The organism is Streptomyces hokutonensis (genome assembly GCF_042751305.1).
GTDB lineage: Bacteria > Actinomycetota > Actinomycetes > Streptomycetales > Streptomycetaceae > Streptomyces > Streptomyces hokutonensis_A.
In genome coordinates this window covers 61,431-116,644 of record NZ_JBHYWD010000002.1, presented here as the reverse complement: position 1 = coordinate 116,644, position 55,214 = coordinate 61,431, and the positions used below count along the sequence as shown (strand labels likewise).

Genomic DNA, 55,214 nt, shown 5'->3' with positions numbered 1-55,214 from the left:
GGGGGGCGCGCGCGGTCACCCCCCCCCACGCCACCCGCCTCACTCACCCAGACAATCACAGAGAGATATATCAACCGGGCCCGGTGATACATGGAGGGGTGGCGGGTCAGGCCAGCGGCTTCTCCAGCAGCGCCTTGCGGTGGCTGAACGTCTCGATCGAGTAGCGGCCGTGGTAGTTGCCCATACCGCTCTCGCCCACGCCGCCGAACGGCAGGTCGGAGACGGTGAGATGGGCGAGCGGGAGGCCGTAGCCGACGGCGCCCGAAGAGGTCTCGGCGGCGATCCGGGCACGGGTGTCGTCGGAGTCGGTGAAGACGTACAGGGCGAGGGGCTTGTCGCGGTCGTTGATGAAGTCGATCGCCGCGTCGACGTCGGGGACGGTGACGATCGGCAGGATCGGGCCGAAGATCTCCTCCGCCATGACGGGCGCCTTCGGGTCCACGTCGGCGAGCACGGTCGGCGCGATGTACTTGTCGTCGCGGTCGCTGCGTCCGCCGACGACGACCCGGCCGGAGTCGAGCAGTCCGGCCAGCCGGTCGAAGTGGCGTTCGTTGACGATCCGGCCGTACTCGCCGGAGGTCTGCGGGTCGGCGCCGTAGACCTTCTCCACCGCGGTCACGAGGAGGGGTTCGAGCGCGGCGGCTGTCTCCGGGTCGGTCAGGACGTAGTCGGGGGCGACGCAGGTCTGGCCGGCGTTGAGGAACTTTCCGCGCGCCAACCGGTCGGCGACGACGGAGAGATCGGCGTCGCGGTCGACGAACGCCGGTGATTTGCCGCCGAGTTCGAGGGCGACCGGCGTCAAGTGCTCGGCGGCGGCGCGCAGGACGATGCGGCCGACGGCGCCGTTGCCGGTGTAGAAGATGTGGTCGAAGTGCTCGGCGAGCAGGGCCGTGGTCTCGGGGATCGCGCCCTCGACGACGGCGACCGCGTCGGTGTCGAGGTAGGCGGGCACCAGCCGGGCGATCGCGGCGGAGGTGGCCGGGGCCAGCTCGCTGGGCTTGAGGACCACCGCGTCGCCCGAGGCCAGCGCGCCGACAACCGGGGTCAGCAGGAGCTGGACCGGGTAGTTCCAGGGGGCGATCACGAGGACGACACCGAGCGGGTCGTACTGCGTCCAGGCGGTCGCGTCCGTACCGAGGTGGGCCGGTACGGGGGCGGACTCGGGCCGCAGCCACTCCTCGAGGTGGTCGAGGGTGTGGTCGATCTCGCGGATCGTGAAGCCGATCTCGGTGCGCTGGGACTCGGCGGCGCTCTTGCCGAGGTCGGCATGGAGGGCGGCGGCGAGGTCGTCGCCGTGCTCCGTGAGCAGGTCGCGGAGGCGGCGGAGCTGGGCGGTGCGCCACTCCACGGGCTTGGTACGGCCGGTGCGGAAGGTCGCGCGCAGGCGGGCCACGATGTCGGCGGGCTGCTCGGGGCTGGGCTGGTTCACGGTGCCTCGCTGCTGGTGCGTGGGAGTTCTCTACGGACAGGTGTATATAGCAACCATTCATACACCGGGAAAAATTCCGGTGGGAACATGGTCACCTCCCACGTGATGGCTGTCACATCCGCACGAGCTCCCGGCGACGCCGTTCCAGGTACCCGCGCTCCGCCGCGCTCTCCGTCCGGGCGAGCGCCGCCTCGTACGCCGCGACCGCCTCCGCGCGGCGGCCCAGCCGGCGCAGCAGATCGGCGCGCACCGCGTGAAACACGTGGTAGTCGTCGAGGTCCAGCGTGTCCACGAGGTCGAGGGCCTTGCGCGGTCCGTCCACCTCGGCGACGGCGACGGCCCGGTTGAGGGCGACGACCGGGCTCGGCGCGACGGCCATGAGCTGGTCGTAGAGCTGGAGGATCTGCCCCCAGTCCGTCGCGTCCGCGGTCGCCGCGTCGCTGTGCACGGCGTTGATCGCGGCCTGGATCTGGTAAGGCCCGGGGTTGTTCAGTCGCAGGCACCGCCGGACGAGTGACTGGCCGTCGGCGATCAGCTCGTGGTCCCAGCGGTCGCGGTCCTGCTCGGGCAGGGGCACCAGCTCGCGGTTCGCGCCCTCCCGGGCGGTCCGGCGCGACTCGACGAGCAGCATGAGCGCGAGCAGGCCGGTGACCTCGGGCTCGTCCGGCATCAGTTCGGAGAGGAGGCAGCCGAGGCGCAGGGCTTCGGCGCACAGTTCGGGCGAGCCGGTGTAGCCCTCGTTGAAGATCAGGTAGACGACGGCCAGGACGCCCTTGAGCCGGTCGGGGAGGTCGGCGTCGCGGGGCACCCGGTACGGGATCTTCGCGTCGCGGATCTTGGCCTTGGCGCGGACCAGGCGCTGGGCCATCGTCGGTTCCGGCACCAGAAAGGCACGGGCGATCCGGGCGGTGGTGAGCCCGCCGAGCAGCCGCAGGGTGAGCGCGACCTGTGCCTGGGTGGCGAGCGCGGGGTGGCAGCAGGTGAAGATCAGGCGGAGCCGGTCGTCGCGCACGGGTCCCTCCTCGGCGGGCGCGTCGGACGCGTGCAGCAGGGCGGCCTCGGCGTGCCGGGCCTCCCGGGAGGACTCGCGGCGCAGCCGGTCGATCGCGCGGTTGCGGGCGGTCGTGATGATCCACCCGGCCGGACTCGGCGGCACACCGGTCTCCGGCCATTTCTGTACGGCCGTGGTGAAGGCGTCCTGGACCGCTTCCTCGGCGAGGTCGATGTCGCCGAGGAAGCGGACCAGGACAGAGACCGCGCGCCCGTACTCGGCACGGAAGACGGCCTCGATATCGGTGGCGAACGCCATCAGTCCTCGGAGGTGTTCATGAAGGGGCGCACCTCCACGGGCAGGGTGGTGGCCCAGGTCGCCCGCCTGCCCCATTCCAGAGCCGCGTCCAGGTCGGCCGCCTTGATGACGCACAGGCCGCCCAGATACTCCTTGCCCTCGGCGTACGGACCGTCCGTGATCAGCACGTCTCCGTCCTTGGGGCGCAACACGGTGGCCGTCTCCGGGCCGTGCAGTCCGCCGGCGAAGACCCAGGCACCGGCGGCCTGGAGCTCGTCGTGGAAAACATCCAGCTTGCGGCGGATCTCCGCCATCTCCTCGGGGGAGGGCATCTGTCCGTCGGTCGGCGTGATCACACTGAGCAGGTAGTGCTGCATGGCGTCCTCCATGGCGCAGGGGGTTCTCGAAGTCCCTGGGGGGATCTCTCACCTCCTACACGAACGCCGTGTTCCCGGATCGACAGCGCGCCTCAGGAAACCGGCAGGATTTTCTCCACGGGTTCCTCGGTGGGCGCTTCCGCGGGCTCCTGGTCCAGGGCCGCGGTGAGCCGCGCCAGCAGTCGTACGAGGTCGCCGTGGTCGTCTATCGCGTCGAGCAGCCGGGTCTGGTCGGTGAGGAGACGGTGCGCGGCACGCTGGTGGAGGGTGCGGCCCCGGGCGGTCAGGTGGAGCAGGACGCGACGGCGGTCGGCGCGGTCGGGGCGGCGGTAGACGAGGTTGTCGGCGACCATCCGGTCCACCAGCTTGGTCAGGCTCGGCGCGGGCATCAGGACCTGGTCGGCGATCTCGGTCATCGGATGTCCCTTGCCGTCCGCGATGACCGACAGGACGCGCCACTGCTCGACCGAGCAGTCCTCCTCGGCCAGTACGACGGCCATGCGCAGGCCCATCCGCCGCTCGGCGTGACTCAGCAGGTGGGCGAGGCCCGGCGACGGTACGGACGACATTGCCGCTGTCCTTCCGGTAGGTCTACTGTGCGGTTCAGATTACGAGCCTCTGCGAGGGCGCCGGGGCCGGGCCCGGTTTCCGTGCCCTCATGCCCTCACGGAGGTGGTCTGGTGCGTTCCCTGCCGCCCGGGCGGATCAGCGGCCCGGTCAGGACTCTGGTCGTGGCGCTGGTCGTCCCGCTGCGAGGTCCCGCAGGCGTCTTCGGCCCGTCCTGCGAACTGGCCGCACAGCTCGCCGTCGAGGAACTCAACGCCACCGGCGGGGTGTTGGGCCGCGAGGTCCGGCTGATCGTGGTGGACGGCGGCTGCCCGGCGGAGCAAGTGGCCGCCGAGGTCGAGGTGTTGGTGTCGATGCGCGCGGTCGACGCGGTGGTCGGCTGGCACACCTCCGCGGTCCGCAAGGCGCTGCTGCCGCGCATCGCGGGCCGGGTGCCGTACGTCTACACCGCGCAGTACGAGGGCGGCGAGCGCACGCCCGGCGTGTTCCTGACCGGTGAGACCGACGCGGCCCAACTCCTGCCCGCCATGCGCCTGTTGGCGGAGGAGACGGGTGCGCGGCGCTGGTGCACGGTGGGCAACGACTATGTGTGGCCGCGCGTCACCGCACGGGCCGCGCGCCACTACGCCCGGGAGTGCGGCGGCCGGGTGCGCGACGAGGTCTTCGTTCCCTTGGGCACGTACGAGTTCGGTCCGGTCCTGCGCCGGGTCGAGCGGTGCGAGGCGGACGCGGTACTGATGCTGCTGGTCGGGGGCGACGCGGCGCGCTTCAACAGGGCGTTCGCCGCCCATGGGCTGCACCAGCGCTGCCTGCGGCTGAGCACGCACATGGACGAGAACATCCTGCTGGCCACCGGCGCGGAGGCCACCGAGGGACTGTGGGCGGCGGCCGGCTACTTCGAGACCCTCGCCACCGCCGAAAGCCTTGATTTCAGCGGGCGTTACGCGGCCCGGTTCGGCGTGGAGGCACCCGTCGTGGGCAGCCTCGGCGAGTCGTGCTTCGAAGGCGTACGGCTGCTGGCGGCGCTGGCCGAGCGGGCGCGATCGCTGGATGTGGGCGCCATGTGCGCGCTCGGCGGCACGGTTTCCTACGAGGGACCGAGAGGCGTACTGCGTCTGCACGGCAATCACCTCCGCCAACGGCTGTATCTGGCGCGGGCGGACGCCTTCGACTTCGACATCGTCGCCCAACTCTGACCTCCCCCACCTGCCAGGATCAAGGCTACCTTCCCGCAGGAATAGTTTCCACAGGAAGCATCAATTAAATCTACGCGCGTCGCCAAAAGAATTTTGAAAGGTCTCTCATTTAAAGCGTCCGAAACGGTCGGGAAACAATTCGGCGTGACTCTTCCGTCCAACTCCCCCGGGCCGTCCGGGAGATGACCCACACCCGTGGAAGAGGGAAGTGTCGTGACGGAGATCGTCGACAAAGAGGCGCCGGCAACGGCTGCCGGACGGACCTACAACGACTGGGCGCAGAACGACACGCTGGAGGACTACTCGCTGCGCTACGCACCGAAGTCCTTCCGGCGCTGGACGCCGTACGTGGTGGCCACCACCGCGCTCGGCGGCATCGCGTACCTCGCCGACTTCGCCATCGGCGGCTCGATCGCGATCTCGAACGGCTTCTCCAGCGCCATGGTGGCGATCCTGGCGGCGGCGGTGACGATCTTCCTCACCGGCATCCCGATCTCGTACTACTCGGCCAAGTACTCGATCGACATGGACCTGTTGACCCGGGGCGCCGGTTTCGGCTATCTCGGCTCGACCCTCACGTCGGTCATCTACGCCAGCTTCACCTTCATTTTCTTCGCGCTAGAGGGCTCGATCATGGCGCAGGCGCTCGACCTGGGTCTCCACATCCCCCTGGCCGTCGGCTACTTGATCTGCTCCCTGATCATCCTGCCGCTGGTCATCTACGGCATGACCGCGCTCTCCAAGATGCAGGTGTGGACGCAGCCGGTGTGGCTGGTGCTGATGGTCGCGCCGTTCGTGTCCATCGCGATCCAGGAGCCGGGCAAGTTCTCGCAGTTCACCCACTTCGCGGGCAACTCCCCCACCGGGTCGAGCATCAGCATGCTCGGGGTCGGCGCGGGCGCCGGTGTGGCCCTGTCGCTGATCGCGCAGATCGGTGAGCAGGTCGACTATCTGCGCTTCATGCCCGACAAGACCCCGCAGAACGCGAAGAAGTGGTGGGGCGCGGTGCTCTCCGCAGGACCCGGCTGGGTGATCCTCGGTGCGGCGAAGCAGATGGGCGGCGCGTTCCTCGCCTTCTACATCGCCGGCAGCGTGGGCCTGGCCAAGGCCAACGAGCCCATCCAGCAGTACGTGCACGGCTTCAAGACCTTCGCCGCTCCGGTCGCCCTGGGTCTGGCCACGTTCTTCGTGATCCTCTCCCAGATAAAGATCAACTCGACGAACGCGTACTCCGGTTCGCTGTCCTGGTCGAACTTCTTCTCCCGTCTGACACACCGTCACCCGGGCCGCGTGGTCTACATCTTCCTCAACGTGGGCATCGCCCTGGCCCTGATGGAGGGCGGCGTCTTCGGCTTCCTCAACACGGTCCTCGGCTTCTACTCCAACGTGGCGATCGCCTGGATCGGCGCGGTCGTCGCCGACCTGGTCATCAACAAGCCGCTCAAACTCAGCCCGTCCTACATCGAGTTCAAGCGCGCCCACCTGTACAACTTCAACCCGGTCGGCTTCGGCTCGATGCTCATCGCCTCGGCCGTCTCCATCGCCGCGTACTTCGAGGCCTTCGGCGACTACGGCAAGGCGTACTCCCCCTTCATCGCCCTGTTCCTGGCGATGGTGCTCTCGCCCCTGTTCGCGTACCTCACCAAGGGCAAGTACTACATCGCCCGACTCGACGACCTGGAGGAGCCGCTGCTCGGCCCCGACGGGCTGCCCTCGGCCGTGGAGCTGACCTGCACGGTCTGCGCGACGGCCTTCGAGCGCCCCGACGTGGCGAACTGCCCCTTCCACTCCGGCCCGATCTGCTCCCTCTGCTGCAGCCTGGACAAGGACTGCCACGACTCCTGCAAGACCGGCCCCGGCGCGACCGGCCCGGTCGACCTCGCGATGCCCGCCGTCCGCTCGGCCGACTGACCGCCACGTCGTCTCCACCGCTCCGGCCCGCGTCCCGCGACACGGGCCGGAGCGTCGCGCGTGGCCGGGTCGGCCGATCGGGAGAATCACCCGCATGACCTCCCACGTTCTCGTCACCCGCGCCCGACGACTGGCGGACGACCTCCTCGCCCCGCACGCCGAACAGGTCGACCAGGAGGGCGTCCCGGCGACCCACATCGAGGCGATCAAACAGTCCGGCCTGCTGGGCGTGAGCGCCCCCGTGGCCTACGGCGGCTCGGCGGCACCCGGCGCGGTGGCGAGGGAGACGGCGGAGATCCTGGCCGGGGCGTGCTGCTCCACGTGGTTCGTGCAGACCCAGCACCACACGCCCGTCATGACGCTGGCGAAGAGCGAACTGCCGGTGCGGGAAAGGCTGTTGGGCCCGCTCTCCCGAGGTGAGCTGATGTCCGGGGTGGCGTACGCGCATCTGCGGGCGTACCCGCGCGTCCCCGTACGGGTGTCGCGGGAGCGGGGAGGCTGGCGCTTCGACGGTACGGTGCCCTGGTACACGGGCTGGGGCCTGAACGACGTGATGCTGCTCGCGGGAGTGACGGACGCGAACGAGGCGTTGTTCGCGTTCACCGAGGCGCGGGAACAGCCAGGCCTGCGTCCCTCAACTCCGATGCGGCTGGCGGCACTTACCGCTTCCCGGACCGTGTCGCTGGAGCTGGACGGCCTGTGGCTCCCCGAGGAGGCGGTGGCCCTGCGCGCGCCGTACGCGGAGTGGGCGAGGGCGGACCGCCCGAAGCCGACGAACGCGTCACCGGCGGTGTTCGGAGTCGCCGCGGCGGCGCTCGCCCTGCTCGACGACGACACCGCCGACCCGCTCCGCACCCGCCTCGACGAGGTACGCGAGCAGGCCTACTCGCTGGCCGAACACCCGGTACCGCACGAGCACTTGGCCGAGCGGCTGGCTCTCAGGACCCAGGCGTACGAGGTGCTGATGACGGCCACGACGGCGGCCGTGGTGGCCGGGGGCGGCAGATCCCTGTCCTTGACGAGCAGGGCCCAACGCCTCGCGCGCGAGGCGCTGTTCCTGCTGGTCCAGGGCCAGACGGCGGAGTCGAGAGCGGCGCACTTGAAAGCACTGGCCGACGCGTAATTCGCTTGACCCGGTCACGGAGCGACGCTGCACTGTGGCGGTGCATCACGGGACGTGGTGCCGTTACCCCGGGGAGGCAGCGACAGTGGTGGAGATCCGTCCCACGACCGACGAGGACCTCGACGTCTTCGTCGACACACTCCATGCCGCGTTCGGAAACTTCCGGGAATCGCCGACCGAAGGCGGCGGTCTCTGGTGGTCGGCGCTCGAGATGGACCGCTGTCTGCTCGCCACGACGGCGGACGGCCGGCCCGTCGGCACCGCCGGCGCATACTCCTTCGAGCTCACTCTGCCCGGTGAGAACCTCGTCCCGGTCGGCGGGGTGACCGCCGTCGGCGTCCTGGCCTCGCACCGACGCCAGGGTGTGCTCAGCGCGATGATGCGCCACCAGCTCACCGAGCTGCGCGCCCGCGGCGAGTCCCTCTCCGTGCTGCTGGCCTCCGAGGCCCTGATCTACCGCAGGTTCGGCTACGGACCGGCGACCTACACCCAGCGGCTGACGGTGCCGCGCCACCGGGCCGCCCTCACCGTTCCCCGGGCGGGCGACACGGCCGCGGGCCCGGCGTCCGGCTCGGTCGAGCTGCTGCCTCGTGCCGAGTGCGGCGAGATCCTGGAGGAGGTCTACGACCGCTACCGCCGCGCACAGCCCGGAGCGCTGTCCCGGCCGCACCGCTGGTGGGCCGCGGGCGCGGGGCAGCCCCCGATCTCTCCGAAGCCTCGTTATGTCGCTGTCCACCGGGACGCAGACGGGGTTCCGGACGGCTACGCCAGCTATGCGCTCGGCGACTCCCGAAACCTGACCGTGGACGAGACCATCGCCGCCGATGACGCCGTCTTCACGGCGCTGGCCCGGTTCGTGCTCGGCCACGACCTGGTCGGTCAGGTCGTGTTCAAGCAGTTCCCGCCCGGCCACCCGCTGCGCTGGCAGCTCGCGGACTTCCGCGCGGGAGAGGTGAGCGGCGACACCGACTGGCTCTGGGTACGGCTGCTGGACGTCCCGCGTGCCCTGACCGAGCGCGGCTGGTCGACGGACGGGGAGCTCGTCCTCGACGTGGACGACCCGTTCCTCGACGAGCACGGCCGCTATCTGCTGACCGTCCGGGACGGCAAGGCCGAGTGCGTCCTCACCGGCCGGGAGCCCGATCTCTCCATGGACATCAGCGACTTGGGCTCGGTCTACCTCGGCGGCACCGCGCCGAGCACGCTCGTGCGGGCCGGACACATCCGGGCCCACCGTCCGGACGCGCCCGCCCTCGCCGACGCGCTCTTCCGGTCCGATCGCTCCCCGCACTGCCTGCACTGGTTCTGACCGCGACCGGCATCGGGGGGCGCGAAGCCGGGCCGTCCTGCGGCTCGGCGGCCACCCGGCCCCGACTCGGCTCACCCGGCTCAGCCGGCGAACGGCACCTGTGCCTCAGCAGGCAGCTGCCCGCCGACCGGGTGCCGCCAGATTCCCTCGGCGGCCAGCCTCGGCAGCACCCCTTCCCCGAACCAGTACGCCTCCTCCAGATGCGGATAACCCGAGAGCACGAACTCCTCGATCCCCAGCGCCGCGTACTCCTTGATCCGCTCGGCGACCTCCTCGTGGCTGCCGACCAATGCCGTCCCGGCCCCGCCCCGGACCAGACCGATCCCGGCCCACAGGTTGGGATGGATCTCCAGCCCGTCCCGGCTGCCCCCGTGCAGGGCCAGCATCCGCTGCTGCCCCTCGGACTCGCTCCGGGCCAACCCGGCCTGTACGGATTTCACGGTCTCGGCGTCGAACCCGTCGAGCAGCCGGTTCGCCTCGGCCCAGGCCTCGGCGGACGTGTCACGCGTGATGACGTGCAGCCGGATACCGAAGCGGAGCGTCCGTCTCTCCTTCGCGGCCAGCCCCCTGATCCATGCGATCTTGTCGGCGACCTGGGCCGGCGGCTCGCCCCAAGTGAGGTACACGTCCACGTACTTGGCCGCGATCTCGCCCGCGATCGGCGACGATCCCCCGAAGTACACCTCGGGCACCGGTTCCGGCAGCCGCGCCAGCTTCGCGTCCTCGACCCGCAGGTGCTCGCCGGCCAGGTCGACGGTCTTGCCGTCCCACAACTCCCGCACGATCTCCAGGAATTCGCCGGTACGGCGATAACGGTCGTCCTTGTCGAGGAAGTCCCCGTAGGCCCGCTGCTCGTGGCTCTCGCCGCCGGTGACGACGTTGAGCAACAGCCGTCCGCCGGTCTGCCGCTGGAACGTGGACGCCATCTGCGCGGCGAGCGTGGGCGAGACGAAGCCGGGCCGGAAGGCGACCAGGAACTTCAGGCGTTCGGTGTGCTGGCTGACCATGGCGGTGGTCAGCCACGCGTCCTCGCACCAGGCGCCGGTGGGCGTGAGGGCGCCCACGAATCCCAGGTCCTCGGCCGCGCGGGCGATCTGGCTCAGATAGGCGACCGTCGGCGGCCGGTCCCGTCCGGAGGCGGTGGCGGGGGTACCGTGACCGCCGCCGACGACATGGCGGCTGTCTCCGTTGGTGGGGAGGAACCAGTGGAAGGTGAGGGACACAGGGGGTCTCCGATCCGGACTGTCCTGAAGGGGGTTAGAGGAGGCCGTGGCGGGGTGGCCGGGTGCCGTTGAGCACGTATCTGCCGATGTGCTGGATCTTCCAGCGCGCCGGGTCGTGCAGCGTGTGGGTGCGGGCGTCGCGCCAATGCCGGTGCAGGTTCAGCGAGTTGAGGGCCGAGCGGGTGCCGGACACCTCGAAGAGGGCGCCCGCCACCTCCACGGCCGTCTGCGCGGCGTGCACCTTGGCCGCCGCCACCGCGATGGACGCCTCCGCCGCCGAGTCGTCGGTCAGATTGGCGCGCGCCGCGTCCACGGCCCGGGCCGCCTGGATCAGCAGGGCCTCGGACGCCCTTGTCTGGATGGCGAGTTCACCGAACCGCTGGATCAGCAGCGGGTCCGCGGCGGCGGTCTCCAGCCCGCTCTCGAACCACGGGCGGCTCTTCGTCCGGACGAACTCGGCCGCTTCGGCCAACGCTCCCCCGGCGATTCCGGCGTCGATGGCCGCGTGCAGCAACTGAGCGACGGCGCCGTGGAGTTGGGGGCCTTCGAAGGTGAGGTGGTGGGGCAGGACCCGGTCCGCCGGGACGGAGACCGCCTCCAGGCGGACCGTGCCGCTGGCCGTCGTGCGCTGTCCCATTCCGTCCCAGTCGTCGACGACCGTGACGCCCTCGGCGTCGCTCGGGACGTAGGCGACATGCAGATTGTCGTCCTCGGTACGGGCGAGGACGGGGATCCAGTCGGCGAAGAGGGCGCCGGTGGAGTAGTGCTTGACTCCGGTCAGTGTGTACGAGCCGTCGGGCCGGCGGGTGAGCCGGGTGCGGATGTCCTGGACGTGTTTGGTGCCCGCCTCCGACTGGGCGTTGCCGAAGCGGCGGCCCGCGAGGAGTTCGGTGAAGAAGAACTTCCGCTGGTCCGGGGTGCCCTGACGGCGGATCACATTGACGTAGGCGAAGTGGCTCTGCGGGATCTGGGCGAGGCTGCCGTCGGCGGAGCCGAGCAGGCGGAAGATCTCGGCGAGGGTCTGAGAGCTCACGTCGGCGCCGCCGTACTCGGCGGGCACGGTGACGGCGAGCAGCCCGGAGTCCGAGAGCCGGTCCAACTCGGCGCGCGGGAGCCTGCGTTCGCTGTCTCGGGCGGAGGCTCCGGCGCGGAACTCGTCGGCGAGTGCGGCGGCGAGGACGAGGGCCTCGGCGTCGTCGGCGATCACATGTGCGGTGCCGCCAGTGCTCTCGGGGTCGGTCATGGTGGTCAGCTCGCCGCCGCCAGGAGCGGGGTGCGGCCGAGGGCCGCCGAGAACTGGTCCACCACCTGGGTGAGGGCCTCGGCGGTGCCCGGGGCGACAGTGAGCGAGCCGTCCTCCTGGGCGGTGATGTCCTTGTCGAGGGTGAACCAGCCCTGGACTATGTGCGCGGCACCCATGGAGTTCAGCACCGGGCGGAGCGCGTAGTCGATGGCCAGCACATGTGCGGTGGACCCGCCGGTGGCGAGGGGCAGCACGGTCTTGCCGGTGAGGGCGTACTGCGGGAGCAGGTCGAGGAGCGCCTTGAGGACTCCGGAGTAGGAGGCCTTGTAGACGGGGGTGCCGACGACCACTCCGTCGGCGAGGGCGAAGAGTTCCGTCGCCTCGACGATCGCCGGGTGGCGGAAGTCCGCGCCGAGCAGGGCCTCGGCGGGGATGGTGCGGACGTCGAGCGGGATCACCTCGTGCCCCTGGGCGATCAGCCGCTTGTCCAGATGGCGCAGGAGCCGGTTGGTGCGGGAGGAGGCGGAGGGGCTGCCGGAGACGGACAGGACGGTGGCCATGGGTCCTCTTTTCTGGTCTGCTGCGGGGACGGTCAGGCGTGCACGGAGACGGACTCGGGCTCCGCGTCCGGGAGTTGGGCTTCCAGTTCACGCACCAGCGGCAGCACCCGCTTGCCGAAGTACTCCACCTCCTCGTGGTAGTGCAGGAAGCCCAGCAGGAGAAGGTCGACGCCCAGCTTCCGGTAGGCGACGATCCGTTCGGCGATCTGCTCCGGCGTGCCGATGAGCCCCGTACGGAAGCCGTCGTTGTACTGCACCAGGTCCTCGAACGTGGAGTCCTGCCACATGCCCTTGCCGTCGGCGGAGGACTGCCCGGCCTGTTTCACCGCGGCCCCGAAGCCCTCGACTGCCTCGCGGTCGGCCTTGGCGACGATCTCGCGGAGCGTGTCGCGGGCCTCGGCCTCGGTGTCCCGGGCGATGAGGAAGCCGTTGAGGCCGAACTTCGGTGCGGTGCGGCCGACTTGGGCCGCCGAGTGGCGTACGTCGGCGATCTGCTCGGTGACGCCGTCGAAGTCCTTGCCGTTGGAGAAGTACCAGTCGGAGACCCGGCCGGCCATGGCGCGGGCGGCGGTGGAGTTGCCGCCCTGGAAGATCTCGGGGTGCGGTCGTTCGGGTGTGTTGAGGGGCTTTGGCTTGAGGGAGAAGTCGCGCAACCGGTAGAAGTCTCCGGCGAGTTCGGTGTGGTCCTCGGTCCAGATCTGGCGCAGGGCCTGGATGAACTCCTCTGAGCGGCGGTAGCGCTCGTCGTGCTCCAGCCAGGGTTCGCCGAGCGCGGTGAACTCGCCCTTGAACCAGCCGGAGACGACGTTGACCGCGAAGCGGCCGTTGGACAAGTGGTCGGCGGTGGCGCCGAGTTTGGCGAGGACGCCCGGGTGCCAGAGGCCGGGGTGAACGGCTGCGATCACCTTCAGGCGCTGGGTGGCGAGGAGGAGGGCGAGGCTGAAGCTGGTCGACTCGTGCTGGAACTCGGCGCCGTAGCTGGCCATGTAGCGGACCTGGCTGAGCGCGTACTCGAAGCCGTTGTTCTCGGCGAGGACGGCGAGTTCGCGGTTGTACTCGTAGCCCCAGTCGGTGCGTTGCTCGATCTTGCTGGTGACGAGTCCCCCGCTGACGTTGGGGACCCAGTAGGCGAATTTCACGGGCTCTGCGGGCATGGCGAACTCCTGTTGCGGAATTTATTTCCGGGCACGCCGAATCCGGCCGGAGCGATATCCGGCGGATGTCGGGCGGGGGCGGAAAAGGGCGGCGGATCGGGAAGGAGAAGAGGGGGATCAGGCCGCGGTGCAACAGGAGGCGCTGGAGACGCGCGCGAGGTCGACGTGGCGTCGCCGCGTGAGGTCCAGTCGCATCTTCATGCCGTCGATCGTGGCAGCCGTCCGCGAGGACCGTCAAGGAAAACCCGACCGGTCTCGTATCGCGGACCATTGAATTTCACGAAGGTGTGACAGGGAAACCCTTGAACGGGCCGGGAAATCGGCCGCATTCTGCGGGCATGCGGACCGAACAGCTGGAATACATCGCGGCCGTGACCCGGCTCGGCTCGCTGCGCCGGGCAGCCGACGAACTGCGCCTGTCGCAGCCCGCGTTGAGCGAGACAGTGCGGAATCTCGAGCGCGAACTCGGGGTCGATCTCCTGGAGCGCAAAAGGACCGGCGCGACGATGAGCGCGGCGGGCCGGGAACTGCTGCCGAAGATCGTCGACGTGCTGGACGCGGTGGACCGGCTGCGGGCGGCGGCGGGCGAGCGGCACCGGATCAGTCGCATGGTGCGGGTGGGCACGGTGAACGCGGCGACCGTGCCGCTGCTGCTGCCCGTCGTCCGGGAGTTCCGCGCCTCGCATCCGCTCACCCAGGTCGAGGTGGTCGGCGCGCAGCAGACGGACATCCATCGGGCGCTGGCGGAGGGCGGTTTCGATCTCGGGCTGGTCAATCACCTCGACGGTGACGACATGCCCGCCGACTTCGAGTCCACCGAGCTGCTGTCCGGGCTGCCGGTGGTGTGCGTCCGTCCCGACAGCGCGCTGGCGGCCCGGCCGACCGTCACTGTGGAGGACCTACTCACCGAGCCGCTGATCGGTATGCGCTCCGGTTATGTGATGCACCGCTATGTCCACCGGCTGCTCAACGGGCGGGGACCGGCTTTCGCCTACTCGACCGATGGCGCCGAGATGGGCAAGCTCATGGTCGCGGAGGGCCTGGGGGTGACGGTCCTGCCCGACTTCAGCGTGATCGGGGACCCGCTGGAGCGGCTCGGCGCCATCACCTACCGGCCGATCGCCGGCGACACCGCCCGGGTACTGCTGATGCTGCGCCGCCGCCGCGCGGAGTCCGTGCCGCAGGCGGCCGGGGATCTGTACGAGGCGTTCGTGCGCCGGGCGCGCGAGTTGGGCGGAACACAGGGCTGAGGCCGGTGGGTCCTGTGGTCAGTCCTCGTCGCCCGCCGGGATCACCACGAGGAACGCGTCGGACTTCAGGTCCATGACGACACTGGCGGGCAGACCCTCGGCGCGGCGCCGGGCCGCGAACTCCTCGGCGGGCCATGATCCGCGCGGGGCTCCCGCCGGAAACCGCTCCAACACCTTGGCGACCATGTCCGCAGACACCTCCAGCATCAGACTTCGACTCCCCACGGGGACCGTCGTAACCATGCGTCTGCCCCCGATCGTCGTGGACATGCACGTCACGGCGTCGCCGAGGGACGTACGCCGGTCGGGTGACAGCCGCATCCGTCGGGGGTGCCCGGCCGGAAGCACCTGACGGCAGCCTTTTCCCGTCTCCCGGAGCGCGCACCATGAACGTCTCGGTCGTCCTGTTCACCTCGGACCTGCGTCTGCACGACCACCCCGCACTGCGGGCCGCCGGCGGGGCCCGCCGGCTGGTGCCGCTGTTCGTGCGCGACCGGGGTGTGGCAGACGCCGGGTTCGCCCCGCCCAACCGGCTCGCGTTCCTCGCCGACTGTCTGCGCGATCTCGACACGGGACTGCGCGAGCGGGGCGGCCGGCTGGTGGTCCGCTCCGGTGACGTCGTCGGCGAGGTGTGCAAGGTGGCCGCCGAGACCGACGCGGACGAGGTGCACATGGCGGCCGACGTCAGCGGCTACGCGCAGCGGCGCGAGCAGCGGCTGCGGCGGGCACTGGAGGCGGAGGGGCGGCGGCTGCACGTCCACGACACGGTGACCACGGCCGTCGCCCCCGGCGCGGTGACCCCCGCCTCTTCGGACCACTTCGCGGTCTTCACGCCGTACTTCCGGCAGTGGTCCGGGGTCCACCTGCGCGCCCCGCTCGCGGCGCCGCGCACCGTGCGGGTCCCGGAGGGTGTCGGTTCCGAGGAGCTGCCCTCCCGCGCCGGCATCGCGGGCCTTTCGCCGGGCCTGGCGACCGGCGGGGAGACGGAGGGCCGCAGGGAGTTGAGCCGGTGGCTGCGCAGTGGGATCGCCGCGTACGAGGACATCCACGACGACCTGGCCGCGGACGCCACCTCCCACCTCTCCCCGCATCTACACTTCGGCACCCTCTCCCCCGTCGAACTCGTCCACCGGGCACGGCGGTTGGACGGCCCGGGCGCCGAGGCGTTCGTACGGCAGCTCGCGTGGCGGGACTTCCACCGGCAGGTCCTGGCTGCCAGGCCCGCGTCCGCGAGCGCCGACTACCGTACGAAGCACGACCGTTGGCGGTCCGAGACCACGGCCCGTGCGGACATCGCGGCCTGGAAGGAGGGCCGTACCGGCTATCCGCTGATCGACGCGGCGATGCGCCAGCTGCGCCACGAGGGCTGGATGCACAACCGGGGACGGCTGCTGACGGCGAGCTTCCTCACCAAGACGCTCTACGTCGACTGGCGGATCGGCGCCCGGCACTTCCTCGATCTGCTGGTCGACGGCGATGTGGCGAACAACCAGCTCAACTGGCAGTGGATGGCGGGCACGGGCACCGATTCACGTCCCAACCGCGTACTCAATCCGGTCACTCAGGCCAAGCGGCACGACCCGGAGGGCGTGTACGTCCGCCGCTGGGTGCCCGAACTCGCCGGACTGGAGGGGCCGTTGGTGCACGAGCCGTGGAAACTCAAGGGACTTGAGCGGGTCGCGCTCGGCGACTATCCGGATCCGATCGTCGAACTCGGCGACGGGCTGGCGCGGTTCCGGCGAGGACGGTCAGGTGAGTGAGGCCCTGTATGCCCCCGACAGAAGGTCCACGGCATCGGTGAGTGTCGCCGGGCGTACCGCGCCCCGCGCCGTAGTGCCGGACCAGCCGGGTCCGGCCAGCACCACCGAGGGCTGTCGCCGGGCGCCCCGGACTCCCCAGCTGAGGTCGGCGAGGTGCCGGGCCGGCGGCGGGCTCGCCGTGGAGCGCGCCTGTGCCCACAGGACGACGGCCACCGGTCCCAGCCTCCGGACTGCCGCGGTGAGTGCCTCGGCGGGTACGGCGGCGCCGAACATCCTTGTGGGCAGGGCGAGTTCGCCCAGTGCGGCGTTGAGCGCCTCGATCGGCAGGGTGTGCTGTTCGCCGGGTACGCAGGCCAGGACGACGGGCGGGGCGTCCGTCTGGCGTCCTGGCGGCGGGGTGCGCCGGCGCAGGGCGGTGGAGACCTGCCAGGACAGCAGATGCTCCACCTCGACGTAACGGTCCCCGGACGAGGCCCACTTGCGCCCGATCGCGTGCAGGGTCGGCACCATCACCTCCTGCCAGGCGACGACCACGCCGTACCGGTCTACGGCGTCGGCGAGTTGGCGTTCGACGGCCGGTGAGTCGAGCCGGACGGCGGCGCGGGCGAGGCCCCGGCACTCCTGGCGCACATCGCCGAGCGGCAGGGTGCCGGCCGCCCGCGAACGGCCGGGGGCCCGAGCCGGGCGCTCCGCGTGCACATCGGCCGCCTGCCTGGCCGCGTGGGCCGCCTCGGCCGGGGGCACGCCCGACGAGGTCAGCCTGCACATCTCCTCCAGCAGCGCCACATCACGTGGGGTCCAGCGCCGGTGCCGCCCCTCGACACGGACGGCGGGCCCGATGCCGTAGCGCTGCTCCCAGGACCTCAGCGTGGTGGGCGCCACGCCCAGTCGGCGGGCCAACGCGCCGGTGGTCAGGGGGAGTTCGGCGGCGGACCGGATCTGCGCGTCATGGTCGGCGGGCAACTCGCTCATCCGGTGACTGTACGACGCAGAATCGACGCGAGTTGATGAGCCTGATCTGCGGCTCCGAGGATGGACGAAACGGGGCATGCGCCGGCAGACATGCCCCGCCGCCCTGGCGCCGAGTCCGCGTCCTGGGCGGCCGTCGTCCGATGTGAGGAGCCGGTGTCATGGGCCCGCAGCACAGCGCAGTCCGGCAGGCGCGCACCGACGAGGAACTGGCCAAGGGGCTGGTGTCCGGTGACGAGGAGTGCCTGACCGCCGTGTATGACCGCTGGTCGGCGCTGGTGCGCTCGCTGGCCCGGCGCGCGCTGGGGGACGCGGTGGAGGCCGAGGACGTGACCCAGCAGGTGTTTCTCGGGGTGTGGCACGGGCGGCGGGGTTTCCGTCCCGAGCACGGCACGATCGGCGGCTGGATCGTCGGCATCGCCAGGCGCAGGATCGCCGACGCGCTGTCCGCCAGGATCCGCCGGCTGCACCTCGTGGCCGCCGCCGGGGCAGCCCTGACCCACGCCGATCCCGCCGCCCACCGCCCCGATGCCGCCCTCGACCGGGTTCTCGTCCTGCGGGAACTGGCCCGGCTGCCCGCGCCCCAGCGGCGGGTGCTGCGGCTCACGTACTACGAGGACCTCACCCAGACCCAGATCGCGCGGCGCACCGGCTGGCCACTGGGCACGGTGAAGAGTCATGCCCGGCGCGGGCTCCACCAGCTGCGCCGCAGCCTCCGGCACGACGAACAGGCCGAGCACTACACATAAAGGATTTATAAGAGCAGAATGGAGTGAAGCGGCTCTTACCGCACACCGCACCAGACGCGGTCAGGCCAGCCAAGTCGAAGGAGACGAGTCATGGCCAACGTCTCGCACACCAGAGGTGACATAACAAGCCACCCTGATGTCTCCGAAATGCAGGCGCGTTACGCCCGCATGCTCGGTGGACGCGATGTGGCGCTCGTGGACGGACCGGTGTTCCTGCTCGGTCTGTACTGCGCCGTATCCCCGTGGATACTCCACTACACGACGAGCCAGCCGGCGCTCGTGCCGCACAACCTGATCATCGGCATCGCGATCGGCCTGCTGGCCCTCGGATTCACCAGGGCACCGGAACGCATGTACGGCCTCAGCTGGGCGATGAGCGCCCTGGGTGTCTGGATGATCGTCTCGCCGTGGATCGTCGGCGACAACCCCGACAAGGGCGTCATCCTGAACAACGTCATCGTCGGCGGACTGGCCGTACTCCTGGGCATCGTGTGTGCCGCGACGGCGGCGCGGAGCACCCCCAAACCATAGAGCGTTCGGAGGAGGAACCCACGCCCCCTTCAGTGGTCGCCGGGCACCAGCCACGGCGACTGCGGGAGGGGGCTGCCGGTTTCGAGGACCGACTTCAGGTTGGACAGCACCGCCGGCCAGCCGCCGGACACGTCGGACAGCTCGCCCTCGTCGGCGAGGTCCTCGTGGGTGACGGTGAGGCGCACGATGTCCTCGTGCCGCCGGATGTCGTAGGTGACGCGGGAGTACGTGTCCTCCGTGCCCTCGTTCTCCGGCGAGGTCCACGTGGTCACCAGCCGGTTCGGGCGGTCGCTCTCGACCACGGTCCCGACGACGTCGGCGATGCCGGAACCGTCGGTGCGCACATGCTCCCAACGCGAACCCTGCCGCCAGTCCGACACATTGCCGTGCCCCCAGTAGGCGGCGGTCAGGTCGGCGTCGGTGAGGGCGTCCCAGACCTTCTCGGGAGTGCTCGCGATGTAGGTGACGTAGACGAATGTCGGCTTGTCGGTCATGGCTTCCTCGGCTCGTCGCTTCAGGTCTCCGAGCGCGCGCAGGCGCGGGCGCTCGAACTTGTCGATCCAGCGCCGCTGCATCTCGTGCAGCGGGACCGGATTCAGGTAGTGCAGCTTCTCCCGCCCGCGCCGCACCGTGCTGACCAGGTTGGCGGCCTCCAGGACGGCCAGATGCTGGGTCACCGACTGGCGGGTCATGTCGATACGCCCGCACAGCTCACCGAGCGTCTGCCCGTTGTGCTCGTGCAGCCGGTCCAGCAGCCGCCGTCGGGTCTCGTCGGCCAGCGCCTTGAAGACCGCGTCCATACCTGGGCCGTGTTTGGATCGCACACCCAAAGTCATGCAGGCAATTACCTGCATGTCAAGGCGGGCGTTGCGACGGCTTGGGACGTGTGCGTCTCAGCCCAGGAAAGCGCCCAGCTCACGGCGGTGCGCGGACACCCAGTCGTGTGCGGCCCGGATCTCTTCCACGACGCCGCTCGCCAGCAGTCCTGCCATGCCCCGCTCGCCGCGCCCGGCACCGGCCTCGATGCCTCGCCGACAGCGGTCCTGCCACCACAGGACGGTGTCGAGAAGCCGGCCGGTGTCGTCGAGGCCGTACGCCTCGCAGATCAACGCGATCCGGCGGGCGGTCTCGCGGACGTCGGTGACGGCCGGGCCGAGGTCCAGGTACTGCCAGCAGACGTGGGCGACGTCGTGGACGCGCTCACCGGGGGCGGCGAGATCCCAGTCGACGAAGGCCAGCGGGTGCCACGCGGTGTCGTAGACGGTGTTCTTGGGGGCCAGATCGTTGTGGCACACGACGTCCTGGTCACCGGCCTCCGGTGTGCCGTGCGTCAGGTCGTGGAAGGCGCGGACGAGGCGCGCGATGCCTACCAGGCTGTCGTCGCTGCGGGCTGCCGACCGTTCCTCAGGACTGACGGCCGCCCGGCCTTCGATGTACTGGAACGCCTCCCGCCCTCGCTCGTCGGTACCGAGGAAGCGCGGCGCCCCTGCCCACCCGCGCCGCTCGAACAGGGCGAGCAACTCGGCGACGTACCGCGACCGTTCGGAGGACGTACGGCGTACGGTCTCCCCGACCCGTACGACCTCGTTGACCGCACCTCCGCCGAGCACCGACTCCTCCACCTGGCCTGCCTCCCCGAATCCGTTCGACCGCACGAGTATCGCTTGGGACGCCGGCCGTATGGATCATGCGGAGGCACTGCTCATCGGGGGACGCGCCGGGGTCGGGAATCGGAGCGGTTCAACAGGCGCGAGATCGGCAGGGAGTTGGCGCACGAGTTGACCAGTGCCCGCAGGACACGCCTGTTGGACGAGCGGGCGCCCGTGGACACCGTGCGGGGCGGTGACCGACGGGCGCTCCGTCGTGGACGTCGCGGGTACGGAGTGGGGCAACTGCCCTTAGGCGCCTGCGGGTTCGGGATCCGGCACTGTCTCCGTGAGGTATTCCTCCGTGATCTCCTTCGGGCCGAACGGCCACACCTTCTCGTAGCGGGCCCAGACGACGAACGCGACGCAGCCGAGGGCGAGCCAGGCGAGGGACCACTCGATGGGGTGGCGGCCCGGGGAGTTCTTGTCGGCGTAGCCGTAGATGACGCACCAACCGACGAAGGCGACGATGCTCGGCACGGGGTAGAGCCACATGCGGTAGGGGCGGCGGAGGGTCGGCTGGCGTTTACGCAGGACCGTGAGCGCGATGATCTGGGCCAGCGCCTGGACGATGACCATGACCGTGGTGAGGAGCTGGATCAGGGTCGCCAGGTCGGTGTGGCGGCCGATGAGGAAGCCGATCGCCGTGAACACGCCCATGGTGGCCAGGCCGAGCATCGGGAAGCGGTGTTTGGGGTGGAGCTTGGCGTAGGGGCGGAAGAAAACGCGTTCGCGGGCCGCGTCGTAGGGCACCCGGGAGCCGCCCAGGAGGCCGGTGAAGACCGAGGCGAAGGCCGTGATCAGGATCAGGACGGTGACCGTGTCGGCGGCGCCCTTGCCCCAGGTCTTCTCCAGGACCGCCGAGGCCACGGAGGACGAGGCGATGTCGTTCGCGTGCGTCATCCGGTGCCAGTCGATGACGCCCAGCGTGCCGATCTGGAGCATGAGGTAGATCGCCATGATGCCGACGATCGAGAAGAGGATGGAGCGCGGCAGGGTGCGGCCCGGGTCCTTGATCTCCGCGCCCATGTAGGCGGTGGTGTTGTAGCCGAGGTAGTCGTAGATGCCGATGGTGAGGCCGCCCGCGAAGCCGAGCCAGAAGTGGTTGCTGCCCAGGTCGAAGGCGTGCGCGGGGTAGGTGAAGGCGAGGTGGCCGCTGAAGTGGGTGGCGGCGGCCAGGATCACCATGAACACCGCTGCGATCATCACCGTCCACATCACGGCGGTGATGCGGGCGATGTTCTCGATGCCCCGCCAGAGGAGCAGGATCACCAGCGCGATCACTCCGAGGCCGATGAGGTCACCCGACGTCTTGCCCAAGTCCGGTGCCAGATAGCCGAGATACTGCACGAAGCCGACCACTCCGGTCGACATGATCAGCGGGATGAAGAGCATCGCCGTCCACACGAACAGAAACGGCATCAGCCGGCCCGTGCGGTACTGGAAGGCCTGGCGGAGATAGACGTAACTGCCGCCGGAACCGGGCATCGCGGCGCCCAGCTCGGCCCAGACGAGCCCGTCGGCGAGTGCGAGGACCGCGCCCGCGACGAAGCCGATCACCGCCTGCGGGCCGCCGAACGCGGCGACCATCAACGGGATGGTCACGAACGGCCCGATGCCGCACATCTGGCTCATGTTGATGGCGGTGGCCTGGAAGAGGCCGACGCGGCGGACGAAGCCGCCTTCTGGGGGCGGACTACCGGACATGGGGGCTCCTGAGGGGGTGCGTGACTCGGGGGAAGCGGGGGTGCGGCGTGCGGGCCGGTATCCGGTGGCTGACTGGGCGATAAAGTTAAGGAGCCTTACTAGACTCGTCAAGAGGGTGTCCCCGATGAATGAGAATGGTGCGATGCCCGCCGGCGACGCCGTAGAGCAGCAGGAACAGCCCTGGAGCCGGCAGCGGCTGCGGAGCGTCAACGAGCGGCTGCTGCTCGACCGGCTGCGCACCGCCGGTGCCGCCTCGCGCGCCCAACTCGCCCGCGAGACAGGCCTGTCGAAGCCGACGGTCTCCAGCGCGCTCGCGGCCCTGTCGGAGGCGGGACTGGTCCACGAGGTCGGCACCCGGGCACCCGAGCGCGGCCGGACCGCCGTGCTCTACGCCCCCGATCCGGCCGCCGGCTACGCGCTCGGGATCGACGTCGGGCGCAGCTGGCTGCGGGTCGCGGTGGCCAATCTGGACGGCGAGGTGGTGGCCCGGGCGGACGTCCGCAACCGGGCCCGCAGTTCGGGCGCGATGGCCGAGCTGGTGGTCGCCACCGCGCACCAGGTCGTCGCGAACTCCGAGGTCGCACCGGCCGCGGTGGTGCACGCCGTGGTGGGCACGCCGGGTGTGTACGACGAGCAGCGGCGGCGGGTGCGGTACGCGATGCATCTGCCGGGGTGGGGCCGGGCGGGGCTGTTCGACCGGATGCGCGAGGACCTGGGTGTCCCGCTGGAGGTGCACAACGACGCCAATCTCGCGGCGCTGGGCGAGTACACGTACGGCGTCGGCGCGGGCAGCCGGCTGTTCGCGTACATCATGATCGGCACCGGGCTCGGCATGGGTGTGGTCAGCGAGGGGCGGCTGTTCACGGGCGCGCACGGCGGGGCCGGGGAGATCGGGTTCCTGCCGTGGCCGGGACGGCAGAAGCCGGAGACTCTGGAGGATGCCGTGTCCGGGGTGGCCGTCGTCGAGGCGGCCCGGATGTTCGGCATGAGCGGGCAGCAGCTCACCGCGAAGGCGGTTTTCGACGCGGCCCGGCAGGGAAATCCCGCCGCGGTCAAGGCGGTTGAGCTGGAGGGCGAGCGGATCGCGCACACGGTGGCCGCCGCCGCTGCCGTGCTCGACCCGGACCTGGTCGTGCTGGGCGGCGGGGTCGGGCACAGCGTGGATCTGCTGCTCCGTCCGGTGCGGGAGAACCTGCGCGCCCTCACCCCGCTGCGGCCGAAGATCGTGCCGAGCGCGCTGGGCGAGGACGCGGTACTGCTGGGCGCGGTGGCCACCGCCCTGGGCACGGCCCGGGACCTCGTCTTCGAGCGCCACTCGGCGTCCTGAACACCGTCACGCACCCGCGCTGCCCGGCGTCCTGAACAACTCACCCACGCCCAACGGTGATTGACACACCCCATCCTCCGGCCTACCTTCTGTCGCAGTTAGTAAAGTTTCCTAACTTGACGAGGCTGGAGTCCCCGTGTTCCACCGCCCCGCCGTCCACCCCCTCCTCAGGGGCCGTCTCGCCACGGCCGCGATCGCCCTCGGTCTGCTGGGCACCCTCACCACCAGCGCCTGGGCGGGAGCCCGGGAGCCGTCCCCGCAGCGGCGCGCACAGGTCCCGGTGACCGCCGTACGCCCGACGGCCGGGACCGCCACCCCGCTGTCCGGCTACGCGATCCAGTCGTCCGCCAAGGTCACCGACTCCCCCGCGGCCGTCTCCACCCCCGGCTATCGGGCGACCGGCTGGTACCCGGCCGGTGCGCGCTCGACGGTCCTCGCGGCCCTGATCGCCGACGGCGTGTACGCCGACCCCTTCCACTCCACCAACCAGCAGAAGATCCCGAAGGCCGACTTCCAGGTCCCGTGGTGGTACCGCAGCGACTTCACGGTCGCGGACCGCACCGAGCGCACCTACCTCGACTTCAGCGGGGTGATCTCGGCGGCCGACGTCTACGTCAACGGCAAGCAGATCGCCAAGGCCGCCGACGTCGACGGCGCCTACACACAACACGAGTTGGACGTCACCTCGCTCGTCCGCTCCGGCACGAACACGGTCGCCTTCCGCATCCGGCCGAACGACCCGAACAAGAACCTCACCATGGGCTGGATCGACTGGCTCCAGCCGCCGCCCGACCAGAACATGGGCATCGTCCGTGACGTCCTCGTCCGCCGCGGCGGCCCGGTCGCCCTGCGCGACGCACATGTGGTGACCAAGCTGGCCGTCCCGTCGCTCGCCACCGCCGACCTGACGGTCAAGGCGCAGGCCCGCAACGACTCGAACACACCGGTCACCACTCAGGTCAGCGGCAGCATCGACAGCCGGACCTTCACCACGACCGTCTCCCTCGCCGCACACGAGACGAAGACCGTCACCTTCGCCGTCCACCTGAACTCGCCGAAGGTGTGGTGGCCGGCCGGCATGGGCGGCCAGCCGCTCTACGGCCTCGACCTCACCGCCTCCGTGAACGGCACCCCCTCCGACACCGCGCAACAGACCTTCGGCATCCGCGACGTCCAGGCCCCGCTGAACTCCGACGGCGCCCGCCAGTACCGGGTCAACGGCCGCAATTTGCTGATCAAGGGCGGCGGCTGGTCGCCGGACGAGTTCCTGCGCTGGGACCGGACCTACGTCGAGGACCGCCTGAAGTACGCCCTCGACCTGGGCCTGAACACCATCCGTCTGGAAGGGCACATCGAGCCGGACGAGTTCTTCGACCTGGCCGACCGCTACGGCATCCTGACCCTCCCCGGCTGGGAGTGCTGCGACAAGTGGGAGGGCCAGGTCAACGGGGACGAGACCGGTGACAAGTGGACCGCCGCCGACTATCCGGTCGCCCAGGCGTCGATGGCCGCCGAGGCCGCCCGGCTGCGCGACCACCCGAGCGTGATCTCCTTCCTCATCGGCAGCGACTTCGCCCCCGACGCGAAGATCGAGAAGACCTACCTCGACGCGCTGAAGGCGGCCGACTGGCAGACCCCGGTGGTCGCCGCCGCCTCCGACAACTCCTCGCCGGTCAGCGGCAGTTCGGGCATGAAGATGACCGGCCCGTACGACTGGATCCCGCCGGACTACTGGTACGCCAAGCGCGAGGGCGGCGCCACCGGCTTCAACTCCGAGACCAGCGCGGGCCCCGACATCCCCACCCTCGACACCCTGCGCCGCATGATGACCCCGGCCGAACTGGCCACCCTCTGGGAGGACCCGGGCGCCAAGCAGTACCACCGCTCCCCGTCACCGGTCTTCAACACCCTCAAGCTCTACGACAACGCCCTCACCGGCCGCTACGGCCCACCGACGAGCCTCACCGACTACGTCCGCAAGGCCCAGCTCGCCCAGTACGAGAACGTACGCGCCCAGTTCGAGGCCTACGAGCGCAACGCCACCGACGCCTCGAAGCCGGCGACCGGAGTCGTCTACTGGATGTTCAACAGCGGCTGGACCTCTCTGCACTGGCAGTTGATGGACCGTTACCTCGACCAGGGCGGCGCCTACTTCGGCGCGAAGAAGGCGAACGAACCGCTGCACATCCAGTACTCGTACGACGACCGCTCCGTCGTCGTGGTGAACAACCGGAACGCGTCCGCCTCGCAACTCACCGCGCGGGCAACGCTGTTCGACACCGACGGCACGCAGAGGTACGACAAGCAGGTGGCCGGGGTGACGGTCTCCGGCGGCGGCGCGCACAGCACCGCGCTCACCCTTCCCTCGTCTGTGGCCGGGCTGTCGACGACGTACCTGGTGCGGCTGACGCTGACCGACGCGTCCGGCAAGGAGGTGAGCCGGAACGTGTACTGGCTCTCCGCCGAACCCGACACACTCGACTGGGCGCACACCGACTGGTACTACACGCCGACGACGAGCTACGCCGATCTCAAGGGGCTCAACTCGATGGCCCAGGTGCCGGTTTCGGCGACGGCGTCGACCTCTGCGGGCACGGACGGCACCTCGACCACGACGGTCACGGTGCGCAACTCCGGGAAGGGGAAGACACCTTCACTCCTCACCGACGTCCATCTCGTGGACTCGGCGGGCGATCCGGTGCTGCCGGTGACGTGGTCCGACAACGAGGTGAGCCTGTGGCCCGGGGAGTCGAGGACGCTGACGGTGACCTACCGGACGGCGGATCTGCACGGGTCGGCGCCACGGGTACGGGTCTCCGGCTGGAACACGCCGGAGCGGACCGTACCGGCGGCGTGAACAGCTGAGAACCGGTGGGGCCCGGCCGCCGCGGGGCCCCACCGGTCGTCGTCAGCTGACGTTGAGCGCGGTGTCGTCGATGACGAAGGACGTCTGGAGGGTGGACCCTTCGACGCCGCTGAACTTGATGGTGGCGGTGGTGCCGGCCAGGGAGGAGACGTCGAAGGACTTCAGGACGTATCCGGAGGCCGCGTTCAGGTTCGAGTACGTGGCCAGGGTGGTGGATCCGGCGGTGACCGTCAGTTTGTCGTAGGCGGTGCTGGTGGTGGTCTCCGCGGTGTCGACGTGCAGATAGAAGCTGAGGGTGGCGGAGCAGCCGGACGGGATGGTCACCGACTGGGACAGGGTGTCGGTGTGGGCCGATCCGTAGCCGTCGAGCCAGGCCTTGTAGGAGCCGGTACGGGCGGCCTCGCTGCTGGAGTTGGTGATGACACCGCTGCTCGCGGTCCAGGTGGTGTTGCCGGACTCGAAGCCCGGGTTGCCGAGCAACTGGGCGGCGGTGCAGGTACCGCCACCGCCACCGCCGCCACCGCCGCCGGTGCTGCCGTCGCCGGCCAGCCACGCGGTGGCGTTGAGGGCGAGGGCGGCGTTGGTGGCGCCGGTGTCGTTCCAGCCGTCGTAGAGCGTGTTGCCGGACTGACCGGTGCCGTCGTCGATCGGTGAGCTGTCGCCCCAGAAGGCGACGCGACCGCTGCCGAAGGTGCTGGTGGCGAAGAACGCGCCGGTGTTGCCGGAGTAACCGCTGCGGTACACAAGGCCCTTGACGTTCGCGTTGTCGGCGGGCTTGAGCGTGGCCGTCGTGCCGTCGGCGATCAGGCTCTTGGTGACCGTGCCGAAGGCGCCGTTCAGGACCGCGTTGCTGCTGTCGCTGATCGCGGCGGGATAGCCGGAGCTGATGTCGAGGGTGTCGATGGAGAAGCCGAACGGGTCGGTCGAGTCGACACTGTTGTTCGTCATCAGGTCGTTGAGGATCTCGACCGCGTCGTAGCCGTCGCTGTTGCGGTCGGCGCCGGTGTGGTCGGAGATCATGAACAGGCCGCCGCCGTTCTGGACGAACGTCATGATCGCGGTCTTCTCGGCCGTCGTGAACAGCGTGTTCGGCTCGGGCAGGACCAGCGTGTCGAAGTTCGACAGGTCGGTCGTCGACGAACCGCCGTACGTGAGCGCGCTGGTGGCGGTCTTCAGGCTGTAACTGCCGGTCTTCTGAAGGGCTACGCCCCACGACGACAGTGCCCCGGTCCAGTCCGTCTCCGAGGACGGGGAGGAGTCCTGGGCCAGCGGGTCGGGCTTGCTGGTGGAGATGATCCAGTCCGCGTTGCCCGCCTCCTCGGCGTGGCCGTCGTCGAACAGGATGCGGTGCGTGGTGGCCGCGTGCGCGGGCGTGGCCGTGGTGGTGACCTGGAGGGCCGCCCCCGTGACGAAAAGTCCCAGGCCGGCCAGGGCGGTGGTGAGTCTGCGGCGGGATCTTCTGGATCCAAGCATCCGGCGAACCTCCGTGAGGGGATGGGAAAGGTGCGGTGCGGGCGCCTGATCTGCGCGCGTAGAAAGGTAGTTGGGGACTTCTACACGCGTTGAACGATTGAAAGGTACATGGCATGAAGGGGTCGTGAACAGAAAGTCGTGGCAATAACAGCCGACAGAACTCGGCGGAGTGGCTCAGCCCGCAGCGGGCACAAGGTGAGAGCGAGGACAACGACAAAGAGGGGCGGAGATGGAGATCTCGGGCATCATCAGTGCCATCATCATCGGCATCATCATTGGCGTGCTGGGACGGCTCGTCGTCCCCGGCCGCCAGCACGTCGGCGTTCTGCTGACGATCGTGGTCGGCATCGTGGCCGCGCTGCTCGGCGCGGCGATCGCTTCGGGCCTGGGGGTCGCCGACACGAAGGGCATCGACTGGATCGAGTGGCTCATCCAGATCGGCCTGGCGGCTGTCGGCATCGCCGCGCTGGACCGGACACGGGTGCGCCGCTGAGCGGGGGACGGGAATTGCGTTGCGGGTGAGACCGGGCGGCGGCAAGCTACTCCGAGCCCGCCGCCCGGTCCCGCTTCGCGTATCCCTTCCGGAGAACCCTTGTCACCACGCGTCATCCCGCTCGTCGATCCGGACTCCGACCCGTCGAGCCGTCGTCTTGTCTGGCTCGCCCAGGACGGCGACGGCGTGCCCGTCGGGTCGGCTTCGCTGCGCCTGTTCCTCAAGGAGGGGCAGGCGCATCTCGGTGAACTGGAGCTCTCGGTCCACGCCGTCGAACGCCGACAGGGCATCGGCACCCGGCTGTTGGAGGCCGCGACAGCCGCCGCCCGCACGGAGGGACGGCGCTCGCTCCTCACCCAGGCCCAACAGGGTTCACCCGCCGACGAGTTCCTGCCGGCCCGCGGCTTCCGTCCGGTACTGACCCTGACGTACGCCCGCCTCTCGCTGGCCGACGCGGATCTCACGGCGATCGGCTCCCATGCCCAACGCCCGCACCCCGGCTACGAGTTGACGGAGTGGAGCGGCACTGTTCCGGCCGAACTCGCCCGCTCCTACGCCGAGTCGCGCAGCGCGATGGACGACATGCCGATGCAGGACACCGACTACGGCACCGTCGCATGGGACGTGGAACGACTGGTCGCGGCGGCCGAAGCGGTCGCGCGCCGCGGGGAGCTCCTGCACACCGTCGCCGCCGTGGACACCACCGACGGACGCGTCGTCGGTTTCTCCGAACTGGTCGTGCCGGGCGACGGGCGCGGCGACGCACAGCATTACGGTACGGCCGTGCTGCCCGCCCATCGTGGCCGCGGTCTCGCCCACTGGATGAAGGCCGCCTCGATCCAGCGGGCGCGCCAACTCCACCCGCTGCTCGCCGGGTTGCTCACGGACACGGCGGACGGCAACGCGCCGATGCGGGCGGTGAACGACGCCCTCGGCTATGTGCCGACGCATCGAGCGGTGGAGTACCAGCTCGACCTGTAGGCATCGCCCTCACTGATCAGCGTGCGGCGCGCAGCGCGGCGAGGCCGTCCTGACTGGACGGGTACGCGGGCGTCCAACCCAGTTCGCGTTCGGCCTTCGCGCTGGAGACGCGCTGGCTGCTCGTCATCATCGTGTGCGCGTATCCCATCGGACGGACCGCCCACAGCGGCAGCGCGATCGGCTTCGGAAGCCCGAACTCCCGTGCCACGCACAGGACATGGGCGCGGAAGCCGAGCGGGGTACGGTCGGTGATGTTGTACGCCTGCCCCGGGCGCCCGTGTTCGACGGCGGCGACCACCGCGCGGGCCGCGTCGGTGAGTTCCACCCAGGGCAGCACCCTGCCATGGTCCTCGGGGGCGGGCAGTTGCCGCTTGCGGAGCATCGGCAGGATCGCGTCGGTGCCGCCGGGGCCGTAGAAGAGGCCGAAGCGCAGGGCTATGCCCTCCAAGTCCGGTGCCCCGAAGGTGAGTTGTTCCTTGGTGCGCATGCCCTCGATGTGCTTCTCCAGCTCCGGTGTGGTGCCGCGCGGGCCGAAGGCGTCGTCCTCGGTGAGCGGGCGGGGGCCGAAGTCCCCGTAGCCGTAGCCGTAGACCATCGACTCGGCGATGAACCGGCGGGCGCCGGTGGCCCGGGCGGCCTCGATGAGGTGGGCGGTGCCTTCGGTGCGGAGGGCGTTGGTGGCGTGCATGTCGCGGTGGCGCAGGGGTGCCCTGCGCAGGGCGGTCGCGGCATGGACGACCGTGTCGAAGTGGTGGCCCTCGACCGCGCGGAGCAGTCCGTCGCGGTCCATGAGGTCGGCGCTGATGCCGTTGCCGGATCCCCGGCCGAGACCGGTGACCTTGTGCCCGGCGTCGGTGAGGGCCTTGGTGATGTGGCAGCCGAGCACGCCGCTCGCGCCGGCGAGGAGGATGCTCCGCCCGCTCTGATTGCTCGGATTCGTCGTCATGCCGGTACGACGGATCGGGCCGGCGCGGATGTGACATCGCGCCGCCGAGCTGCGGTTCTACGGCTCGTAGACGTACGGCGTGGTGGTCGTGAGCGGAGCGAGACCGAGGCGTTCGAGGATGGGGCGGCTCTGGTCGGAGGCGTCGACCTGGATGTAGTGGTAGCCGCGGTCGGCCGCGATGCGGGCGCGGTGGGCGACCAGGGCGCGGTAAATGCCGCGACCCCGCCAGCTCTCCACCGTGCCGCCGCCCCACAGACCGGCGAACTTGGTGCCGGGGACGAGCTCCATCCGTGCCGCGCTCACCGGTTCGTCCCCGGCGAGGGCGACGACGGCGACGACCGTGTCCGGGTCCCCGGCGAGTTGGGCGAGCAGACTGGAGCGCAGTCGGGAGCTGTCCGTGCCGAAGGCCTTCTCGTGGACGTCCGCCACCAGGTCGACACCCGCGCGGTCGGTGGCGGGCAACAGGCGGATGCCGTCCGGCAGTTCGGCGTCGAGGGCGAGTGCCGCGATCTCGCCGATCATCAGCGTCTCCTGTGGTTCGGGGGTGAACCCGGCCGCCGTCAGCCGCTGTCCGAGGTCCGTCGGCAGATCGTGGCCGTAGAGCTTCCACTCGAAGTCCCGGCCGAGTCCCGTGAAGTACGCGATCTGTTCGGCGATCGCCGCGTCGGCGTCAATCTCGTCCAGGTCGGTCCACAGGATGCAGTTCCAGCCGTCCGCGTCGGCGACCTGGCGCACCACTCTCCCGGTCCGCTCCACCCGGGCGCCCGGCCCGCTGGGTCGGGCGCGTTCACGCAGGTCGCGGTCGTGGAGGGCGAGCACCTCGGCATGATCCATGCGCCCACTTCAACATCCACGGGCGAACCCGGCAACGGAATTACGCGCCGGGGCGTGGCGCCGCTGCCGGGAGCCCTTCTGCTTGGTCGAATTACTCTCCGGCGAAGTAGTGGCCCGCCTCGAGATCGGCCAGCAGGCCCACCTCCACCGGCTGCCACCCCGTCTGCTTCTGCGTCAGCGTGCTCGACGCCGGGCAGTCCAGCGAGGCGACGAGGCCCAGGAACCCGAAGTGCGCGACCGCTTCCTCGGGCGTCACACTGCCCGTAGGGACGTCGAGGCGGGCGGCGATGACCTCCGCGAGCTCACGGAGCGGCAGCCCCTCGTCGCCGACCGCGTGGTACTGCGCGCCCGCCGGGGCCGACTCCAGGGCCCATCGGTACAGCCGGGCCGCGTCGAAGCGATGCACGGCGGGCCACCGGTTGGTGCCGTCGCCGACGTACGCCGACACGCCCTTCTGGCGGGCGACGGCGATCAGCCCCGCGACGAATCCCTTGTCGCCCCTGCCGTGCACGGACCGGGGCAGCCGGACGACCGAGGACCGTACCCCCCGCTCCGCGAGCGCGACCGCCGCGATCTCGGACGGCTGCCGTATCGCCGAGAAGGACTCGGGGTCGACCCTGTCCTCCTCCGTGGCCACCTGCCCCTGGTCGAGCCCGGGGGTGCCCGAGGTCACCACGAAGGGCTTGTCGGTGCCCGCGAGCGCCTCGCCGATCGCCTCGATCGCGCGCAGATCGGTGGCGCAGTTGGCGGCGAACTCGGTGAAGTCGTGGATGAACGCCAGATGGCAGACCCCGTCCGCCGCCTCGGCGCCGCGGCGCAGGCTGTCGAGGTCGTCGAGCGAACCCCGGTGCACGGCGGCGCCGGCGGCCGTCAGCGCCTCGGCGGACGCGTCGGAGCGGGCCAGACCGGTGACCGTGTGCCCCGCGTCGAGCAGTTCACGGACCACGGCGGAGCCGATGAATCCGGTCGCGCCGGTGACGAATACACGCATGCTGCGTTCCTTCGATGGGTGGGTGTCGAACTGGGTCGTGCTGTGCTTCCATCGTGGTCAGGGCACCGGTTCCGGGTCCAAAGCCTGTTTCGCATGAGGCAATGCGAATCAGGCATCACAGCAGATCAGTAACCCTTTCGGCGAGATGTGCGGCGTGTGGCGCAGTACGATGGGGGCATGACGGACCTGTCTCCCGCGCCCGACCTCGAACTGCGTCTCGTGCGGTATTTCATCGCCGTCGCCGAGCAGCGTCACTTCGGTCGCGCCGCCGAGGCCCTGCACATCACCCAGCCGTCCCTGAGCCGTCAAGTCCGGCGCCTGGAGGAGCAGTTGGGTGCCCGGCTGCTGGACCGCACCCCGCAGGGCACTCGGCTCACGGAGGCCGGGGAGGTCTTTCTCCCGCGCGCAAAGGGGCTGTTGCGTGCCACCGCACAGGCCGCCGCCGAGACCCGCGCCGCGGCGGAGCCCAGCCGGCTCACCGTCGGATACATGGCCAACCTGTTCGTGACCCCGGCGGTGCGCGAGGTACGGCGCCGGCATCCGGACGCCGATGTGCACGTCGTACATCTGGCCTACGACGACGTACGCGCCGCCCTGTTGGAGCGGCGGGTGGACGCGGTGGTGGCCCGACTGCCGTTCTCCACCGACGAGTTGGAGGTCACGATCCTCTACGACGAACCACGCGTCCTGCTCGTGCCGCTCGATCACCGGCTGGCCGGGAAGGAGTCCGTGACCGTGGACGACATCGCCGACGAGCCCGTTCCGCAGCTCCCCGGCGCGGACCCGGCGTGGGCCGCCTTCTGGCGTATCGATCCCCGGCCCGACGGACGGCCGGCGCCCGGTGGTCCGGTGATCCGGGCCCTGGAGGACAAGTTCGAGTTCGTCGCCGACGGACGGGCCGTGGCCATCGCGGCCGGCATCCTCCCCGGGCAGACCATCCGCCCCGACATCGTCGCGATCCCCCTGCACGGCGTCGAGCCGAGTCATGTCGCGCTCGCGACCCGGGCCGGCGAGCACAACCGGCTGCTGTCCGCGTTCCGGAAGGCGGCCCGCACACTCCTCAAAGCTCCGGCCGATTCTGGAGAACACCCGGTCGGCGCCCACTAGTTGAGGCCCTCTACGCTTGTCCCGCATGACCTTGGACAACATCGCACTGCGACCGGTGGACGAACCCGGCCTGGCCGTCATGGAGCGCTTCCTCGACGACCCGGAGGCCGCGTCGGAGTTCCAGTGGTACGGCTGGAGCGATGTCCGGCGCTGGCGGCGGCAGTGGTCGGAGGATCGTCTGCTCGGCGGTGACCGGTCGTATCTGACGGTGCTCCGGGCCGAGGAGCCCGTGGGGTTCGTCGCCTGGCGGAAGGTCACCACCACGCCGAACTGCCACTACTGGAACATGGGCATCACCCTGCTGCCCGAGGCACGCGGACAGGGTATCGGGACCGAGGCCCAACGGCAGTTGGTGCGCTATCTGTTCGCGCACACCCTGGTGATGCGCGTCGAGGCGGACACGGAGTCGGAGAACCTCGCCGAGCAACGCGCCCTGGAGAAGGCCGGGTTCACCCGGGAGGGCGTCCTGCGCAGCGTCGCGTACCGGGACGGGCGGTGGCGGGACGGGGTGCGGTACAGCATCCTGCGCGACGAACTCACCTGATCCATCAAGGCAGTTCGAACGGCGGAGGCCCCACCGGTCGCCTGCCCGGTGGGGCCTTCCGTCCTGGCGCGGGTGCTCGGGTCAGCTGCCCGCTCCGGGGCGGAAGCGCCGGTACAGGGCGGCGCCGCCCAGGATGAGGGCCGCGCTCGCGGCGGCGGCCGGGACCAGGGCGTCCGTGCCCGTGTGGGCCAGTGAGGCCGCGGCGGCGGGCGGGGCGGGGTGCCCCCGTACCTCCGTAGCCGGTGCCGGGTGCGGCTTCGGCGGCGCCGGAGTCGGCGCCGGCGGCTCGGGCGTCGGCCGCGCCGGGTGGCGGGGGTGGTCGGCAGGGGTGTTCACCGACTGGTTCCCCACGACGGGATTGGCGACGCCCACGACATTCACGGAATTGCCGGTGACATTCACCGGGAGATGGATCGGGAGCTGTACTCCGTTTCCGGACAGCACACCGGGCGATTCCTTTTCGCCGCCGTGTGCCGAGGCTCCTCCGCGGGGCCTGACGGGGCCGCCTTCATTGGCGCACCTGTTGCCCGCGGCGGGATTGAGCAGCCCCACCACGTTCACGGTGTTCCCGCACACGTTCACCGGAACATGCACCGGGAGCTGAATCGTGTTGCCGGAGACCACACCCGGCGAACCGGCCGCCGAGCCGTCCGCGGCGGAGTCGGCGAACGCCGGCAACGCGGCGGCCATCGCACCGGACGCCGCGGCGACGACGATCATCCCGTTTCGGGTAACCCGTTTCATAGGCTCCCTGCCTTCCAGACTTGGTCGCGGGCAATCACCCGCACCGAATAAAACGTGGGCGCACCATCCGAGTTATGGCTTATCGGCCTTTCACTCCATCGAGCGTCACGGTTATCGAACTACTCGTAACAACGCCGCTCCCATACCCACGACCGATCGGAAAACCATTAGTCGGAAAACCCCTTATGCCTATTGAAGGCGCGCAGAATACGGCACCGATCACCGTTCCGCCCGCCGGGAGGCGGGCCACGTACGGCCCGCTTATCGTGATCGAGGGCGCTGGTCACAGCGCGTCCTTGGAGGCATTGATGCTGGCCAGGCTGTCATCGCGGCCCGCGTTCCGGCGCTGCGCGTTCACGGGGGCCCTCACGCTGGCACTGCTCGGCGCGGGGCTGCCCACGCTCGCCACGGCCGACGACGGGCCGCGGCCCGACCTGTCCCGGTTCTACCGCCAGAAGGTGAAGTGGGCCGCGTGCAAGGACCCGGACGCGCCCAAGGATCTGCAGTGCGGGAAAGTCACCGTTCCGCTCGACTACGCGAAGCCCGGCGGGGCCACGCTCGATCTCGCGCTGGCCCGTTATCGGGCGACCGGGAAGTCGAGGGGTTCGGTGCTGCTGAACTTCGGTGGGCCCGGCGGTGCGGGGGTCAGTGAACTTGCCTCGGACGGCAAGGAGTTCATGGATCTGACGAACGGCTACGACGTCGTCACCTTCGATCCGCGCGGCGTCGGCAGGTCCTCGCCCGTGAGTTGCGGCGCGGGTGCCGACCAGGGCTCGGCGGCGACGGACGAGGACCCGGCGAACATCGACAGCAGCGATCCTAAGGTCGTCCTCAGGCAGCTGCGGAAGGCGGCGGCCGTCTGCGCCAAGTACTCCGGCCCTGTCCTGCCCCACATAGGCACGGTCAACGCCTCCCGGGACCTGGACGTGATGCGCCAGGCCCTCGGCGACAAGAAGCTCAACTACCTTGGTTTCTCGTACGGAACGCGGCTCGGCGCGGTGTACGCGGCCCAGTTCCCCAAGAAGGTGGGCCGGTTGGTGCTCGACGGTGTCGACACCCTCACCGAGCCGCTGTCCGAGCAGGGCATGGCGGGCGCCGAAGGTCAGCAGACCGCGCTGGAGGACTTCCTCAACTGGTGTGTGCGGGACATCGCCTGTCCGTTCGGCACGGACGCGCGGTCGGCGCCGGACCGGGTCGTAGGGCTCGTCGACTCGCTCGACCGGGATCCGGTGCAGACGGACTTCGGCGACACCTTCTCCGGCCAGGACCTGGTGGGCGCCATCAGTCAGGCGCTGTACAGCAAGCAGCTGTGGCCGACGCTGGAGCGCGCCATCGCCTCGCTGGTGGAGGACGGTGACACGCGCGCGGTGATGGCGTTCTCGTCCGGCGGGGCCGGGCTGCCCGGTCTGCGCAGCGGCGGCGAGGGGTCGGGCGGCGGGCTCGTCGACGCGCAGGACGTCCCGCTCGACAACCTTCCGGCCGCGCTGATGGCCATCAACTGCGCCGACGACCCCGACCGCCCCACCGCCGAGCGGATCACCAAGGACCTGGCCGGGCTGCGCGCCGAGTACCGGGCAGCGTCACCGGTCTTCGGCCGCTACCGGCTCACCGAGGTGCTGATGTGCTACGGCCGCCCCAAGGGCACCGACTACATCCGCGACGACGTCAAGAACGTGGACACGTCGAAGATGCTGCTCGTCGGCACCCGGGGCGACCCGGCGACGCCGTACCGCTGGACCGTGGAGACGGCACATAGGCTCGGCTCCTCGGCCGTGGTGCTCGACAACAAGGGTGAGGGCCACACCGGTTACGCGTCTTCCAAGTGTGTGCACACCAAGGTCAACGACTTCCTGCTGTACGGCTCGCTGCCGCCCAGCGGGAGTTCCTGCCAGCCGGACACCTCACCCTCGGGCGAGTGAGATCTCGGGCTTGTACAGGTCGAGCCAGAGCGCCAGGTCGAGGGCGCGTTCCAGGCCGCGCCGGCCCGCCTGGGTGCTGATGGGGGCGTCGCGGTGGGCGGCCTGGCGGAGCCTGGAACGGTCCACAAGGTCGAAGACCGGGTGGGAGGGGCGGGCGAGCAGGTCCTTGGCATGGTCCCGGAGGGCGACCGCATACTTGGGGTCCTGGGTGGACGGGTACGGACTCTTGACCCGGTCGTACACGGACTTCGGGAGGACGTCCGCGGTGGCCTCCCTGAGCAGGGTCTCCTCCCGGCCGTCGTAGGACTTGAGGGACCAGGGCGTGTTGTAGACGTACTCGACGAGCCGATGGTCGCAGAACGGCACGCGGACCTCCAGGCCGGCCGGCGTCCCACCGGGCGGCGCTCGTCAGGAACCGGCCACGGGCAAAGAGTTCACCAACATCCCCGGTTCGCGCGGCAGTTCAGAACTCCACCGGGTCCCGCACGATCGGGCAGGTCATGCAGTGGCCGCCGCCCCGGCCGCGCCCCAGTTCGGCGCCGACGATCGTGATGACCTCGACGCCGGCCTTGCGCAGCAGGGTGTTGGTCTGGGTGTTGCGGTCGTAGGTGAAGACCACGCCCGGCTCCAGCGCGACCGCGTTGTTCCCGCTGTCCCACTGCTGGCGCTCGGAGGCGTAGACGTCGCCGCCCGTCTCCACGACCCGCAACTCGGGCAGGCCGAGCGCCTTGGCGACGACGTCGGTGAACGGGGTCGGGCCCTCGTCGACGATGTCGATGCCGGGCCCCTTGGTGCCGGGGCGCAGGGAGAAGGTGTGGACGGCGTCCATGATCGCCGGGTACAGGGTCACCAGGTCGCGGTCGGCGAAGGTGAAGACGGTGTCGAGATGCATCGCGGAGCGCAGTTTCGGCATACCGGCGACCACGACGTGTTCGGCGGCCCCCAGGTCGAAGAGTGCCTTGGCGACCTGGGTGATGGCCTGGCGCGAGGTGCGCTCGCTCATGCCCATCAGGACCACGCCGTTGCCCACGGGCATGATGTCGCCGCCCTCGAACGTGGCCTGCCCCCAGTCGAGTTCGGGGTCGCCCCACCAGACGAGGGAGCCCGCGAAGTCCGGGTGGAAGGTGTAGATCGCCTTCATCAGCAGGGTCTCGTCGTGCCGGGCGGGCCAGTAGAGCGGGTTGAGGGTGAGGCCGCCGTAGAGCCAGCAGGTCGTGTCGCGGGTGTAGAGGGTGTTGGGCAGCGGTGGCATCAGGTATTCGCGGACGCCGGTGGACTCGCGGGCGAGGGCGACATAGTCGGTGCGGTAGTCGTCGGGGAGGTCGGTGGTGGCGAGGCCGCCGATCAAGTACTTGGCGAGTTCGGCGGGTTCGAGGCTCTCCAGGTAGGCGCGGGTCGCGTCGATGAGGCCGAGGCCGACCTCGTTGGCGACGATCTTCCGGTCCAGGAGCCAGTCCTTGGCGGCGGGGATCGTCATGGTCTGAGCGAGCAGTTCGTGCAACTCGACCACGTCGACGCCGCGTTCGCGGAGTTTGTTGACGAAGTCGGCGTGGTCGTGCTGGGCGTTCTCGACCCACATCACGTCGTCGAAGAGCAGGTCGTCGGAGTTGGTCGGGGTGAGCCTGCGATGGGCCAGGCCCGGTGCGCAGACCAGCACCTTGCGCAGGCGGCCGACCTCGGAGTGGACGCCGTACTCATGTCGGTCCACGGTGTCTTGACTGGTCACGGTGCACACACCCTTCCGGAGGTCACGGGCGGGGTCAGAGGCTGATCCAGCCCGCTGCCAGGGCGACGACGCCGACGACGGCACCCGCGACCGAGACGGCGAGGATCACCGGTTCGCGGGCGGAGAAGGGCGAACGCCCCTGTTCCCTGCGGGCCTTGACGAACAGGAAGGTGGCGGGCGCGTAGATGATGAACGAGACGAGGAGGTACTTGAAGCCGGCCGCGTAGATGAGGAACGCGGTGTAGACGGTGGCGAGCACGGCGACCACCAACTCGCCTCGCCCTGAACGGGTTTGCGCGAGGGCGATCCGTACGGCGAAGCCCGCCGCGAGCAGGAACGGGATCAGTGTCAGTGAACTGGTCAGGTCCAGCGCGAAGTTGAAGGCGTCGTCGGAGAAGTAGGTGACGACCAGGACGACTTGGCTCAGCAGCGTGGTCATCACCAGCGCGGGCACGGGCACGTCGGCCGGTGTGGACTTCTTCAGGAAGCGCGGCATGTCGTCGTCCTTGGCGGCGACGAACAGCACCTCGGCGGCCATCAACGTCCAGGCGAGATAGGCGCCCAGCACGGAGACGATCAGCCCGACACTGACGAAGACCTTCCCCCAGGTGCCCACCGCGTGTTCCAGCACGCCCGCCATGGAGGGCTGCCGCAGTTCGGCGATCTCGCCCATCGGCATCAGGCCGTACGACACGATCGTGACCGACGCGAAGACGGCGAAGACGCTGAGGAAGCCGAGGACGGTGGCGCGCCCGACGTCCTCGCGGCGTCTGGCGTGCCGGGAGTAGACGCTCGCGCCCTCCACGCCAAGGAACACGAAGACGGTTGCCAGCATGGTGCCCTTGACCTGCTGGAACAGGGAGCCCGCATAGTCGGCGCCGCCGAAGTTCTCGGCGAAGACATGGGGCTTGAGGTAGAAGAGCGCGAGGACGACGAAGACGAGGATCGGTACGACCTTGGCGACGGTGACGATCCGGTTGATGGCCGCCGCCTCCTTCACCCCGCGGCTGATCAGCAGGAAGAAGAGCCACAGTCCGGCCGAGGAGAGGACCACCGCCAGGACGGTGTCGCCCTCGCCGAGCGAGGGCGCGATGGTGCCGATCGTCGACATGATCAGCACCCAGTACGTCACGTTGCCGACGCAGGCGCTGGCCCAGTAGCCGAACGCGGCGAAGAAACCGAGGTATTCGCCGAAACCGGCCTTCGCGTAGGCGTACACACCGGCGTCCAGGTCGGGTCTGCGGACGGCGAGGGTCTGGAAGACGAAGGCCAGCATCAGCATCCCGGTACCGGCGACGGCCCAGGCGATCAGGGCACCGGCCACCCCCGTCTCCTGCGCGAACCTGCGCGGAAGCGAGAACACCCCGGCCCCGACCATGGAGCCGACCACCATGGTGGTCAGCGTCGGCAGGCTCAGCTTGGCGGCCCTGGTCCGGGTGTCGGTAGTGGCGGCTTGCGTCACCCGTGGGACGTTAGCAACCATTTGCCCCAATCGCCTGGCGGGCTTCCCCCATATGCCCCATCCGCCGATCGGCCCTATCGTGCTGTTATGGAGCACGCACTGAGTCCCGCCACCCTGACCGAACTGCGGCGCCCGCGCCCCTACCCCGCGGTCTCCGTGCTCACCCCGACGCATCGTCGCGAGCCCGACAACGCCCAGGATCCGGTCCGGCTGCGCAATGTGCTGGCCGAGGCCAAGAAGCAGCTGGAGGCCGATCCCGCGGTACCCCGGGACCGGCGCATCGACGTCGTCCGGCAACTCGACCAGGCCCTCGCCGAGGTCGATCTCGCGCACGCCGAGGACGGGCTGGTGATCTTCGCCGCGCCGGGCGAGCACCAGGTGTGGTCCCTCGCCAGGTCCGTGCCGGAACGTGTGGTGCTCTCCGACACGTTCCTCACCCGGAATCTCGTCTCCGCGCAGGCCTCCGAGCGGCCGTTCTGGGTGCTCTCCGTCTCCGCCGACCGCGTCACGCTGTGGAACGGCGGTGTCGACCGGGTCGCCGAGGACCACACCGGCGGCTTCCCGCTGACCCGCGACCACCGGGACAACTTCGACGCCGAGCGCCAGGAGCGGATCGGCGACATCCCGAGCACCTTCCGCGACGAGGACACCCGGCACTTCCTGCGCGAGGCCGACACCGCCATGGGCCGCATCCTGCGTGAGCACCGGCGCCCGCTCTACATCACCGGCGAGCAGGCGGCCCTCTCCGCACTCGACGAGGTCGGCAGCGCCACCAAGGACGCGGTGCACATCCCCCATGGCGGTCTCGCACACGGCACACCCGACGCGGTGTGGCAGGCCGTACGGCCGCTGGTCGACGCGGAGGCCCGGAACAACACCGTCACGGTGACCCGGGAGCTCGAATCGGCGCGCGGGCGCAAGGAGTTCGCGGCCGGCGTGGACGAGGTATGGCAGAACGCCCGCGAGGGCCGGGTCCGGCTGCTGGCCGTCGAGGAGAACTACCGCGTCACGGTCCGCGACGACCACGGCGACCACCTCGTCCCGGCCGACAGCGGCGATCTCGACGCCCGCGAGGACATCGTGGACGAGATCGTCGAACAGTGCCTGGAGACGGGCGCCGAGGTCCGCTTCGTACCGGACGGCACGTTGAACGACGCGGACGGCATCGCGGGCGTGCTGCGCTACTGAGCCCGCCCCTTCACCCCCGAGGCCGCCTCTCCCCTGCGGCGTACGCTACGGCGTGATCGTCGACGCAGAGGGAGAGCACACGTGGGTGACCTGCTGGGCGTGGCCGTGCTGGGTGCGGGACACATGGGAGCCGACCACATACGACGCCTCGACCAGGTGGTGAGCGGCGCCAGAGTGGCCGCGGTGGCCGACCCGGACACCGAGCGCGCCAAGGAGGCGGCGGCCGGTCTGGACGCGGTCACGGTGCACGAGGACGCCGTGGCCGCGCTCGACGCCCCCGGGGTCGAGGCGGTGCTCATCGCCTCGCCGGGCCCCGCGCACGAGGAGGCGCTGCTCGCGGCCTTCGCACGCGGACTGCCGGTGCTGTGCGAGAAGCCCATGGTGCCCGACTCCACAGGGGCACTCCGGGTGGTGGAGGCGGAGGCACGGCTCGGGCGGCGGCTGGCGCAGATCGGCTTCATGCGGCGCTACGACGCGGAGTACCAGCGCCTCAAGTCCCTGCTGGACAGCGGGCAGTTGGGGCGCCCCCTGATGCTGCACTGCACCCACCGCAATGTGTCGTCGCCGCCCTACTTCACCTCTGCGATGCTCATCGACAGCTCGGTCTCGCACGAGATCGACGCGGCGCGCTGGCTGCTCGGACAGGAGCTCACGGCGGTGACGGTGCTCAGCCCGCGCTCGTCGGCGAACGCCCCGGAGGGGCTGATCGACCCGCAGCTCGTGCTCTTCGAGACCGAGGGCGGTGCCCTGGTCGACGTCGAGGTCTTCGTCAACTCCGGCTTCGGCTACCAGGTGCGCTGCGAGGCCGTGTGCGAGGCGGGCAGTGCCCGGATCGGCGAGGACCACACGATGGTCGTCACCACCCACGGCAGCGCGCACGAGGACGTTCCGCTGGACTACCTCGTGCGGTTCGCGGACGCCTACGACCGCGAGGTGCAGTCCTGGGTCGACGCCACCCGGCAGGGCCGCGTCACCGGCCCGAGCGTCTGGGACGGCTACGCGTCCTCCGTGGTCGCCGAGGCCGGGGTCCGGGCGCTGGAGAGCGGCGGCCGGGTGGCCGTCGAACTCGCCCCGCGCCCGGACCTGTACGCCGACCTCAGCCGCTGACGCTCGCCGCGCCCGACTCCAGGTGACCGGTGAACCGGCGCGACCAGGTCGCGTCGGAGTCGACGGTGACCGTGAAGTCGTACCAACCGCCTTGGTAGGCCACGGCGTTGAAGAAGTCCTCCGTCGACGAGCCCGCCGCGACCGTGTACGTCCACGGTCCGTCGCTGCGGTAGTGGTTGGAGGTGATGGTGAACTTCACCGCCGCGGAGCCCGAGTTGGTCATCTTGAAGTAGATCGCGAGCTTGCCGGTGCCCGACTCGACGGCGTAACGGGTGCTCACCTCGACCGACTTGCCCGCCTTCGTGGCGTCGCCCTGGAAGCGCCGCAGGAAGCGGTTGGGGCCGACCATGGAGAGGTCGTACTTGCCGCTGCCGTAGCCCGTACCGATGTTGAAGTAGTCGGAGGCGGTGCCGCCGGGGTCGATCGTGTACTGCCAGGGCGTGGTGTCGCGGTAGGCGTTGGGGTGGATGGAGAGATGGGCGGCGCTCTTGGCGGCGCCGCCCTGGTTGGCCATGGCGAACCAGGCGAGGATCTTGCCGCTCGACCCGAACTCCAGGTGGTCCAGGTACCCGTTGGGCTGGTACGGCAGCGCGCGGGCGGGCCGGGTGCCGGTCTCCTGCGCCGGCAGGGTGTTGTTCGTCGGCACCGGGTTGGGCAGCGGGCCGCAGGTGGAGATGCCGATGACGCCGGTCGCGGGGAGCGCGACGGAGCCGTAGACCGGGTTGGCGAAGTCGAAGACACCGGTCAGGTCGCCGCTGACCTTGCGGCGCCAGGTGCTGATGTTGGGGCAGGCGGCGGGTTTGCCGAGGGCGGTGGTCCAGGTCTCCAGGAAGCGGAGCACCGAGGTGTGCTCGAAGACCTCGGAGGAGACCCAACCGCCGCGCGTCCAGGGCGAGATGACGATCATCGGGACACGGAAGCCGAAGCCGTAGGGGACGCCGTTGAGGAACTCGCCGTCGGTGCCGGCCGGCGGGGCGGGTGGCGGGACGTGGTCGAAGTAGCCGTCGTTCTCGTCGTAGTTGAGGAACAGGACGGTCGAGTCGAAGACGTCTCCGTCGGCGGCGAGGGCCTGGTAGACGAGGCCGATGAAGTGCGCGCCGTCGCCGGGCGGGGCGTAGGGGTGCTCGGAGAAGGCCTGGTTGGGGACGACCCAGGAGACCTGCGGGAGGGTGCCGGCGAGGACGTCGGCCTTGATGGCGGCGGCGATGTCGTCGGGGGTCGAGCCGGTGGTGGCCGGGACGGAGGACATGCCGCGGTCGTAAAGGGGGCTGCCCGCCTTGGAGTTGGTGAAGTTCTTGAAGTAGGCGCAGGCGTTGTCGCCGTAGTTGTCGGCCGCGTTCTGGTAGACCTTCCAGGTCACTCCGGCGTTCTGCAGCGCCTCGGCGTAGTTCTGCCAGGTCAGGCCGGACTCGTCACCGCCGTCGTAGCTGGAGGAGTCGACCTTGCCGCTCCACAGGTAGGTGCGGTTGGGGCCGGTCGCGCTGAGGGTGGAGCAGAAGTAGGCGTCGCAGATCGTGTAGTTGTCGGCGAGCGCGTAGTGGAAGGGGATGTCGGCGCGGTCGAGATAGCCGAGCGAGCGGACATTGCCGACGCCCGAGACCCAGTTGTCGAGGCGGCCCTTGTTCCACGCGGAGTGCTGTGAGGACCAGGAGTGCGGCAGGTCGCCGTTGCACTGGGCGAGGGTCTCGCCGTCCTTGCCGCCCGCGGCCGGGGTGGCGCTCAGCTTCCACGGGTACTGACGGCCGCCGCCGTTGGGCTGGTCGAAGACCGGGTAGCCGCCGCTGAGGGTGATGCCGCTGCGGTCGTCGAAGCCGCGGACGCCCTTGAGGCGCCCGAAGTAGTGGTCGAAGCTGCGGTTCTCCTGCATGAGGATCACCACGTGTTTCACGTCCGAGATCGTGCCGGTCGCCGCCTGCTGGGCGGCGATCGCGGGCCGTGCGCCTGCGCCCGTCGCCATGCCCGCCGCAACGGTCGCACCGAGCCCCACGAAACTTCTTCGGCTGATCGGTGTCATTCGCCCCGTCCTCGTCCCAGGCGTGCCCGAGCGGCACACCGCGCGCAAGGGTGCACGGGGTGATCGCCAAGGTCCATACCCGGACGGTGAGGTGGAGGTGAACAAAAGTCAAAACCGCTGTCCTGGCGCCGAATTGCCCTCAGACACTCCCGAACAGGGCGCTCAGCCCCCGCTCGACGACCGCGTCCATGTCCTCCTTCCCGGTGGCTACCACGTCGTAGGTCCGCAGCAGGAAGCGGCGCAGCGCCGGGGTCTGGAAGTGGAGCAGGGCGAGCCCGAACGGCGAGTGGAACTCCAGCACCGTACGAGCCTGACCGCACGGCCACAGGTGCACGTCCCCGCTCCCGGCCGGCCGCCGCAGCCCCTCCTCCAGCAGCGCCCGGGCGAAGGTCCAGGTGACCGTGTCACCGTCGAGGGACACCTCGGGCGGGAAGTCGAGGTGCACGGCAAGGGGGTCCCAGGAGAGGTAGCGGAGCGTGGCCGACACGGGAATCTCGGTGTCGTCGGCCGTGATCAGCCGGGCTCGGGTGGGTTGTTCGAGGGTGATGTCCATGGTCGGTCTCCGCTATGAGTGAGAGGTCGGCAGGATTGCCGTGTGCCTGTACGACCTCGCAGGTGCCCTTTGCATTACGCGGAAGCTCGAATGACTTTATGTGACGTGCATCACTTGATGGTCGTTGTGTGGGGCTGCTGGTGAATTCGTTTGCGGTGGGGCGGACGAGCCATGTGGGGGGAGCCCATGGACGGGGCCGCGGAGCAGGTGCGACGGACCGTATGGCAGCGGGCGGAGTCTGGTCGCGGAACTTCGGCCGCTGGAGGGGGTGGAGGCGGCCGGAGGTGCCCGGGTCCTCCTCGAAGACGTAGCTACTGGACCGCTTGCGCCACGAGCGCGCCCGCATCGACGCGAAGACCGTCGAGCTACAGGCCGCGAGCCGAAGGCTCAGTGTTCTGATCGAACTCGCCACACACCCCGACACCGGATCCTGCCCGGCCTCGCTCGACACCGACCCCGACCAGAGCGACGCGCGGCAGGACAGGACGCCTGCCAGAGGTGCCGGAAAAATTGCGGAACTGTTCCCCGTCCGCTCTGACCGGGCCTACAGCACTTCATCGAGCCGCGTGCGCTCTGGGGGCGGACCGCGACCGCCACGAAGCGGCTGACGAGGGCAGCGGCGGGCCGAGGGCGCCGAGCTCGTCCGTTCGAGCCCGCGTACAGGGTCTGCACGGGGTGCCGGAGAAGAAGCGGCTGTCGCAGCTGGAGCGGCTGCGGCTGGGCCCGAAACGTGTCTCCGGCAGGGCCATGGTCCTTGCCCAGGACCGCGCCCGTGAGGTTCGGGGCGTGGGCGCCGGCGCGGTTGATCACCTCGTACGGTGAGGCGTACAGCCGGTCGTTCTCCTCCTGGCGGACAGCGGCGACCATCCGGGTCGGCGTCGTCACGCCGGGCAGCAGCACCCGCTTGTTCACCAGCCACACCACCGCCCGATCGAACAAAGCTCGCGGTCCCTCCGGCGACGACCACACCCGCGCCGCCACGAACTCCCGCAGCTCCGCCTCACCCTCGGCGAAGTGCTCGTCGTCGGTGCCGAGCTGCGCGGCGACGAACCGCACCAAGGCGGCCGGGACCGCCGTGGCGGGCCTCTTGCCAAGTTCCGTTCCGATACTCCCCGAAGGCCATTCTTCACCGGCGGTCCGGTGACGCTCGCGTCCTGTGGCGTGCCGATCGGTGCGCGGGTACTGCGTGGCGGCCCAACGTCCGCCCAGCGAGCCCGTGTTGGGGAGGCCGGTCGGGCCGGCTGGGGAACTCATTCGAGGCGACTCATCCCGCGTCCCCGCCCAGCGTGTCCGTTTCCAGGGCTGCGAGGCGCAGGGCGACCGCCACCCGGGTGACCGCCTCGCCGGGCGCCCCCGGAAGCCGCGCCAGCAGTAGTCGCCGCTGCTCCTGCGGGCCGCCGCGCACCGGCAGGACCCGTACCCCCGCCGGGACGGCTGGGGCGAGGGAGGCGGAGACCGTCGTCAACCCGCAGCCCGCTGCGACGAGTTGGAGTTTGGCCAGCCAGTCGCGGGCGGTGTGGGCGATCTCGGGGCGTTCGTCGAGGCCGGGCCATACGCCCATGAGGCGGTCCTCGCCGGAGGAGGAACCGGCGATCCAGCGCTGCCCGCGCAGGTCGGCCACGTCGACGAAGTCGGCGCGGGCCAGCGGATGGGTGGCGGGCACGGCGAGGTACAGCGGACGCTCAACGAGGGTACGCAGGACCAGCGGGGGTGATTCGGTGTCCGGTGGGCGGAAGGGGGGCGCGGACGCCAGCAGGGCCAGGTCGAGGCTGCCGGCCCGCAGGGCGCGTACCAGCGCCGGGGTGCCGCCTTCCCGGCTGACGACGTTCAGGTCCGGGTCGCTGCGGCGCAGGGCGAGCAGGACGCGGGGCAGCAGGGCCGCTCCGGCGCTGGGCAGCCAGCCCAGGCGGACCGTCGCGGCCTCGGTGGGCAGCCCGGACAGTTCGCGGGCGGTGGTGTCGATCTCGTCGAGTACGACCGTCGCCCTGCGCATGACGATGCGGCCGGCCGGGGTGAGCCGTACGCCGTCGCGGCGGCGTTCCAGCAGTTCCGTGCCCGCGGCGCGTTCGATCGCGGCGATCTGCCGGGACACCGCCGACTGGGTGTAGCCCAGCGACGCGGCGGCGGCCGTGAACGTCCCCTGTTCGGCGACCGCGCGGAAGACGCGCAGGGCGGTGAGTGACACATCCGTGAAGTCCATGACGATTACGCATATTAGCGGTGCGTAACTCTCGTTGGACGCATGGCTGTGATCGTTCCTACCGTGGAGCCATGAACGCTCCACGCATCGCCCTCGTCACGGGCGCCAACCAGGGACTCGGCCGCGCCCTCGCCGAGGGACTGGCGGCCCGTATGGGCCCCGACGACACCGTTCTGCTCACCGGCCGCGACGGGCGGCGGGTCACCGACGCGGCCCGGGAAGTGGCCGGTCTGCCCGGCACCCGCAGCCGGGTGGAGGGCCGGGTTCTCGACGTCACCGACACCGACGCCATCGCCCACCTCGCCGACGAGTTGCGGCAGCGCCACGGCGGGGTCGACATCGTGATCTCCAACGCCGTGACCCGCATGCTCCCCGGGGAGTCGCAGTCCGAGCGCGCCGACGAGTTCATCGGCGTCTCCAACACCGCCACCCACGCGATGCTGCGCTCCTTCGCACCGATCCTCCGCCCGGGCGGCCGGTTCCTCGTCGTGGCCAGCAGCCTCGGCACCCTCGGCCATCTCGACCCCGCGCTGCACGATCTGTTCGACGGCGCGAGCCTGGACCAGGTCGAGTACGCCGTCGAGTCCTGGCGCAGCGCCGTCCACCAGCGGACCACGGCCGAGGCGGGCTGGCCGCTCTGGCTGAACGTGCCCTCGAAGGTGGCCCAGGTCGCCGCCGTCCGCGCGGTCGCCGCGGAACGCCGTCAGGACGACCTGGCGAGCGACACCCTGATCGCGTCCGTGTGCCCCGGCATGGTGGACACGGCCACCTCCCGCCCCTGGTTCGACGACTTCAGCCAGGCCAAGTCCCCGGCCGAGGCCGCGAGCGCCGTGCTCGACCTCGTCTTCGCGGAGCACGTCGACCCCGCGCTCTACGGCGAACTCGTACGCTTCGGCGCCGCCTTGGACTGGCACTCCGGCAAACCACTGGCCGAGCAGGACCTGAAGCTCACGCCCTGACCGGGGCGCGGCACGGAACCACGGCACAACCAGCGCCGCACAGCAGGGAGTTCACGCATGACTGCCGGCCGCCACGGGCGCCTAAGTCACTCTCGCCGTACGGGACTTGACGGCGGGAGAATGCACCGCGACGGCCGGCAACGAGCGGGTGCACGTGAGGCGGCTCGACCTGACGGACCTCGGCTCCCTTCCATGCGGCGAAGGCCCACCTGGGGCACTTCGCCCTCGCCACCGAACTGCACGGCGCACTCGCGGCCGACGGCAACGCCCCTTTCGTGGCGGTCAGTTCCGCCGGTCATCCGCAGTCGCCGGTCGTGACGAGGACGGCCGGAGCGCCCCGCACCTCCGGCAGCGGTGGCGGCTGCGGCCGGCACGATGCTGACGTCCGAGATCCGATACACGCCACGGGCAACCGCTCCGGCCGCGCCCCGCCCTCCGGTGTGAGCCGGAGTGGGGGCGCGGCCGGGACCGTCATGGACGGTCAGTCACGCGAGGTGCGTGTCACGGCGTCAGCTGCCACTGCTCGATGTAGCCGACGTCGATCGCCGCGTGGTCCTGGACCCGCAACTTCCAGGTGCCGTTGACCGGTTGGGCGGAGGCGTCGACGGTGAAGGTCTGGTCGACGTTGTCGGCGGAGCCGCCGGAGCGGTTCAGCAGGGAGTAGACCGTGCCGTTCGGGCCTACGAGGTCGACGGTGAGGTCGCCGCGGTAGGTGTGGACGATCTTGACGTAGACCTGGGTGGTTGCCGAGGCGTTGCCGTCGCGGCCGGTGACCGTGATCGGGGACTCCACGGCGGCGGCGTTGTCGGGGATGTCCACCCGGGTGCTGCTGGCGTAGATGTTCGCCACCCGCCAGGTGAAGGAGGCGGTGGCGGACGCGCCCGTGTCGTCGGTGACGGTCACCGTGACGTCACTGCTGCCGAGGGTGGTCGGGATGCCGGAGATCAGGCCGGTGCTGTCGATGGAGAGTCCGTCGGGCAGTCCCGTGGCCGAATAGGTCAGCCCCGCACCGGAGTTGGTGGTGTACGCGCTGGTCTGCAGGGACACGGACTGTCCGACTCCGCTGATCTGTGCGGAGATCGGGGCCACGTTGACGCCGAGCGCGATCCGGCTGCCGACGTTGATCGCCGCCCACGCGTCGGCCACAGCGAGGTACGTCGGGCTGTACGCGCCGAAGAGGTCCGCGGCGGCCTGGAGGGTCGCGGTGCGGGCTCCGGCGTAGTTGGTGGACGAGGTCATGTACGTGGTGAGCGCCCGGTACCAGACCTTCTGGGCGTTGTCGATGCCGATGCCGGCGACGGGCACGCCGTCGTAGGTGGGGCTGTCGTAGGAGACGCCGTTGACGGTCTTCGCGCCGCTGCCCTCGGACAGCAGGTAGAAGAGGTGGTTCGCCGGGCCCGAGGAGTAGTGGACGTCGACGCTGCCGAGCGTCGAGCTCCAGTAGTCGCGGGACGCGCCGTCCTTGGAGGGCTTGTCCATGTAGCGGAGCGGTGTGCCGTTGCCGTTGATGTCGATCTTCTCGCCGACCAGGTAGTCGGGGACGTCGGCGGGGAGGTTCTCGTGGAACTCCACGGCGGCGGCGAAGATGTCCGAGGTGGCCTCGTTGAGGCCGCCCGACTCGCCGGAGTAGGTGAGGCCGGCGGTCGCGGCGGTGACGCCGTGGCTCATCTCGTGCGCGGCCACGTCAAGGGCCGTCAGCGGGTGGGTGTTGCCCGAGCCGTCGCCGTAGGTCATGCAGAAGCAGGTGTCGGACCAGAAGGCGTTGACGTAGTTGCTGCCGTAGTGGGCCCGGCTGTAGGCGGCCACGCCGTCGTTGCGTATGCCGTTGCGGCCGAAAACGTCCTTGTAGTAGTCCCAGGTGGCCGCGGCGCCGAACGCGACGTCCACGCCCGCGGTCTGGCGGTTGGCCGCGGTACCGTCACCCCAGACATCGTTGTCATCTGTGAACAAGGTACCCGTGCCCGAGGTGCCCTGGTTCAGGTCGTAGGTCTTGTGGCCGGCGCGGTCGCCGTCGACGAGCTGGTACGTCGAGGTCGCCGGGTCGAGCGTGGTGCTGAGCGGGACCGTTCCGTTGAACTGGCCGGTGCCGGTGCCGGTTTCGATGCCCTGGTACTGGAAGACGGGCTTGCCCGAATCGGCGTCGGTGATCACGTGGAGTTCGCTGGGGGTGCCGTCGTCCTGGAAGCCGCCGACCACCGCCTCCCAGGCGAGGACGGGCTTGGCTCCGGCGGCCCAGACGACGAGGCGCGGGGCGCCGTCGAGCTTGGCCTGCTCGCCGCCCGCCTTGGCCGCGCTTGCGAGCGCCTTGGTCTTCACCGTCGCCGAGGACACGTTCGGGGTGAGGTCCGCCAGGTTCAGGTCGGCCTTGGCGGCCTTCGTCACCGAGAGGCGGCCGCTCTTGGCGTGGACGACCAGGTCGCCGCCGAGGACGGGCAGTCCGGCGTACGTCCGCTCGTAGCGGGTGTGGGTGGTGCCGTCGGCGTCCTGGGTGACGTCCTTGACGACGAGCTTCTCCTTGGCCCCGAGGCCGAGGTTCTTCGCCGTGCTCCTGACGGCCGCGCCCGCGCTCTTGAGGAGGGCGGCGTGCTTCGCCGGCGTCAGCGTGGCCGGGGCGGCTCCGGCCCGGGGGGTGGCCAGGATCTTCACCGGGGAGTGGCCGCCGCCGGGGACGGCGGAGGCGGCGCCGGTCTGCATTCCGGCGGCCAGCAGGGTGCCGACTGCGGTGAGCACCAGAGCGGCGGTGTATCTGGGGTGGTGCGGATAACGGTCATGCCGGGTCAAGGCGTTCTCCTTATGTGGGGTGGTCGGACTCGGTGGAGTCCTGGAGAGCGGGTCGGGCCGGGGTACGGCCGTCCGGCGGCGCGCGGGTGCGGGGAGGAAGGGTGAGGATGAAGTGAACGCTCGGTGAGCGTGGTGCACAGCAGCGTGGCATCACGCCCACAGAATTGTCATGGCTATAACAAAGCAACGGCTCAAAATGGCTGTTGCGTACTGCGGATCACTCATCCGAGCAACGCTTTTCGGCCTCCTGTCGGACAGGTGCACCATGCGGGAACACAAGGCCGTCGAACAGGTGGTTGAATGTCGACTCCGGCGGGTGATCCATACCCCAACTCGCGTACGGCGTATACGACTTGCTCCACCCGGGCAGCTACGCCACCAACACGGCACCATCCGTCCGTGAAGACGCTGGCATATGCCAGAAGCACCACCGGATCGGGTGTTGCCAAATCCCTTACAGGGCGTCGCGGGCTGTGCGACAGTCGTAACCGGTCCCTCCATCCGCCTTGGTCGAACCGTCCCCGCATCGGAGTGCGTCATGCCGTCCCATCTCTCTGCGGACCGCCCAGCCGCCCAGCCGCCCGCGCGCGGCTCGGTCGACGCGCTGATATCGCAGGCGCGGCAGCTCATGGGCGACGTGGACGCCGTACGGCGGGACGCGCAGCGGGACGGTTCGGATCCCCGGGAGCGGTGGCAGCGGGCGCTGTGCGATCTGGCGCTGCATCAACTCAGCGATCTCGACGAGCACTTGGCCCAGCTGCGGGACGGCCCGCCGCCCGTGCCGGTGGCCGTCGAGACGCCGCCGGCCCCAACTGCCGTACCGGAAGCGCCCCGAGGCGACTCGCTGCTCAGCCGGGTCGGCAGCGCCGAGTGGAATCTGCTGACGGACGCGGTGAGTTGGTCCGGGGAGCTGTACCAGATCCTCGGCCGCGATCCGGCCGCTCCCCCGCTCACCCTGGACGAACTGCCGTCCCTGGTCCTGGACGAGGACCGGCCGGGCCTGACGGCGATGGTCACGGACTGCCTGGTCGACGCCAAGCCCATCGACGGCGAGTTCCGCGTCGTACGGCCCGACGGCGCCGTACGCACCGTGCACATGATGGGCGAGCCCGTGCTCGACGCCGACGGTGGCACCGCCTCGATGTGGGCCGTGCTGCGGGACGTCAGCGAACTGCGGCGCAGCCAGCGGACGGTGAGCGAGACCCGTGACTCGCTGCAGCGCCACCGGCACCACGCGCAGACCGAGCGCCGGCTCGCGGTCGAGCTGCAGGAGGCCGTGCTGCCGCCGTGGCGCGGCACCCTGCGGCTCCCGCACCAGGGGCCGGAGACACTCGACCTGGCCGCCCGCTATTTGCCCTCCTCGACGAACGCGCTGATCGGCGGCGACTGGTACGACGCGCTCCAACTCTCCGACGGAGCCACCCTGTTGAGCGTGGGCGACCTCACCGGACACGGTGTCGCCGTCACCTCGGGCATGGCGATGCTGCTCGGCGCCCTGCGCGGCATGGCGATGGCGGGCACCGAGCCCGGCCAACTGATGTCCTGGCTCAACCAGTTACTGGACGCCACGGTCCAACCGGCCCTGGGCAGCGCGGTGTGCTGCCGGTACCGGCCCGAGACCCGCACCCTGACCTGGGCGCAGGCAGGACACCCCGCCCCGCTGCTGTTCCGCGACGGGACGGGGCGCATGCTGAGCGCACCGGACGGCGTCCTGCTCGGCGCCACCTCGGGAGCGTCCTACGGACAGGCCGAGGAGACCCTCGAAGCGGGCGACGTACTCCTGCTGCACACGGACGGACTGGTGACCGGGCACGACAGGCCGGAGGCTGTGGACCGACTCCTCGACCTGGCCCCGCGGTTCGGCGAGGCGCGCACCGCACAGGACTGCGTACGCATGGTCGTCGAGGAGTTCGGCGACTCCGCGCGCGAGGACGACGCCTGCGTGCTGGTCGCCAGGACCACCTAGGTCGTATAAAGCCCAGCCACAACCTCCCTACGCCTGGGCGCTGTTGGCGTTCCTGGTCCGCGCGCTCCTGGACTGTGGCCTGGGCAGAGCGAGTTTGATCTCCTCCCGGAGCTCGTGGATCCTCGGGTAGTTGGAGTACTGAGCCGTGAGCCGGTACATCTCGCGCAGCCGGTCCCAGGTGCGGTGGGATGAGTTCGATCCCATCGACGCCAGGGCCAACCGCGCGTACCTGTCCGCCTGTTCAGGGTCGTCCGCGATGAAGCAGGCGGACGCCATCGACAGGAAGTCGAAGATCTTCGACCGCTGCCGACCGTCGACCCGCAGCGCCAGCGCCTTCTCCGCGAAGTACTGGGCGTGCACGGCCGCTCCCGGCTCGTGCTCGGCCAGGGTGCGGTAGGCCAGGGCCTGCATGCCGTAGAGGTCCTCCTCCTTGAACGTCTGCATCCAGCTCGGGGACGGTACGTCGCCGCGGTCGGAGACGAAGAGGTCCTCCGCCTGGCCGAGGGTGCGGCGCATGGCCTGGCCCTTGCCCATCGACGCCTGCGCCCAGGCCTCGACGGTGTAGAGCATCGCCCGGGTGCGCGGCAGCACCTCGTCGCCGGAACCGGTCTTGGCGAGTTTCATGAGATCGAGCGCGTCGTCGGGCCGGCCCAGGTGCACCATCTGGCGAGCCGCCCGGGAGAGCGCCTCCCCGGCGCGGGGCCGGTCGCCGCCCTCACGGGCCGCGTGGGCGGCGATGACGAAGTACTTCTGGGCCGTGGGCTCCAGGCCGACGTCGTGCGACATCCAGCCCGCGAGTACGGCGAGGTTGGCGGCGACGCCCCACAGGCGCCGCTGGAGATCTGCGGGGTGCCGGTAGGCCAGCATGCCGCCCACCTCGTTGAGCTGTCCCACCACAGCCTTGCGCTGCAGCCCGCCGCCGCGGGCCGCGTCCCAGGCCCGGAACACCTGGACGGACTCCTCCAGTTCCTCGATCTCCTGCGACCCGATGGGGGCGGCCTCGTAGCGGTCGAACCCAGCAGGGTCGGCGTGCAGGGGATCGTCGAACCGGGGAGCGTCGGCGGAGAGAGTCGGATCGGAGTGCAGCCATGCGTACATGGCGCTGCTGAGTGCGGAGCCTGCGGCGAGCGCGGCGCCCGCGCCCACCAAGCCGCGTCGGTTGAGCATGAGGTCCATTCCCGTGAATTCGGTGAGGACCGCAGCAGTCCGTTCGGGCGCCCACGGCACACCGTCGGGATGTTCCACACTCCCGTCGTCGGGCCGTTTCCCCACACGCCCGTGCCGGACCAGACCGAGGTCCTCGATGGTCACGACACGGCCGAGACGCTCGGTGAAGAGAGCCGCCAGCACCCGCGGCACCGGATCGCGCGGGATCTCTCCCGTGTCGATCCAACGCCGTACCCGCGAGGTGTCGGTCGAGAGCTGGGGGTGGCCCATGGCCGCCGCCTGCCGGTTGACCAGCCGCGCGAGTTCGCCCTTGGACCAGCCGGCCAGGCCGAACAGGTCCGAGAGACGGGAGTTGGGTTGTCCGTTCACGTCAAGCCCCCAGGTTCTCGGCTGACTTGAACATAGCCCGGTGCGCTGTGCCGGGCGACTATTCGCCAGGGTTCGCCAGGGTGCGCCAGATGGTGTGCCACTGCGCATCTGGTGTCAGGTAGGAACGCGCCACCCCGACCCGGTCACCGAGGGACATTCCCCAGGATGGACCCGCGGGACCGGGCCGGGTAGCGCGCTTGCTTGGACAGGCACTGCAGGCACACGAAGGGATCTGTCTCTCCCATGTACACAGCATCGTCCTCCGTGTCCGCCCCGCCCCGGTCGCTGCACCCCCGCCCGGGCGCCGGCGGCCCCTACCTCGACCCGGCGCGCCCGGCGGCCGGCCCCGTGCTCGGTGCGGGCAGGCCGCGGCGCGCTCCGGGGCTCGGCACCCAACCGCTCAGCGGGAGACTCGACTTGTCCGGCCCTCAGGGCGCCCAGCTGCGTACGGCGATCGCGTCGGTGCACCGGATCTGCCCGGAGTTCGCTCCGGTGCAGGTGCTACGCCGCAACGGTCGCTCCGTGCTCCTGGTCGGAACGACCGGACGCAGCACGGCCGTAGCGAAGTGTTTACTGGACCACTCCCCCGCGTGGGCCGAGCGGATCCGGCATGAAATAGCGGCGTACCGCTCGTTCGTCCGGCACCGCCCCCCGGTGCGGGTGCCGCGGCTGATCGCGGCGGACCCGGACAACTGCACGCTCGTCATCGAGCGGATGCCGGGCCGGGTGGCGGCGCTGCACCGGCACCCGGCGGAGGCTCCGCCGCGGGCGGACATCAGGGCGGCGCTCGGCGCGATCTGCCGGCTCAACGCCTGGCGACCGCCGGCGGGCACCTTCGACGCCCCGCTGGACTACGCGGCCCGGATCTCCCGCTATCACGAGCTGGGGCTGCTCACCGACCGGGACATGGGAGACCTGCAGAAGCTGCTGCACGGCATCGCGCACTCGGCGGGCCGTCAGGGCATGGGCCAGTTCTGCCACGGCGACGCCCTGCTGTCCAACATCCTCCTCTCACCGGCCGGTCCAGTGCTGGTGGACTGGGAGCACGCGGGCTGGTACCTGCCGGGCTACGACCTCGCCACGCTGTGGGCGGTCCTCGGGGACGCACCCGTGGCCCGGCGGCAGATCAGCCAGATCGCGCAGTCGGCGGGACCGGCCTCGCGGGACGCCTTCCTGGTGAACCTGATGCTGGTGCTGACCCGGGAGATCCGTACCTACGAGATGGCCGTGCAGCGTTCGATGCACGACACGACCCCGACGGCACCGGGGGCGGCCCACCCGGGTGCTGCGCCGTCCGGCGAGGAACAACGGCTGCTGCTGAGGCGGCTGCACGACGACTGCCAGTTGGCCCGACGGGCCGTGCGTGCGGCGGTCGGCACTCGCTGACGGGGATGAAGGTCCGCGGGGGGGCCCCCCACCGGGCCCCCCCGGCGCTGGGGTGTTTTTGGTGCACCAATTTGTGTGACCACTTATGAAAAACCCCAATATTATTAAAAATAAAGACC

The 55,214-nt window shown here is 70.3% G+C and carries 46 protein-coding genes and 3 pseudogenes; 21 read left to right on the top strand and 28 right to left on the bottom strand.

Going from position 1 to position 55,214, the window contains the following annotated elements; all coding sequences use genetic code 11:
* Positions 1–106: 106 nt before the first annotated feature.
* The 4 genes and pseudogenes from ACFXC1_RS06625 to ACFXC1_RS06610 all read right to left on the bottom strand — a co-directional run.
* A pseudogene (locus tag ACFXC1_RS06625) lies at positions 107–1,435 on the bottom strand (aldehyde dehydrogenase family protein); the annotation flags it as partial.
* 106 nt (positions 1,436–1,541) lie between these two features.
* Positions 1,542–2,738, bottom strand: coding sequence for an RNA polymerase sigma factor (locus tag ACFXC1_RS06620; RefSeq protein WP_381239718.1), 1,197 nt, complete (start codon positions 2,736–2,738; stop codon positions 1,542–1,544).
* Entirely contained in the window at positions 2,738–3,094 is a 357-nt protein-coding gene (locus ACFXC1_RS06615) for a YciI family protein (protein ID WP_381239716.1), read from the bottom strand. Before ACFXC1_RS06615 ends, ACFXC1_RS06620 begins: the two co-directional genes overlap by 1 nt.
* 92 nt (positions 3,095–3,186) lie before the next feature.
* On the bottom strand, positions 3,187–3,663 hold the full coding sequence (locus ACFXC1_RS06610; RefSeq protein ID WP_381239713.1) for a MarR family winged helix-turn-helix transcriptional regulator: 477 nt from the start codon (positions 3,661–3,663) through the stop codon (positions 3,187–3,189).
* Between the two features lie 111 nt (positions 3,664–3,774).
* Between ACFXC1_RS06610 and ACFXC1_RS06605 the strand changes: the two genes are divergently transcribed.
* The 4 genes from ACFXC1_RS06605 to ACFXC1_RS06590 all read left to right on the top strand — a co-directional run bounded on the left by ACFXC1_RS06605 (position 3,775) and on the right by ACFXC1_RS06590 (position 9,200).
* The gene (locus ACFXC1_RS06605) at positions 3,775–4,857 is read left to right on the top strand and encodes a substrate-binding domain-containing protein (RefSeq protein WP_381239711.1); all 1,083 of its coding nucleotides are present in this window, start codon (positions 3,775–3,777) and stop codon (positions 4,855–4,857) included.
* 213 nt (positions 4,858–5,070) lie between these two features.
* Positions 5,071–6,768, top strand: coding sequence for a purine-cytosine permease family protein (locus tag ACFXC1_RS06600; RefSeq protein ID WP_201048715.1), 1,698 nt, complete (start codon positions 5,071–5,073; stop codon positions 6,766–6,768).
* A gap of 94 nt (positions 6,769–6,862) precedes the next feature.
* On the top strand, positions 6,863–7,891 hold the full coding sequence (locus ACFXC1_RS06595) for an acyl-CoA dehydrogenase family protein (protein ID WP_381239709.1): 1,029 nt from the start codon (positions 6,863–6,865) through the stop codon (positions 7,889–7,891).
* An 88-nt stretch (positions 7,892–7,979) separates the two neighbouring features.
* Positions 7,980–9,200 (top strand): GNAT family N-acetyltransferase, encoded by a 1,221-nt coding sequence (locus ACFXC1_RS06590; RefSeq protein ID WP_381241107.1) that lies wholly within the window; start codon positions 7,980–7,982, stop codon positions 9,198–9,200.
* 80 nt (positions 9,201–9,280) lie between these two features.
* Here ACFXC1_RS06590 and ACFXC1_RS06585 read toward each other — a convergent pair whose 3' ends face one another.
* The 5 genes from ACFXC1_RS06585 to ACFXC1_RS06565 form a co-directional block, all read right to left on the bottom strand.
* Positions 9,281–10,423, bottom strand: coding sequence for an LLM class flavin-dependent oxidoreductase (locus ACFXC1_RS06585; RefSeq protein WP_381239706.1), 1,143 nt, complete (start codon positions 10,421–10,423; stop codon positions 9,281–9,283).
* 34 nt (positions 10,424–10,457) lie between these two features.
* A complete protein-coding gene (locus ACFXC1_RS06580) occupies positions 10,458–11,666 on the bottom strand; it encodes an SfnB family sulfur acquisition oxidoreductase (RefSeq protein WP_381239704.1) in 1,209 nt (402 codons plus the stop codon).
* Between the two features lie 5 nt (positions 11,667–11,671).
* Positions 11,672–12,226 (bottom strand): NADPH-dependent FMN reductase, encoded by a 555-nt coding sequence (gene ssuE, locus ACFXC1_RS06575; RefSeq protein WP_381239702.1) that lies wholly within the window; start codon positions 12,224–12,226, stop codon positions 11,672–11,674.
* 32 nt (positions 12,227–12,258) lie between these two features.
* Entirely contained in the window at positions 12,259–13,380 is a 1,122-nt protein-coding gene (gene sfnG, locus ACFXC1_RS06570; RefSeq protein WP_381239699.1) for a dimethylsulfone monooxygenase SfnG, read from the bottom strand.
* Between the two features lie 117 nt (positions 13,381–13,497).
* On the bottom strand, positions 13,498–13,575 hold the full coding sequence (locus ACFXC1_RS06565) for a putative leader peptide (RefSeq protein WP_351520955.1): 78 nt from the start codon (positions 13,573–13,575) through the stop codon (positions 13,498–13,500).
* A gap of 143 nt (positions 13,576–13,718) precedes the next feature.
* Between ACFXC1_RS06565 and ACFXC1_RS06560 the strand changes: the two genes are divergently transcribed.
* Positions 13,719–14,630: a LysR family transcriptional regulator gene (locus ACFXC1_RS06560; RefSeq protein ID WP_381239697.1), complete on the top strand. Its 912-nt coding sequence runs from the start codon at positions 13,719–13,721 to the stop codon at positions 14,628–14,630.
* An 18-nt stretch (positions 14,631–14,648) separates the two neighbouring features.
* Here ACFXC1_RS06560 and ACFXC1_RS06555 read toward each other — a convergent pair whose 3' ends face one another.
* On the bottom strand, positions 14,649–14,837 hold the full coding sequence (locus tag ACFXC1_RS06555) for a hypothetical protein (RefSeq protein ID WP_381239694.1): 189 nt from the start codon (positions 14,835–14,837) through the stop codon (positions 14,649–14,651).
* Between the two features lie 179 nt (positions 14,838–15,016).
* Here ACFXC1_RS06555 and ACFXC1_RS06550 point away from each other — a divergent pair, with 179 nt between their 5' ends.
* Entirely contained in the window at positions 15,017–16,390 is a 1,374-nt protein-coding gene (locus tag ACFXC1_RS06550) for a cryptochrome/photolyase family protein (RefSeq protein ID WP_381239692.1), read from the top strand.
* On the opposite strand, the gene ACFXC1_RS06545 is transcribed toward ACFXC1_RS06550, so the two are convergent.
* Complete coding sequence (locus tag ACFXC1_RS06545; RefSeq protein WP_381239689.1) at positions 16,379–17,362, bottom strand: MerR family transcriptional regulator; 984 nt, start codon at positions 17,360–17,362, stop codon at positions 16,379–16,381. The two genes, ACFXC1_RS06550 and ACFXC1_RS06545, sit on opposite strands and share 12 nt — an antisense overlap.
* A gap of 158 nt (positions 17,363–17,520) precedes the next feature.
* Here ACFXC1_RS06545 and ACFXC1_RS06540 point away from each other — a divergent pair, with 158 nt between their 5' ends.
* Together ACFXC1_RS06540 and ACFXC1_RS06535 are read left to right on the top strand one after the other, a co-directional pair.
* Positions 17,521–18,108 carry a sigma-70 family RNA polymerase sigma factor gene (locus ACFXC1_RS06540; protein ID WP_381239686.1) on the top strand — a complete coding sequence of 196 codons (588 nt, stop codon included), beginning with the start codon at positions 17,521–17,523 and terminating at the stop codon, positions 18,106–18,108.
* Positions 18,109–18,198: 90 nt separating this feature from the next.
* A complete protein-coding gene (locus ACFXC1_RS06535; protein WP_381239684.1) occupies positions 18,199–18,639 on the top strand; it encodes an SPW repeat protein in 441 nt (146 codons plus the stop codon).
* Between the two features lie 29 nt (positions 18,640–18,668).
* Here ACFXC1_RS06535 and ACFXC1_RS06530 read toward each other — a convergent pair whose 3' ends face one another.
* The 3 genes from ACFXC1_RS06530 to ACFXC1_RS06520 form a co-directional block, all read right to left on the bottom strand.
* Positions 18,669–19,439: an ArsR/SmtB family transcription factor gene (locus tag ACFXC1_RS06530; protein WP_381239681.1), complete on the bottom strand. Its 771-nt coding sequence runs from the start codon at positions 19,437–19,439 to the stop codon at positions 18,669–18,671.
* Between the two features lie 93 nt (positions 19,440–19,532).
* A complete protein-coding gene (locus tag ACFXC1_RS06525; protein WP_381239678.1) occupies positions 19,533–20,294 on the bottom strand; it encodes a phosphotransferase in 762 nt (253 codons plus the stop codon).
* A 243-nt stretch (positions 20,295–20,537) separates the two neighbouring features.
* Positions 20,538–21,992 (bottom strand): APC family permease, encoded by a 1,455-nt coding sequence (locus tag ACFXC1_RS06520; protein ID WP_381239675.1) that lies wholly within the window; start codon positions 21,990–21,992, stop codon positions 20,538–20,540.
* 142 nt (positions 21,993–22,134) lie between these two features.
* On the opposite strand from ACFXC1_RS06520, the gene ACFXC1_RS06515 reads away from it, so the two are divergent.
* Both ACFXC1_RS06515 and ACFXC1_RS06510 read left to right on the top strand, forming a co-directional pair.
* Positions 22,135–23,319, top strand: coding sequence for an ROK family transcriptional regulator (locus tag ACFXC1_RS06515; protein ID WP_381241105.1), 1,185 nt, complete (start codon positions 22,135–22,137; stop codon positions 23,317–23,319).
* Positions 23,320–23,455: 136 nt separating this feature from the next.
* Complete coding sequence (locus ACFXC1_RS06510) at positions 23,456–26,176, top strand: glycoside hydrolase family 2 protein (protein ID WP_381239672.1); 2,721 nt, start codon at positions 23,456–23,458, stop codon at positions 26,174–26,176.
* A 51-nt stretch (positions 26,177–26,227) separates the two neighbouring features.
* Here the strand turns inward: ACFXC1_RS06510 and ACFXC1_RS06505 are convergent, their stop codons facing one another.
* Positions 26,228–27,658, bottom strand: a complete 1,431-nt coding sequence (locus ACFXC1_RS06505; RefSeq protein ID WP_381239669.1) for a hydrolase — start codon at positions 27,656–27,658, stop codon at positions 26,228–26,230.
* A 229-nt stretch (positions 27,659–27,887) separates the two neighbouring features.
* On the opposite strand from ACFXC1_RS06505, the gene ACFXC1_RS06500 reads away from it, so the two are divergent.
* Both ACFXC1_RS06500 and ACFXC1_RS06495 read left to right on the top strand, forming a co-directional pair.
* Positions 27,888–28,151, top strand: a complete 264-nt coding sequence (locus tag ACFXC1_RS06500) for a GlsB/YeaQ/YmgE family stress response membrane protein (protein ID WP_262060379.1) — start codon at positions 27,888–27,890, stop codon at positions 28,149–28,151.
* 99 nt (positions 28,152–28,250) lie between these two features.
* Positions 28,251–29,132, top strand: a complete 882-nt coding sequence (locus ACFXC1_RS06495; RefSeq protein ID WP_381239666.1) for a GNAT family N-acetyltransferase — start codon at positions 28,251–28,253, stop codon at positions 29,130–29,132.
* 16 nt (positions 29,133–29,148) lie between these two features.
* On the opposite strand, the gene ACFXC1_RS06490 is transcribed toward ACFXC1_RS06495, so the two are convergent.
* From ACFXC1_RS06490 to ACFXC1_RS06480, 3 genes are all read right to left on the bottom strand, one after another.
* Complete coding sequence (locus ACFXC1_RS06490) at positions 29,149–30,078, bottom strand: NAD-dependent epimerase/dehydratase family protein (RefSeq protein WP_381239664.1); 930 nt, start codon at positions 30,076–30,078, stop codon at positions 29,149–29,151.
* Between the two features lie 57 nt (positions 30,079–30,135).
* Positions 30,136–30,912: a GNAT family N-acetyltransferase gene (locus tag ACFXC1_RS06485; protein ID WP_381239663.1), complete on the bottom strand. Its 777-nt coding sequence runs from the start codon at positions 30,910–30,912 to the stop codon at positions 30,136–30,138.
* Between the two features lie 91 nt (positions 30,913–31,003).
* Entirely contained in the window at positions 31,004–31,903 is a 900-nt protein-coding gene (locus ACFXC1_RS06480; RefSeq protein WP_381239661.1) for an SDR family oxidoreductase, read from the bottom strand.
* A gap of 177 nt (positions 31,904–32,080) precedes the next feature.
* Between ACFXC1_RS06480 and ACFXC1_RS06475 the strand changes: the two genes are divergently transcribed.
* Together ACFXC1_RS06475 and ACFXC1_RS06470 are read left to right on the top strand one after the other, a co-directional pair.
* Positions 32,081–33,010, top strand: a complete 930-nt coding sequence (locus ACFXC1_RS06475) for a LysR family transcriptional regulator (RefSeq protein WP_381239658.1) — start codon at positions 32,081–32,083, stop codon at positions 33,008–33,010.
* 25 nt (positions 33,011–33,035) lie between these two features.
* Positions 33,036–33,554 carry a GNAT family N-acetyltransferase gene (locus tag ACFXC1_RS06470; protein ID WP_381239656.1) on the top strand — a complete coding sequence of 173 codons (519 nt, stop codon included), beginning with the start codon at positions 33,036–33,038 and terminating at the stop codon, positions 33,552–33,554.
* An 81-nt stretch (positions 33,555–33,635) separates the two neighbouring features.
* Here the strand turns inward: ACFXC1_RS06470 and ACFXC1_RS06465 are convergent, their stop codons facing one another.
* Positions 33,636–34,274 (bottom strand): chaplin, encoded by a 639-nt coding sequence (locus tag ACFXC1_RS06465; RefSeq protein WP_381239653.1) that lies wholly within the window; start codon positions 34,272–34,274, stop codon positions 33,636–33,638.
* A 332-nt stretch (positions 34,275–34,606) separates the two neighbouring features.
* Between ACFXC1_RS06465 and ACFXC1_RS06460 the strand changes: the two genes are divergently transcribed.
* Positions 34,607–36,217 (top strand): alpha/beta hydrolase, encoded by a 1,611-nt coding sequence (locus ACFXC1_RS06460; protein WP_381239651.1) that lies wholly within the window; start codon positions 34,607–34,609, stop codon positions 36,215–36,217.
* Here ACFXC1_RS06460 and ACFXC1_RS06455 read toward each other — a convergent pair.
* The 3 genes and pseudogenes from ACFXC1_RS06455 to ACFXC1_RS06445 all read right to left on the bottom strand — a co-directional run.
* A pseudogene (locus ACFXC1_RS06455) lies at positions 36,200–36,598 on the bottom strand (asparagine synthase-related protein); the annotation flags it as partial. The gene ACFXC1_RS06460 and the pseudogene ACFXC1_RS06455 overlap by 18 nt on opposite strands.
* Positions 36,599–36,680: 82 nt before the next feature.
* Positions 36,681–37,943: an arginine deiminase gene (locus tag ACFXC1_RS06450; RefSeq protein ID WP_381239649.1), complete on the bottom strand. Its 1,263-nt coding sequence runs from the start codon at positions 37,941–37,943 to the stop codon at positions 36,681–36,683.
* Positions 37,944–37,977: 34 nt separating this feature from the next.
* On the bottom strand, positions 37,978–39,426 hold the full coding sequence (locus ACFXC1_RS06445) for a basic amino acid/polyamine antiporter (protein WP_381239646.1): 1,449 nt from the start codon (positions 39,424–39,426) through the stop codon (positions 37,978–37,980).
* Positions 39,427–39,492: 66 nt separating this feature from the next.
* On the opposite strand from ACFXC1_RS06445, the gene ACFXC1_RS06440 reads away from it, so the two are divergent.
* Both ACFXC1_RS06440 and ACFXC1_RS06435 read left to right on the top strand, forming a co-directional pair.
* Complete coding sequence (locus ACFXC1_RS06440; protein ID WP_381239643.1) at positions 39,493–40,593, top strand: baeRF3 domain-containing protein; 1,101 nt, start codon at positions 39,493–39,495, stop codon at positions 40,591–40,593.
* 81 nt (positions 40,594–40,674) lie between these two features.
* Positions 40,675–41,700 (top strand): Gfo/Idh/MocA family protein, encoded by a 1,026-nt coding sequence (locus ACFXC1_RS06435; protein WP_381239640.1) that lies wholly within the window; start codon positions 40,675–40,677, stop codon positions 41,698–41,700.
* Here the strand turns inward: ACFXC1_RS06435 and ACFXC1_RS06430 are convergent.
* Together ACFXC1_RS06430 and ACFXC1_RS06425 are read right to left on the bottom strand one after the other, a co-directional pair.
* Positions 41,690–43,714 (bottom strand): phosphocholine-specific phospholipase C, encoded by a 2,025-nt coding sequence (locus ACFXC1_RS06430; RefSeq protein WP_381239638.1) that lies wholly within the window; start codon positions 43,712–43,714, stop codon positions 41,690–41,692. The genes ACFXC1_RS06435 and ACFXC1_RS06430 overlap by 11 nt on opposite strands.
* Before the next feature lie 139 nt (positions 43,715–43,853).
* Complete coding sequence (locus ACFXC1_RS06425; RefSeq protein WP_381239636.1) at positions 43,854–44,267, bottom strand: SsgA family sporulation/cell division regulator; 414 nt, start codon at positions 44,265–44,267, stop codon at positions 43,854–43,856.
* A gap of 675 nt (positions 44,268–44,942) precedes the next feature.
* On the opposite strand from ACFXC1_RS06425, the gene ACFXC1_RS06420 reads away from it, so the two are divergent.
* Positions 44,943–45,089, top strand: a complete 147-nt coding sequence (locus tag ACFXC1_RS06420) for a hypothetical protein (RefSeq protein WP_381241153.1) — start codon at positions 44,943–44,945, stop codon at positions 45,087–45,089.
* Positions 45,090–45,131: 42 nt separating this feature from the next.
* Here the strand turns inward: ACFXC1_RS06420 and ACFXC1_RS06415 are convergent.
* Positions 45,132–45,521, bottom strand: a pseudogene (locus tag ACFXC1_RS06415) (DUF4158 domain-containing protein); the annotation flags it as partial.
* A 10-nt stretch (positions 45,522–45,531) separates the two neighbouring features.
* Positions 45,532–46,467 carry a LysR family transcriptional regulator gene (locus ACFXC1_RS06410; protein WP_381239633.1) on the bottom strand — a complete coding sequence of 312 codons (936 nt, stop codon included), beginning with the start codon at positions 46,465–46,467 and terminating at the stop codon, positions 45,532–45,534.
* Positions 46,468–46,538: 71 nt separating this feature from the next.
* On the opposite strand from ACFXC1_RS06410, the gene ACFXC1_RS06405 reads away from it, so the two are divergent.
* Positions 46,539–47,426, top strand: a complete 888-nt coding sequence (locus ACFXC1_RS06405; protein ID WP_381239631.1) for an SDR family NAD(P)-dependent oxidoreductase — start codon at positions 46,539–46,541, stop codon at positions 47,424–47,426.
* Between the two features lie 501 nt (positions 47,427–47,927).
* Here the strand turns inward: ACFXC1_RS06405 and ACFXC1_RS06400 are convergent.
* On the bottom strand, positions 47,928–50,207 hold the full coding sequence (locus tag ACFXC1_RS06400) for a M4 family metallopeptidase (RefSeq protein ID WP_381239629.1): 2,280 nt from the start codon (positions 50,205–50,207) through the stop codon (positions 47,928–47,930).
* A gap of 538 nt (positions 50,208–50,745) precedes the next feature.
* On the opposite strand from ACFXC1_RS06400, the gene ACFXC1_RS06395 reads away from it, so the two are divergent.
* Complete coding sequence (locus tag ACFXC1_RS06395; RefSeq protein WP_381239626.1) at positions 50,746–52,173, top strand: PP2C family protein-serine/threonine phosphatase; 1,428 nt, start codon at positions 50,746–50,748, stop codon at positions 52,171–52,173.
* Between the two features lie 27 nt (positions 52,174–52,200).
* Here ACFXC1_RS06395 and ACFXC1_RS06390 read toward each other — a convergent pair whose 3' ends face one another.
* Positions 52,201–53,709, bottom strand: coding sequence for a DNA-binding protein NsdB (locus ACFXC1_RS06390; RefSeq protein ID WP_381239624.1), 1,509 nt, complete (start codon positions 53,707–53,709; stop codon positions 52,201–52,203).
* A gap of 243 nt (positions 53,710–53,952) precedes the next feature.
* Here ACFXC1_RS06390 and ACFXC1_RS06385 point away from each other — a divergent pair, with 243 nt between their 5' ends.
* Positions 53,953–55,095, top strand: a complete 1,143-nt coding sequence (locus ACFXC1_RS06385; protein WP_381239621.1) for an aminoglycoside phosphotransferase family protein — start codon at positions 53,953–53,955, stop codon at positions 55,093–55,095.
* Positions 55,096–55,214 lie beyond the last annotated feature (119 nt).

Excerpts from the sequence above, each read along its gene's own strand:
- ACFXC1_RS06475 (WP_381239658.1), top strand. The coding sequence starts at position 32,081 with ATGACGGACCTGTCTCCCGCGCCCGACCTCGAACTGCGTCTCGTGCGG.
- ACFXC1_RS06405 (WP_381239631.1), top strand. The coding sequence starts at position 46,539 with ATGAACGCTCCACGCATCGCCCTCGTCACGGGCGCCAACCAGGGACTC.
- ACFXC1_RS06530 (WP_381239681.1), bottom strand. The coding sequence starts at position 19,439 with ATGGACGCGGTCTTCAAGGCGCTGGCCGACGAGACCCGACGGCGGCTG.
- ACFXC1_RS06580 (WP_381239704.1), bottom strand. The coding sequence starts at position 11,666 with ATGACCGACCCCGAGAGCACTGGCGGCACCGCACATGTGATCGCCGAC.
- ACFXC1_RS06520 (WP_381239675.1), bottom strand. The coding sequence starts at position 21,992 with ATGTCCGGTAGTCCGCCCCCAGAAGGCGGCTTCGTCCGCCGCGTCGGC.
- ACFXC1_RS06535 (WP_381239684.1), top strand. The coding sequence starts at position 18,199 with ATGGCCAACGTCTCGCACACCAGAGGTGACATAACAAGCCACCCTGAT.
- ACFXC1_RS06490 (WP_381239664.1), bottom strand. The coding sequence starts at position 30,078 with ATGACGACGAATCCGAGCAATCAGAGCGGGCGGAGCATCCTCCTCGCC.
- ssuE (WP_381239702.1), bottom strand. The coding sequence starts at position 12,226 with ATGGCCACCGTCCTGTCCGTCTCCGGCAGCCCCTCCGCCTCCTCCCGC.
- ACFXC1_RS06465 (WP_381239653.1), bottom strand. The coding sequence starts at position 34,274 with ATGATCGTCGTCGCCGCGGCGTCCGGTGCGATGGCCGCCGCGTTGCCG.
- sfnG (WP_381239699.1), bottom strand. The coding sequence starts at position 13,380 with ATGCCCGCAGAGCCCGTGAAATTCGCCTACTGGGTCCCCAACGTCAGC.
- ACFXC1_RS06620 (WP_381239718.1), bottom strand. The coding sequence starts at position 2,738 with ATGGCGTTCGCCACCGATATCGAGGCCGTCTTCCGTGCCGAGTACGGG.
- ACFXC1_RS06385 (WP_381239621.1), top strand. The coding sequence starts at position 53,953 with ATGTACACAGCATCGTCCTCCGTGTCCGCCCCGCCCCGGTCGCTGCAC.
- ACFXC1_RS06550 (WP_381239692.1), top strand. The coding sequence starts at position 15,017 with ATGAACGTCTCGGTCGTCCTGTTCACCTCGGACCTGCGTCTGCACGAC.
- ACFXC1_RS06445 (WP_381239646.1), bottom strand. The coding sequence starts at position 39,426 with ATGGTTGCTAACGTCCCACGGGTGACGCAAGCCGCCACTACCGACACC.
- ACFXC1_RS06485 (WP_381239663.1), bottom strand. The coding sequence starts at position 30,912 with ATGGATCATGCCGAGGTGCTCGCCCTCCACGACCGCGACCTGCGTGAA.
- ACFXC1_RS06515 (WP_381241105.1), top strand. The coding sequence starts at position 22,135 with ATGCCCGCCGGCGACGCCGTAGAGCAGCAGGAACAGCCCTGGAGCCGG.
- ACFXC1_RS06425 (WP_381239636.1), bottom strand. The coding sequence starts at position 44,267 with ATGGACATCACCCTCGAACAACCCACCCGAGCCCGGCTGATCACGGCC.
- ACFXC1_RS06395 (WP_381239626.1), top strand. The coding sequence starts at position 50,746 with ATGCCGTCCCATCTCTCTGCGGACCGCCCAGCCGCCCAGCCGCCCGCG.
- ACFXC1_RS06555 (WP_381239694.1), bottom strand. The coding sequence starts at position 14,837 with ATGCTGGAGGTGTCTGCGGACATGGTCGCCAAGGTGTTGGAGCGGTTT.
- ACFXC1_RS06545 (WP_381239689.1), bottom strand. The coding sequence starts at position 17,362 with ATGAGCGAGTTGCCCGCCGACCATGACGCGCAGATCCGGTCCGCCGCC.
- ACFXC1_RS06410 (WP_381239633.1), bottom strand. The coding sequence starts at position 46,467 with ATGGACTTCACGGATGTGTCACTCACCGCCCTGCGCGTCTTCCGCGCG.
- ACFXC1_RS06615 (WP_381239716.1), bottom strand. The coding sequence starts at position 3,094 with ATGCAGCACTACCTGCTCAGTGTGATCACGCCGACCGACGGACAGATG.
- ACFXC1_RS06480 (WP_381239661.1), bottom strand. The coding sequence starts at position 31,903 with ATGCGTGTATTCGTCACCGGCGCGACCGGATTCATCGGCTCCGCCGTG.
- ACFXC1_RS06540 (WP_381239686.1), top strand. The coding sequence starts at position 17,521 with ATGGGCCCGCAGCACAGCGCAGTCCGGCAGGCGCGCACCGACGAGGAA.
- ACFXC1_RS06610 (WP_381239713.1), bottom strand. The coding sequence starts at position 3,663 with ATGTCGTCCGTACCGTCGCCGGGCCTCGCCCACCTGCTGAGTCACGCC.
- ACFXC1_RS06470 (WP_381239656.1), top strand. The coding sequence starts at position 33,036 with ATGACCTTGGACAACATCGCACTGCGACCGGTGGACGAACCCGGCCTG.
- ACFXC1_RS06430 (WP_381239638.1), bottom strand. The coding sequence starts at position 43,714 with ATGACACCGATCAGCCGAAGAAGTTTCGTGGGGCTCGGTGCGACCGTT.
- ACFXC1_RS06500 (WP_262060379.1), top strand. The coding sequence starts at position 27,888 with ATGGAGATCTCGGGCATCATCAGTGCCATCATCATCGGCATCATCATT.
- ACFXC1_RS06440 (WP_381239643.1), top strand. The coding sequence starts at position 39,493 with ATGGAGCACGCACTGAGTCCCGCCACCCTGACCGAACTGCGGCGCCCG.
- ACFXC1_RS06595 (WP_381239709.1), top strand. The coding sequence starts at position 6,863 with ATGACCTCCCACGTTCTCGTCACCCGCGCCCGACGACTGGCGGACGAC.
- ACFXC1_RS06505 (WP_381239669.1), bottom strand. The coding sequence starts at position 27,658 with ATGCTTGGATCCAGAAGATCCCGCCGCAGACTCACCACCGCCCTGGCC.
- ACFXC1_RS06560 (WP_381239697.1), top strand. The coding sequence starts at position 13,719 with ATGCGGACCGAACAGCTGGAATACATCGCGGCCGTGACCCGGCTCGGC.
- ACFXC1_RS06460 (WP_381239651.1), top strand. The coding sequence starts at position 34,607 with ATGCTGGCCAGGCTGTCATCGCGGCCCGCGTTCCGGCGCTGCGCGTTC.
- ACFXC1_RS06565 (WP_351520955.1), bottom strand. The coding sequence starts at position 13,575 with ATGCGACTGGACCTCACGCGGCGACGCCACGTCGACCTCGCGCGCGTC.